The sequence below is a fragment of the Streptomyces sp. NPDC002790 genome (assembly GCF_040295505.1).
Lineage (GTDB): Bacteria > Actinomycetota > Actinomycetes > Streptomycetales > Streptomycetaceae > Streptomyces.
The window spans coordinates 57,672-100,006 of sequence record NZ_JBEOVM010000015.1 but is presented as its reverse complement, the minus strand read 5'-3'; the positions used below and the strand labels follow the sequence as shown (position 1 = coordinate 100,006).

General features: G+C 71.0%; 34 protein-coding genes. 14 read left to right on the top strand and 20 right to left on the bottom strand.

Annotation, left to right across the window (positions count from 1 at the left end):
- The 3 genes from ABT004_RS10900 to ABT004_RS10890 all read right to left on the bottom strand — a co-directional run.
- Positions 1–2,058 (bottom strand): sensor histidine kinase (locus ABT004_RS10900; RefSeq protein ID WP_351334029.1); only part of this gene is annotated, 2,058 nt, incomplete at its 3' end.
- A 66-nt stretch (positions 2,059–2,124) separates the two neighbouring features.
- The gene (locus ABT004_RS10895) at positions 2,125–2,907 is read right to left on the bottom strand and encodes an MHYT domain-containing protein (protein ID WP_351334027.1); all 783 of its coding nucleotides are present in this window, start codon (positions 2,905–2,907) and stop codon (positions 2,125–2,127) included.
- Positions 2,908–3,156: 249 nt separating this feature from the next.
- The gene (locus ABT004_RS10890; protein WP_351334024.1) at positions 3,157–3,819 is read right to left on the bottom strand and encodes a winged helix-turn-helix transcriptional regulator; all 663 of its coding nucleotides are present in this window, start codon (positions 3,817–3,819) and stop codon (positions 3,157–3,159) included.
- Between the two features lie 106 nt (positions 3,820–3,925).
- On the opposite strand from ABT004_RS10890, the gene ABT004_RS10885 reads away from it, so the two are divergent.
- Together ABT004_RS10885 and ABT004_RS10880 are read left to right on the top strand one after the other, a co-directional pair.
- Entirely contained in the window at positions 3,926–5,134 is a 1,209-nt protein-coding gene (locus ABT004_RS10885; protein ID WP_351334022.1) for a pyridoxal phosphate-dependent aminotransferase, read from the top strand.
- A gap of 1 nt (position 5,135) precedes the next feature.
- A complete protein-coding gene (locus tag ABT004_RS10880) occupies positions 5,136–5,768 on the top strand; it encodes a cysteine peptidase family C39 domain-containing protein (RefSeq protein WP_451189844.1) in 633 nt (210 codons plus the stop codon).
- Between the two features lie 202 nt (positions 5,769–5,970).
- Here ABT004_RS10880 and ABT004_RS10875 read toward each other — a convergent pair whose 3' ends face one another.
- Together ABT004_RS10875 and ABT004_RS10870 are read right to left on the bottom strand one after the other, a co-directional pair.
- Positions 5,971–7,302, bottom strand: a complete 1,332-nt coding sequence (locus tag ABT004_RS10875; RefSeq protein WP_351334019.1) for an SWIM zinc finger family protein — start codon at positions 7,300–7,302, stop codon at positions 5,971–5,973.
- Positions 7,299–10,355, bottom strand: coding sequence for an SCO1167/SCO6262 family helicase (locus ABT004_RS10870; RefSeq protein WP_351334017.1), 3,057 nt, complete (start codon positions 10,353–10,355; stop codon positions 7,299–7,301). The genes ABT004_RS10875 and ABT004_RS10870 overlap by 4 nt, the downstream gene beginning before the upstream one ends.
- Before the next feature lie 192 nt (positions 10,356–10,547).
- On the opposite strand from ABT004_RS10870, the gene ABT004_RS10865 reads away from it, so the two are divergent.
- The 4 genes from ABT004_RS10865 to ABT004_RS10850 all read left to right on the top strand — a co-directional run bounded on the left by ABT004_RS10865 (position 10,548) and on the right by ABT004_RS10850 (position 13,543).
- Positions 10,548–11,141, top strand: coding sequence for a histidine phosphatase family protein (locus tag ABT004_RS10865; protein ID WP_351334015.1), 594 nt, complete (start codon positions 10,548–10,550; stop codon positions 11,139–11,141).
- Positions 11,142–11,226: 85 nt separating this feature from the next.
- Positions 11,227–11,853 (top strand): hypothetical protein, encoded by a 627-nt coding sequence (locus ABT004_RS10860; RefSeq protein ID WP_351334013.1) that lies wholly within the window; start codon positions 11,227–11,229, stop codon positions 11,851–11,853.
- A gap of 107 nt (positions 11,854–11,960) precedes the next feature.
- Complete coding sequence (locus tag ABT004_RS10855; RefSeq protein ID WP_351334010.1) at positions 11,961–12,383, top strand: acyl-CoA thioesterase; 423 nt, start codon at positions 11,961–11,963, stop codon at positions 12,381–12,383.
- Positions 12,384–12,556: 173 nt separating this feature from the next.
- On the top strand, positions 12,557–13,543 hold the full coding sequence (locus ABT004_RS10850) for a hypothetical protein (protein WP_351334007.1): 987 nt from the start codon (positions 12,557–12,559) through the stop codon (positions 13,541–13,543).
- A gap of 267 nt (positions 13,544–13,810) precedes the next feature.
- On the opposite strand, the gene ABT004_RS10845 is transcribed toward ABT004_RS10850, so the two are convergent.
- The 11 genes from ABT004_RS10845 to ABT004_RS10795 all read right to left on the bottom strand — a co-directional run bounded on the left by ABT004_RS10845 (position 13,811) and on the right by ABT004_RS10795 (position 25,885).
- On the bottom strand, positions 13,811–15,163 hold the full coding sequence (locus ABT004_RS10845) for a nucleobase:cation symporter-2 family protein (RefSeq protein ID WP_351334036.1): 1,353 nt from the start codon (positions 15,161–15,163) through the stop codon (positions 13,811–13,813).
- 357 nt (positions 15,164–15,520) lie between these two features.
- On the bottom strand, positions 15,521–16,906 hold the full coding sequence (locus ABT004_RS10840; protein WP_351334004.1) for an 8-oxoguanine deaminase: 1,386 nt from the start codon (positions 16,904–16,906) through the stop codon (positions 15,521–15,523).
- A 46-nt stretch (positions 16,907–16,952) separates the two neighbouring features.
- Positions 16,953–18,380, bottom strand: coding sequence for a nucleobase:cation symporter-2 family protein (locus tag ABT004_RS10835; RefSeq protein WP_351334001.1), 1,428 nt, complete (start codon positions 18,378–18,380; stop codon positions 16,953–16,955).
- An 87-nt stretch (positions 18,381–18,467) separates the two neighbouring features.
- Positions 18,468–19,403 (bottom strand): factor-independent urate hydroxylase, encoded by a 936-nt coding sequence (gene pucL / locus ABT004_RS10830; protein ID WP_351333998.1) that lies wholly within the window; start codon positions 19,401–19,403, stop codon positions 18,468–18,470.
- 5 nt (positions 19,404–19,408) lie between these two features.
- Positions 19,409–19,828: a hydroxyisourate hydrolase gene (uraH, locus tag ABT004_RS10825; RefSeq protein ID WP_351333996.1), complete on the bottom strand. Its 420-nt coding sequence runs from the start codon at positions 19,826–19,828 to the stop codon at positions 19,409–19,411.
- Positions 19,829–19,848: 20 nt separating this feature from the next.
- The gene (uraD, locus tag ABT004_RS10820; RefSeq protein WP_351333993.1) at positions 19,849–20,355 is read right to left on the bottom strand and encodes a 2-oxo-4-hydroxy-4-carboxy-5-ureidoimidazoline decarboxylase; all 507 of its coding nucleotides are present in this window, start codon (positions 20,353–20,355) and stop codon (positions 19,849–19,851) included.
- 160 nt (positions 20,356–20,515) lie between these two features.
- On the bottom strand, positions 20,516–20,827 hold the full coding sequence (locus ABT004_RS10815) for a helix-turn-helix domain-containing protein (protein WP_451190003.1): 312 nt from the start codon (positions 20,825–20,827) through the stop codon (positions 20,516–20,518).
- Positions 20,828–20,886: 59 nt separating this feature from the next.
- Entirely contained in the window at positions 20,887–21,153 is a 267-nt protein-coding gene (locus tag ABT004_RS10810) for a hypothetical protein (RefSeq protein WP_351333988.1), read from the bottom strand.
- A 60-nt stretch (positions 21,154–21,213) separates the two neighbouring features.
- Positions 21,214–22,827: an ABC transporter substrate-binding protein gene (locus tag ABT004_RS10805; protein WP_351333985.1), complete on the bottom strand. Its 1,614-nt coding sequence runs from the start codon at positions 22,825–22,827 to the stop codon at positions 21,214–21,216.
- Positions 22,824–25,088 carry a hypothetical protein gene (locus ABT004_RS10800; protein ID WP_351333982.1) on the bottom strand — a complete coding sequence of 755 codons (2,265 nt, stop codon included), beginning with the start codon at positions 25,086–25,088 and terminating at the stop codon, positions 22,824–22,826. Before ABT004_RS10800 ends, ABT004_RS10805 begins: the two co-directional genes overlap by 4 nt.
- Positions 25,085–25,885 carry a hypothetical protein gene (locus tag ABT004_RS10795; protein ID WP_351333980.1) on the bottom strand — a complete coding sequence of 267 codons (801 nt, stop codon included), beginning with the start codon at positions 25,883–25,885 and terminating at the stop codon, positions 25,085–25,087. The genes ABT004_RS10800 and ABT004_RS10795 overlap by 4 nt, the downstream gene beginning before the upstream one ends.
- Before the next feature lie 231 nt (positions 25,886–26,116).
- On the opposite strand from ABT004_RS10795, the gene ABT004_RS10790 reads away from it, so the two are divergent.
- The 3 genes from ABT004_RS10790 (at position 26,117) to ABT004_RS10780 (ending at position 29,590) form a co-directional block, all read left to right on the top strand.
- Positions 26,117–26,953, top strand: coding sequence for a TIM barrel protein (locus tag ABT004_RS10790; RefSeq protein WP_351333977.1), 837 nt, complete (start codon positions 26,117–26,119; stop codon positions 26,951–26,953).
- A gap of 63 nt (positions 26,954–27,016) precedes the next feature.
- Positions 27,017–27,913: a 2-hydroxy-3-oxopropionate reductase gene (locus tag ABT004_RS10785; RefSeq protein WP_351333974.1), complete on the top strand. Its 897-nt coding sequence runs from the start codon at positions 27,017–27,019 to the stop codon at positions 27,911–27,913.
- 213 nt (positions 27,914–28,126) lie between these two features.
- Positions 28,127–29,590, top strand: a complete 1,464-nt coding sequence (locus tag ABT004_RS10780) for a catalase (RefSeq protein WP_351333971.1) — start codon at positions 28,127–28,129, stop codon at positions 29,588–29,590.
- 1,815 nt (positions 29,591–31,405) lie between these two features.
- On the opposite strand, the gene gcl is transcribed toward ABT004_RS10780, so the two are convergent.
- Positions 31,406–33,193, bottom strand: coding sequence for a glyoxylate carboligase (gcl, locus tag ABT004_RS10775; protein WP_351333968.1), 1,788 nt, complete (start codon positions 33,191–33,193; stop codon positions 31,406–31,408).
- Positions 33,194–33,479: 286 nt separating this feature from the next.
- Between gcl and ABT004_RS10770 the strand changes: the two genes are divergently transcribed.
- On the top strand, positions 33,480–34,172 hold the full coding sequence (locus tag ABT004_RS10770; protein ID WP_351333965.1) for a hypothetical protein: 693 nt from the start codon (positions 33,480–33,482) through the stop codon (positions 34,170–34,172).
- A 41-nt stretch (positions 34,173–34,213) separates the two neighbouring features.
- Positions 34,214–34,717, top strand: a complete 504-nt coding sequence (locus ABT004_RS10765) for a GNAT family N-acetyltransferase (RefSeq protein WP_351333963.1) — start codon at positions 34,214–34,216, stop codon at positions 34,715–34,717.
- 54 nt (positions 34,718–34,771) lie between these two features.
- Here ABT004_RS10765 and ABT004_RS10760 read toward each other — a convergent pair whose 3' ends face one another.
- Complete coding sequence (locus tag ABT004_RS10760; RefSeq protein ID WP_351333961.1) at positions 34,772–36,394, bottom strand: AMP-binding protein; 1,623 nt, start codon at positions 36,392–36,394, stop codon at positions 34,772–34,774.
- On the bottom strand, positions 36,391–38,106 hold the full coding sequence (locus ABT004_RS10755) for an AMP-binding protein (protein ID WP_351333958.1): 1,716 nt from the start codon (positions 38,104–38,106) through the stop codon (positions 36,391–36,393). The genes ABT004_RS10760 and ABT004_RS10755 overlap by 4 nt, the downstream gene beginning before the upstream one ends.
- 173 nt (positions 38,107–38,279) lie before the next feature.
- On the opposite strand from ABT004_RS10755, the gene ABT004_RS10750 reads away from it, so the two are divergent.
- Entirely contained in the window at positions 38,280–39,110 is an 831-nt protein-coding gene (locus ABT004_RS10750) for a response regulator transcription factor (RefSeq protein ID WP_351334034.1), read from the top strand.
- Positions 39,111–39,279: 169 nt separating this feature from the next.
- Entirely contained in the window at positions 39,280–39,924 is a 645-nt protein-coding gene (locus ABT004_RS10745) for a LysE family translocator (RefSeq protein ID WP_351334032.1), read from the top strand.
- Positions 39,925–39,934: 10 nt separating this feature from the next.
- Here the strand turns inward: ABT004_RS10745 and ABT004_RS10740 are convergent, their stop codons facing one another.
- A complete protein-coding gene (locus ABT004_RS10740) occupies positions 39,935–41,038 on the bottom strand; it encodes a winged helix DNA-binding domain-containing protein (protein WP_351333956.1) in 1,104 nt (367 codons plus the stop codon).
- A 119-nt stretch (positions 41,039–41,157) separates the two neighbouring features.
- Here ABT004_RS10740 and ABT004_RS10735 point away from each other — a divergent pair, with 119 nt between their 5' ends.
- A complete protein-coding gene (locus ABT004_RS10735; protein ID WP_351333954.1) occupies positions 41,158–42,318 on the top strand; it encodes a magnesium and cobalt transport protein CorA in 1,161 nt (386 codons plus the stop codon).
- Positions 42,319–42,335: the final 17 nt, after the last annotated feature.

Below are 42,335 nucleotides of genomic sequence, written 5' to 3'. Positions count from 1 at the left end.
GGGCTCGGGGCCGTCCGTATCGGGCGCGCCGCGCCGGGGTGCCGCCTTGCCCACCCTGCCGCCCAAGGCGGCAGATTGCCCAAGGCGGAATTCAAGCCCCTGCGGCGATTGAGCAGCGGGGTCCGGGGCGGAGCCCCGGGGCGTAGGGCGGCCGACGTGCATCGCCTCCAGAAGGTTCTGCGGGATGAAGACCACCGCGGTGATGCCCCCGTAGATGGAACGCCGCAGCGTGACGTCCAACCGCTGCCGCCCCGCAAGCCGATTGACCACGAACAACCCCAGCTTGCGGGAGTCCAACAGGTCGATGTCACTCGCGAGGATCCGCGCATTGGCGTCGGCCAACGCCTCGTCACTCATCCCGAGGCCACGGTCCTCGATCTCCAGACAGGCCCCAGCCCCGACCGGCTCACCGCGCACCACCACAGGCGTGTGCGGCGGCGAGAACGCCGAGGCGTTCTCGGCGAGTTCGGCCACGAGGTGGACCACGTCGGCGACGGCCGAGCCCGCGAGGGAGAGCTCGGGGATGTCCTGCAGCTGGACCCGGTCGAAGTCGGCCGTCTCGGCGAGCCCCGCACGGACCGCGTCGATCAGCGGCACCGGATTGCGCCAGGCGCGCCCCGGAGCCGACCCGGAGAGAATGAGCAGCGACTCGGCGTGCCGACGCATACGCGTCGTCAAGTGGTCGATGCGGAACAGGTCCTCAAGATCCGTCGGGTCCTCCGTCCGGCGCTCCATCGCGTCGAGGAGGTCGAGCTGGCGGTGCAGCAGCACCTGGCTGCGGCGCGCCAGCGACACGTACACCCCGGAGACACCCGTGAGGACCGCGGCCCGGTCCGCGACCGCGCGAAGCGCCGCGCGCTGCACGGTGGTGAGGGCCGCGCCGACCTGCCCGACCTCGTCGCTGTGCGGCGTCTCGTCGAGCGGTGCCTCCTTGTCGAGGTCGACGTCCTCGCCGTTGTGGATGCGCCGCATGGAGGCGGGCAGCCGGGTCGCCGCCATGTCGAGCGCGGTGTCGCGCAGCCCCGTGAGGTCGGCGACGAGGCCGCGCCCGATCCGTACGGAGAGCAGCAGCGACACGATCACACCGAGCAGGCCGAGGAGCACGGCGATGCCCGAACTGCCCAGGGAGGAAAGGGAGTACGGCTCGGCGCCCGCGGCCTCGTCGATCGCGCGGGACCCGGCCTTGTCCAGGGCGGCCAGGGTGTCCCGCGCGTCCGCCTGCCAGCGCCCGGCGGGCACCGCTTCGGCGGCCTGCGAGGCGCCCGCGGCGAGGACCATGTCCTGCACGTGGCTCAGGTCCTTGGCGCCGGCGGTGCCGAGCGCCGCACGGAACGCGGTGGCGTCGGCGCCCTTCAGTTCGGGCAGCGCGGCCTCGGTGAGGCTGCGCTGCACCGCCACGTCGCCCACGAAGTCGCGGTACTGACTCGGCGTCATCTTCTCGTCGGCCGCGTGCACGGCGCCGAGCAGCGCGTTCTGGCGGCTCAACGCGTCGTGTGCGCGGGCGAGTTGCAGCAGCGTACGGGCCGTGCCACTGTCGGCCGCGGCGAGTCCGGCCCGTACGGACATGGCCCGCTGGACCGCGGTGTCGTATCCGCCGATGGCCTGCACGGCGCCCGGCGCCCCCACCTTCTGGCGCGGCCCGGACAGCGAGCCGGCGCTGAACTTCAGCTTCTGGATGCGGTCGGGCAGCGCCGCGTCGAGGTCGGCGAGGTCGGTGCTGATGGAGCGGAGTCCCGCGTCGAGGGCGTCAACCGCCTTGTCTGTACGGGCCGTTGACTCCGTGAAGTCCTGCCGCGTGGTGGCGTCGTGGGCCACGCGGTACTTCATGGCGGCGGCGCGCTCGTCCTGCACGGCGCCGGTGAACCGTGAAATCGGCGCGACGAGCGCCGAGTTGACCTCTTTCAACTGCTCCTTGTCGGATATCTGCGACGCCGTGGTCACCGCGGCGTGGCCCCACAGCGCCATCACGGAGACGACGGGGACCGTGAGCAGGGTGACGACCTTGGCTCTGATCGATTTGGAGCGCAGCCGTTCGGGCAGCGGAAAGCGCGCGGGCATGGGACAGCTCCTCGGCCGGGCCTGAGTGGTGTGGGGGTGGTGGCGTACGCCCAAGGGGCGCCGCGCCTACGTGGCGGGCAGTTCGACCTCGTGCAGCGGGCGGGCCGCGGCCGCGCTCCGCGCGCGTTCGTCGGCCGTCGGCGACAGCGCGACGAACGCGCAGGTGAGGAAGAGGAAGGAGCCGAGCACGACGGCCAGGGGCAGGATGAACGCGGTCGCGGTGGCGCCGGACAACGGCGCGGTTCCCGGGTGCACGCTCACCTTCACGGCGGCCATTCCGGTGTAGTGCATGCTGCTCACCGCGAGGCCCATCACGAGGGCGGCGACGGCGGCGACCACGGATCCGCGCACGAACAGCGCGGCCCACAGCGCGGCGGACGCGGCGACGACGGCGATCACCACGGAGACGGCCACGAGCACGGGGTCGTAGGACAGGGACCCGTTGAGCCGCACGGCCGACATGCCGATGTAGTGCATCGCGGCGACGCCGAGCCCGGTTCCGAGTCCGCCGAGCACGACGGAGAGGGCGCGGGACCTGCCGTACCCGGCGACGAACATGCCGGCGCCGACCACCAGGATCGCCACGAGCAGGCTCAGGAGTGTGCGCGGGATGTCGTAGCGGATCGCGGTGCCGTCGACGGCGTAGCCGAGCATCGCGATGAAGTGCATCGTCCAGATCCCGGCGCCGATCGCGACGGAAGCGGTCACCAGCCAGTTCCGCCTGGACCTCTGCCCGGCGGCCTGGGCGCGCGCGGTGCAGCGCAGGCCCAGAGCGGATCCCACGACAGCCATCACGTACGACAGGAGCGGAGTGATCCAGCCGCCCGTCATGTGGTGCATGTGCCCCATATTCGCTACGGGTCCCTCTCACTCTTCACATCGGCCCCCCGGTCGACCGGGACGCTAACACGCATAAGAGGGCCTGTTCAGAGCGGTAATTGGCCTGCACCAGAGGGGTTACCGACCGGTAGAGCCCGAGTCCATGGGGCCTTCACAAGTAGGCGCGTCCTGTGACCCCGAATGATGTTGCGACTCTTGTCACGCCGCGCCTCGGGACGGTCCGGACATTGCCACCGATCTACGTAGAGGGGTTCCAGTTCAGGAAGTTCCGCCACGCAGCGCCTTCGCCAGCGCACCGTCTCCGGTCACGGTGACGTGTCCGCCGCGCACCGCCTCGACCAGACCGACCACCCCTCGGGCGACCTCGCCGCACACCTCTTCCCCGAGCGTCAGCCGCGCGTCCGGCTCCCCGTCCGGATAGGCCCCGTCCCCGTATACGGGACGTGCGGGATGCACGGGATGTTTGGGCTCCCCACCCACCCGTACGTGGAAGACCCCCTCGTCGACCCGGACCTCCACCGCACCCGACTCCCCCAGTGCTTCCAACTGCCGGGCCAGCGGCAATGCCAGCCAGTGCGCCCGCACCGCGTCGGTGGGCCGCCGCTCGGCGAGTTCCGGGGCGCCCCACTCGCCGAGCGCCCGGAGCACGGGCAGCAATCCGCGCCCCCGCTCGGTGAGTTCGTACACGTACGCCGAGGCGGGCGCGGGGAGCCGGCGGCGCTCGGCGAGGCCGTCGCGCTCCATGTCCTTGAGCCGCGTGGCCAGCATGTCCGTGCTGACGCCCGGCAGGTCGGCGTGCAGATCGGTGTAGCGGCGCGGCCCGGCGAGGAGTTCGCGCGCAATGAGGAGCGTCCAGCGGTCCCCGACGACGTCGAGCGCGCGGGCGACGGCGCAGTACTGGTCGTAGCTTCGGCGTGGCATGGCGCGCAGTCTATGCAACTTGTTGGACTTTCCAAGCGCACACTTGGTAAAACCAAGCAACAACGGTTCAGCACAGTGACACCTGGTCCGCCTGGAGGGCAAGCGCATGGAGTTCCGGCAGTCGAGCAAGCTGAGCGAGGTCTGTTACGAGATCCGCGGCCCGGTGATCGAGCACGCCAACGCGCTGGAGGAGGCGGGCCACAGCGTGCTGCGCCTGAACACCGGCAACCCGGCCCTGTTCGGTTTCGAGGCGCCGGAGGAGATCGTCCAGGACATGATCCGGATGCTCCCGCAGGCCCACGGCTACACGGACTCGCGCGGCATCCTCTCCGCACGCCGCGCCGTCGCCCAGCGCTACCAGGCGCTCGGCCTCGACGTCGGGGTCGACGACGTCTTCCTCGGCAACGGCGTGTCCGAACTGGTCTCGATGGCGATCCAGGCGCTCCTGGAGGACGGCGACGAAGTCCTCATCCCGGCGCCCGACTTCCCGCTCTGGACGGCGGTCACGACGCTCTCCGGCGGCAAGGCCGTCCACTACCTCTGCGACGAACAGTCGGACTGGTACCCGGACCTCGCCGACATGGAATCGAAGATCACCGACCGCACGAAGGCGGTCGTCATCATCAACCCCAACAACCCGACCGGCGCGGTCTACCCGAAGGAGATCGTCGAGGGCATCCTCGATTTCGCCCGCCGGCACGGCCTGATGGTGTTCGCCGACGAGATCTACGACCAGATCCTCTACGACGACGCGGTGCACCACACCGCCGCCACCCTCGCCCCCGACCTCGTCGTCCTCACCTTCTCCGGCCTGTCGAAGACGTACCGGGTGGCCGGGTTCCGGTCCGGGTGGATGGTGGTCACGGGCCCGCGGCAGCACGCGAAGAGCTACCTGGAGGGCCTCACCATGCTGGCCTCCATGCGCCTGTGCCCGAACGCGCCCGCCCAGTACGCCATCCAGGCCGCGCTCGGCGGCCGCCAGTCGATCCGCGAACTCACCGCGCCCGGCGGCCGGCTCCTCGAACAGCGCGACAAGGCGTGGGAGAAGCTGAACGAGATCCCGGGCGTCAGCTGCGTGAAGCCCAAGGGTGCGCTGTACGCCTTCCCGCGGATCGATCCGAAGGTGCACAAGATCGTCGACGACGAGAAGTTCGTCCTCGACCTGCTGCTGCGCGAGAAGATCCAGGTCGTCCAGGGCACCGGCTTCAACTGGCCGACCCCGGACCACTTCCGCATCCTGACCCTCCCCTACGCCGATGATCTCGATGCCGCGATCAGCCGCATCGGACGCTTCCTGAGCGGATACCGTCAGTGACGTGATCACTTCGACCTCGTGCAGCACCTGCGGGCACCCCAGCCACACGCAGTTCGCCTCCCCCGAGCTGGTCGGGCCCATCGTGTCCGGGCGGTTCGACCGGGCACGGGATCCCGCGTGGCGGCAGTCGGGCGCGGCGACGGTCGAGGACTACGCGCGCTGGTGCGGGCACCTGTGCGGGGCGACGTGCCTGCGCATGGCGCTCGGGCCGGGCGCCCCCTCGCTCTTCGAACTGCGCGACGGGACGCTGAAGTTCGGCGCGTACCGGGTGGACGTGGAGGGCGACATCCGCGGCATGATCTACGCGCCCGCGGTGGAGTACGTACGGGAGGTGCACGGCGTCGACGCGGAGGTGCACCGCACGCTGCGCGCGGACGAGATCGGCGAACTGCTCGACGTGGGCCGCCTGGTCATCGCCTCCGTGCACTACGCGATCCGCCGCCCGCACGAACCGGCCCCCGGCCGCGGCGGCCACCTCGTCCTCGTCACGTCCCGCACACCGGACGGCTCCGGCTACCACTTCCACAACCCGTCGGGCACGGATGCGGCGACCCGCACGGCTGACCTGCCGGTGGAGCGCTTCGGAGAGTTCTTCGCAGGCCGCGGTATGTCCCTGGCGGGGGCGAGCCGGTGACGGCGACCACATAGCCGCGCTCGGCACGCTCCCACCCGGCGCCGGCCCAAAAGATCGGGGCTCCGCCCCGGACCCCGCTGCTCAATCGCCGCAGGGGCTTCAGTGGGCCGCACCGGTCTCGCCGCAGGGGCTATAAATAGCGCCGGCGATTGAGGCGCGTGGTCCGGGGCGGAGCCCCGTGGCCGGGGGGCCGGGCCTGGTGTCAGCCCCGGCCCAGCAGGGAGTCCAATGCCGACACCGGATCCCGACCCGGCTCCCCGCGGGGCCACCACTCGTCCCGCCCGGGATCGGACTCGTACCCGTACCACCACCCGTCCCGCCCCAGACGGAGCTGCACCGTCAGCGTCGACAGATGGTTGCGGTGAGGCCGGAAGTCCGGGTGCCCCACGGCAAGAAGCGCAGGACGGGCCCGGTCGAACGGCCCGGCCGGCGGATCCCACTCCTCCTCCAGGACCGAGAGCCCCTCGAGCCCACCCTGCCGCCACGCCGCGACGGCCCGCGCCAGATCCGTGGGCGTACGCCCCGTGCCACGTGACAGCGAGGCATACAGCGCACGGGTCGCCGCCGTGAGCCCCGAACCGGGGTGCGCCGCCGCGAGGCGAACCGCGTCCTGCCACGGGGTGAGCGGCGCGATCGGATCGGCGCCGGTGGTGAGCAGCGCGTGGGCACGGACCCCCGCCTCCGTGGCGAGGAGGTCGAGCGCGAGCGGGTCGGGGGCGTCCGGCGCCTGCGGGTAGGAGGGCGGCCGCTCCGGGTACCGCGGCGGCGGGAACTCCGGGGGCAGCCGCGGCAGTTGCCCGGCCCCCGCGCTCGCGTACGCCTCCTTCGCCGGGAGCGAGTCGAGCTCGGGGGCCCGCGCCTTGGAACGCTCCTCCGCCTCGTGCACCGAGCTGCGCCGGGTCAGCGCCCGCAGCAGCTCCTGCTCGCCGCGGCCGCGCAACAGGAACAGGACGAACGGGTCCTCGTCGAGGAGCCGGGCCGTCTGGTAGCAGAGCGCCGCCGCGTGCTTGCAGGGGTGGCCGCGGTCCGGGCAGGTGCACTCGGGGGTGAGGTCGTCGACCGTGGGCAGCAGATCGGCGGCCGCCGCCAGCGCGTGCGGCACGTCCTTGTCGAGCAGCGACGCCAGGTGTTCGGGGCGGGCCGCGGCCGTACTCAGGAAGCGGTCCCACGACTCGTCCGGAAGTTCCCGCAGGCGCAGTTCGGCCCGGTAGGGGCGGGGGCGCGAGCCGTGCACGTAGGCGACGACGCGGCCCGGGGTGACGGTGATCGCGTCGACGTGGCCACGGTCCGCGTAGGCGCGGCCGCGGGCGAGGCGGGCCGGGTCGAGGGCCGTGTCTTCCAGCGCGTCCACCCAGGCGTTGCCCCACCAGGTGAGGGCGAAGCTGCCGCCGGGCTCGGCGCGGGGCGGCAGCGGCGGGAACGTGCGGCGCGCGTCGAGGTGCCGGGCGCGGGCCTGCTCATCGGCGCCCGCGCGTCCCGGGACGTGCGGCCGGGGCGTCCTGTGCGACCCCTGGGACCTTCGCGTCGGGCTCATCGTGTGGCCTCCCTGCGCAGCGTCACGAGGTCCGTGAGCTCCCGGTCGGTCAGCTCGGTGAGCGCCGCCTCGCCGGTGCCGAGCACCGCGTCCGCCAACGCCCGCTTGGTGGCGAGGAGTTCGGCGATCCGGTCCTCGATGGTGCCCTCGGCGATGAACCGGTGGACCTGCACGGGCTGCGTCTGCCCGATGCGGTACGCACGGTCGGTGGCCTGCTCCTCCACGGCCGGGTTCCACCAGCGGTCGAAGTGGATCACGTGCCCCGCGCGCGTGAGGTTGAGTCCGGTGCCGGCCGCCTTCAGAGAGAGCAGGAAGACGGGCACCTCACCGGACTGGAATCGGTCAACCATGCGCTCGCGCTCGACGATCGTGGTGCCGCCGTGCAGCAGTTGGCTGGGAATGCCGCGGGTGGTCAGGTGGGTGGCGAGCAGCTTGGCCATGGACACGTACTGGGTGAAGACGAGCACCGAGCGGTCCTCGGCCACGATCGTGTCCAACAGCTCGTCCAGGAGGGCGAGTTTGCCGGAGCGGCCCGCCAGACGCGGGCGGGAGCCGTCGCCCTGGCCCTCCTTGAGGTACTGCGCCGGGTGGTTGCAGATCTGCTTCAGGGACGTGAGCAGCTTCATGATCAGGCCGCGTCGGCCGATGCCCTCGGCCTCCTCGATCTGCGCCATCGACTCGCGCACCACGGCCTCGTAGAGCGACACCTGCTCGCGGGTGAGCGGCGCGGGATGGTCGGACTCGGTCTTCGGGGGCAGTTCGGGGACGATGCCGGGGTCGGACTTCTTGCGGCGCAGGATGAACGGGCGCACCAGGCGGGCGAGCCGCTCGATCGCCTCCGGGTTCGTCCCGCCCTGGCCCTGGAGGGGGACCTCGCCCTCGACCACGCGCGCGTGCCGGGCGCGGAACGCCTTGAGCGGTCCGAGCAGGCCGGGTGTCGTCCAGTCGAGCAGGGCCCACAGCTCCGACAGGTCGTTCTCCACCGGTGTGCCGGTGAGGGCCACGCGCGCGGGGGCCTCGATCGTGCGCAGCGCCTTCGCCGTCGCCGAGTTGGGGTTCTTCACGTGCTGCGCCTCGTCCGCGACGACCATGCCCCAGGTGTGTCCCGCGAGTTCGCCGGCGCGGGTGCGCAGCGTGCCGTACGTGGTGAGGACGAAGCCGCCCTCGACGCCGGTCAGGGCGCGGTCCACGCCGTGGAAGCGGCGCACCGGAACGCCGGGGGCGAACCGCTCGATCTCCCGCTGCCAGTTGCCGAGCAGGGAGGCCGGGCAGACGACGAGCGTGGGCGCGGGCCTGGCGCGGCGCAGGTGCAGCGCGATGAGCGTGACGGTCTTGCCGAGGCCCATGTCGTCGGCGAGGCAGCCGCCGAGGCCGAGCGAGGTCATGAGGTCGAGCCAGGCGAGGCCCCGCAGTTGGTAGTCGCGCAGTGTCGCGTGCAGGCCCTCGGGCGGCTCGACCGTGTCGATGCCGCGGGTGAGCCGGTCGCGCAGCTCGGCGAGGCGGCCCGTGGGCACGGCCGCGACCCGCTCCCCGTCGATCTCGGCCTCGCCGGTCAGCGCGACGGCCAGCGCGTCGACGGGCTCAAGCAGGCCCAACTCCCGCTTGCGGGCCTTGCGGACGAGATCGGGGTCGACGACCACCCACTGGTCGCGCAGCCGCACGACCGCGCGGTGCGACTCGGCGAGCAGGTCCATCTCGCGCTCGGTCAGCGGGTCCCCGTCGAGCGCCACCTGCCAGTTGAACTTCAGCAGCTCATCGCTGTCGAAGAACGGCGTCCCGTCGGTCGCCGAGCCGGGCGCGGCCTGCGCGCGCACCACGGCGGTCGCGGTGAGGGAGCGGGCGATGTCGCGCGGCCAGTGCAGGGTGACGCCCACCTTGGCGAGACGCGCGGCGCCGGGCCCGAGCAGATCCGTCAGCTCACTGTCGGACAGGGCCAGCACGTCCGGCACGTCCTGCTCCAGGAGGCGGCCGAGCGGCGGCCAGGCGAGCGCGGCACGTCGCACCGCGAGCACCGCGTCGATCCGGGCGCGCGGCCCGAAGTGCTCGCCGGCCTCCCCCGCCCACAGTCCCGCGGCGTCGACCACCCGCGTGGGGTCGGCGAGGCTGTGCACCTGAACGATCGCGGCGCCCGCGCGGCGCGCTCCCGCACGCTCCCCGGACTCCGCCCTCGACTCCGATTCCGGCTCTGGGACCGACTCCCCCACCAGCGCCGACACCGGCTCCGACGCCGATCCCGGATCCGACGCTGACACCGGAGCCGATTCCGACGCCGGCTCCGGCTCCGGCTCCGGCTCCGGTCCCGGCCCCGGCCCCGGCCCATCGTCCCCGTCGAACAACGCTGCCTGCGACAAGTCCAGCCGCAGCGACACCTTCACGCCCGCGTCGAGCCCGGCCGCCGCCTCGACGGCCCAGGGGCGTGCCCGCGGAATGTGCTGGGCGGCGGCGGCCGCGAACGGGGCGCCCGCCGCGTGCGCCGCGGCCGGGCTGCGCGGCAGCGCGTCGGCCACCGCGTCGAGCAGTGCCCGTACCAGCGCCTCCGGCTGCGGGACCCGCAGCGGCCTGCTCCCCGGCACCGGCGTCGCGTAACCCTCGGGCGGCAGGGCGGCGGCGATGCCCCGCACCTGCGCCACGTCGTCCTCGTCGAGCGGGCCCGCGCGCCACGCGTCGTGGTCGGAGGCGGTGAGGCCCGGCAGCAGGCGGCCCCGCGCCACCAGGTGCAGGGCGTGCGCCGCGGCCGCGCCCCAGGCGGCGGCCGCCGGATGGGCGCCCCGGGTGCGACGGGCCCGCAGCAGCAGCGGCAGCGCGTCGAGGACGGGCAGCACGAGCGCGGGAACCTTGCGGCTGCGCACAGTGGAGCCGTGCGACCGCACGACGGTCAGCTCACCGTCAGCCCCCGGAATGGCCGACCCGCCCGCCCCACCCCACTCGTCCGACGCCTCCGACGCATCCGCGTCCGGGGCCCAGAAGGCGATCCGCCCCGCGCGCGGCAGCGGATCGGGCAGGAAGACGGCGGCGGCGCTCAGCGGGACACCCGACAGCTCCGGCACGCTCACGCCACCTCCCTCTTCTCTCTCCGCTCAGGCCTCGACGACCCCTAAGACCTTACGGGGCGGGTCTGACAATCCTTGATCCCGTGCCCGGGGCCGCCCGGGGTGCCCGGTCCGCCCCACCCGGCAGGCCCGCGCGCCCCCACCCGGGGACAATGGGGATGCATCTGCCCACCTCCAATCGAACAGGCGCGAACCTTGGGTGATCTGCTTCTCGTCCGGCACGGCGAGACCGAATGGGCCCTGACCGGACAGCACACCGGCCTCACCGACATCCCGCTCACCGACAACGGGCGGGAAGAGGCGCGCCGCGTCGCGCCCCTCGTCGGCAGCTACCACGTCGGGGCCGTCTTCGTGAGCCCCCTCCAGCGCACCCGCGAGACCGCCGAGCTCGCCGGCCTCAAGCGCTACACCGTCGATGCGGACCTGCACGAATGGGACTACGGCGCGTACGAAGGTGTCACCACCCGGGAGATCCAGCGCACCCGGCCCGACTGGTACCTCTTCGACGACGGAGTGCCGCCGGGGCCCGCCGAGCATCCCGGCGAGACGCCGGAGGAGGTGGGCGAGCGTGCCGACCGGATGCTGTCCAAGGTCGACGCGGCGCTCTCCAACTACGAGGGCAGCGTCGTCCTCGTCTCGCACAGCCACTTCCTGCGCGTCCTGACCGCGCGACGCCTCGGCCTGCCGCCGTCGGGCGGCTCGCACTTCCTGCTGTCGACGGGCACGGTCAGCCGCCTCACCTTCGAGCACGGCCGACCGGTGATCTCGGGCTGGAACCTGCGGCCCTGAGCCCGTCCGCTCGTCCTCACGCCCGTTCACCCCGGCCCGTTGTCAGACCCGTCGTGCACCATCGTCACCAGATGGGAGGCACGCCATGACGAGACCGCCGACTGCCGCGCAGCGCCGCATCATCGACGCCGCCGACCCGGAGACGGGCCGGATCTCCGGCACGCCCGCCCAGCTCGACCGGCTCATCGTTTTGAAGTTGGCGTTCCGGCACCCCCGGCCCCCGCACGAGCACTTCCTGACCCCGGCGGGGCACCGGCTGCGGGAGGCCGGGGACGGGCCCCCGGCCGCCGAGCCCGAACCGGCGGAGTCCGGCGGTGTGTTCGCCGCGCGACTCGGCGGCGAGCCGCGGTCCGACGCGGGGCCCGCGCGGGCACGCGAGGTGCGGACCGCCTGGCAGGGCCTGCTGGAGATACGCCGGATGACGAACCCGGACGGCGCGACGGACCGGCCGTGCGCCTGGGAGCGCGGCCGGCTCGGCCCGTCCGCCGCGCTCGCCCTGGAGGCCGCGGGCTGCGTACCCGCGGCCGGGGCCGGTCCCGGCTATCGCGTGCAGGACACCCCGCAGCCGGAGGCCGTCGCCGTGCACCACTCGGAGCCGGCCGGGCTCGCGGCGTGCGCGGCGGCGCTACGGGAAGCGGGCTGGCAGGTCGGCGAGCACGCGCAGGCGCGCGGCGGGCCCCGCTATCTGCTGGCGTCGCCCAGACGTGCGTAACGCACCTCACGGCGGACCGGATGCCGTCCCCCACCCACCTGTTGGCATGATCGGCACAACACCCCATCGTCGAGTCATCGAATCGTCGAGCCATCGAGAGGAACGTCGTGGCAGAGCAGTTTTCCGTACCGGTCGAGGTCCGTGGGTACGAGATCGATGTCAACGGGCACCTCAACCAGGCCGTCTATCTGCAGTACGCGGAGCACGCGCGCTGGTCGCTCCTGCGCAGCGCCGGCCTCGACGAAGGTGCCCTGCTCGGCCGCGGGGTGGGCCCCGTCGTCCTGGAGACGAACATCCGCTATCTGCGGGAGTTGCGCGCCGGTGACGTCGTCGACGTGAGCTGCGCCTTCGAGTTCGGCGAGGGCAAGGTGTTCCGCGTCCACCAGACGATCCGCAGGGCCGACGGCACGGTGGCGGCCGAGGTGTCCGCGGTGAGCGGCGTCATGGACCTCACCGAGCGCAAGCTGGTGAAGAACCCTGCGGAGATCTTCAAGGAACTGGCCTCCGCCCCCGCCGCCTTCGGCCTCTGACCACCACCCCGATCCGGCCGCTATCCCCAACTCACTGAAGTGTGCCCGCATTTGAGGCATACGGAGTACGCCACCGGCCGCCCGGCCACACTCTCTTGCCGCGCCACGGGAAGATCGCTACGGTCCCTTCAGCCGCACTTTCTACGCGCGTCACATCACGCCGAGTGTCACCCGTGCCACCGTTCCGAGAGGCCCTCCCCATGCAGTTGCGCCGCACGTCCCTGCTCGCCGCCACCCTCGTGACCCTGGCCCTCGCCTCGGCGGCAGCGCCCGCGACCGGGACGCCCCGGACGGCCGGGACCGCGCCCGGCGGCTGGCAACAGGTCGGCGACGACGCCAAGTCCGGGGTCAGCGGTCTCGCGCTCACCGGCGGGGCCGTGGCGGGCGGCGCCGTGGAGGCCCTCGTCGTACACGACAACAAGAAGCCCGGCGAGCGGCGGATCAGCCGCGTCACCTTCCACCCGTCCGCACCGAAGGCCACGACGGTCGCGCCGCTCGTGTGGGACGGCGCGGAGCCCACGGACCTGGAGGCGGTCGAGGCGGTGCCGGGCACGGACGGCGAGTTCATGGCGCTGGCCGGCAGGGGTCTGGTGTACCGGCTGCACGTCGACGGGGGCACCGCGCGGGTGCTCGACCTGTCGCCGCTGCCCGCGATCCCCGAGGGCGCGGACTTCGAGAGCTTCGCGCTCGGCACGTCGCACGGGAGGACGGTCGCGGTGTGGGCGGACCGGGGCGCGGGTGCGGACCGCCCGGCGACGGTGTTCGCGGCGCCGTTCTCCGTCGGCGAGTACGGGGAGGCGGAGTTCGGGAACGTCGAGAAGGCGGAGTTCCGCGCGGCCTACCCGAAGGGGGATGTGCGGCACGTCTCCGACATCTCCCTCACCAAGTCCGGGCGCATCATGGTGAGTTCGGCCTCGGACGCCGGGGACGACGGGCCGTTCGCCTCGGCAGTGAGCGAGGCGGGACGCGTGTCGCTGAACGGATCGGGCACCCGGGCGGCGCTGCGGATGGCCGCGCAACGGACCGCGCCGGACAGGTTCGACGACCGCAAGATCGAGGCGGTGGAGTGCGTGCCGGGCGCGAACGGTACGGCGCTGCTCGGCACGGACGACGAGAACCTGGGCGGCTACCTGAAGTCGGCGCCGGTCTGCGGCGGTTGAGACGCGGCGGGGCGCGGACGCGCGCGACACGGGCGGGAGTGACGCGGGCGGGTCCGACGCGGACGCGCGCGACGCCGACGGCGCAGACTCGGGCGGGGTGACGCGGACGCGCGCGACACGGGCGCGCGCGACGCCGACGAGTCACAATCGGACGCACGCGACGCCGACGAGTCCGACGCGGGCGCATCTGACGCCGACGAATCAGACGCGGGCGAATCAGACGCGGCGAGGGCGGCGTCGCCGACCGCGCCACCCCCGCCGCGTCGCTCAGTGCGCGCCCGCCGCTGTCGGCTCGGAGCGCTGTCCCGCGATGTCGCTGCCCGCTTCCATCGGATGCGTGACGTCGTCGGCGTCGCGCCCCTTGCCGATGTGGTTGAAGAGCAGGTTGAGCACGACCGCCGCGACACAGCCCGTCGAGATGCCCGAGTCCAGGATGATCTTCGCGTTCTCCGGGAACGCGTGGTAGAACTCCGGCACCGCGATGGGGATCAGGCCCACGGCGAGCGAGACGGCCACGATGAGGACGTTGTTGTCCTTGTCCAGGTTGGCCTTGACCAGGGTCTGGATACCGCTGGCCGCGACCGAGCCGAACAGCACGACGCCGGCTCCGCCGAGCACCGGGCGCGGCACGACGGCGATCAGCGACGCCGCCATCGGGCACAGGCCCATCAGGACGAGGAAGCCACCGCCGACCGCGACCACGTACCGGCTGCGGATCTTCGTCATCGCGACGAGGCCGATGTTCTGGGCGAACGCGCTGCACATGAACCCGTTGAACAGCGGGCTGATGGCGGTGCCGAGGGTGTCGGCGCGCAGCCCCGCCGCGATGGTCTTCTCGTCGGCCGGGCGGTCGACGATCTCACCCAGGGCGAGCATGTCCGCCGTGGACTCGGTCATCGAGACCACCATGACCACGATCATCGAGACGATGGCCGCGCCCGCGAACTGCGGGGCGCCGAAGTGGAACGGGGTCGGGAAGCCGATGATGTCCGCGTCACCGACCGGCGAGAAGTCCGTGGCGCCGAACGGGATCGCGATGACGGTGCCGATGACCAGGCCGAGCAGGACCGCGATCTGCTTGACGAAGCCCGTCGTGAAGCGCCGGATGATCAGCACGATCACGAGCGTGATCCCGGCGAGTGCCAGGTTCTTCATGGAGCCGTAGTCCGGCGCCTTGGCGTCGGGTCCCTGCGCCCAGCCGAACGCGACCGGCATCAGTGAGACACCGATGAGCGTGATGACCGTGCCGGTGACGACCGGTGGGAAGAACCGGACCAGCTTCGAGAAGAAGGGTGCGGCTATGAAGCCGAGCACACCCGCGACGATCACGGCGCCGAAGATGATCGGCAGCGCGTCGTCCTTGTCCTTCGTGGAGCCGACGACGGCGAGCATCGGGGCGACGCCTGCGAAGGTCACTCCGTTCACGAACGGCAGCCGGGCGCCGATCTTCCAGATGCCGAGCGTCTGCAGGAAGGTCGCGAGGCCTGCCGTGAACAGGCAGGCGCCCGTCAGGAAGGTCAACTCCTTCGGGCTGAGCCCGATCGCCGCGCCGACGATGAGCGGGGGCGCGACCACGCCCGCGTACATCGCGGCCACGTGCTGCAGACCGGTCGTCGCCATCTTCAGCGGTGGCAACTTCTCGTCGACCGGATGTTTGGTATGCCCCGTACGGACGTCCTCGGACTCGGCGGGGGTCGTGCCTTGCTTGGTGAACCTGGGCTTCGACGCCACTGCGGCTCCTCCGGTTGTTTTCCGGCCCCGGCAGGCAGCCGGCGCTTTTCGCTTCTGGGAGGTGGTGCAAGGTGCAAGGTCGTAACTGTGGTGCTTCGATGTTCAGTTGTTGTGCGCCCAGGTATTACTTGCCGCCCCGGGAACGTGAAGCTTTGGGCCACGTTCCCGGGGCGGCACTCGAGCTGCCCGCTCGGCAGCTCGAGTCCCCGGCCAGGGGCCGTCCCCCCTGACCGGAGTCTCAACTCGTCAGCCCTCGGCGGCAATCCGCGCGAGTCGCTGCGCCTCCTCCCGCGTGGAGCGGGCGATGGCGTCCTCGTCGACGTGCAGCAGGTGGCTGTTCTCGACCACCGGGCGGCCGTTCACGAGGGAGAGGGTGACCGGTGCGGCCGCGCCGAAGACGAGCGCGGTCACCGGGTCGGCGATCGATGCGTGGGCGAGGGTGTCCATCCTCCACAGCACCAGGTCGGCCAGCTTGCCGGTTTCGAGCGAGCCGATCTGGCTTGCCCGGCCCATGACTTGGGCTCCTCCGTACGTCCCGAGGCGCAGCGCCTGACGGGCGTTCAGGGCCGCCTCGCGGTGTGCGCCGAGGCGGTTGACGAGGAGGGCGTTACGGAGTTCGGTGTGCAGCTCACCCGACTCGTTGGAGGCGGTGCCGTCGACGCCGAGGCCGACGGGCACGCCGGCCGCGAGCATGTCGGGGACGCGGGCGATTCCCGCTGCCAGTCGGGCATTTGAGGACGGGCAGTGCGCGACGCCCGTCTTCGTACGCGCGAACGCGGCGATGTCGGAGTCGTTCATGTGGACGCTGTGCGCCATCCACACGTCCTCGCCGAGCCAGCCCGTCGACTCGAAGTAGTCGGTGGGGCCCATGCCGAACAGCTCGTGGCAGAACTTCTCCTCCTCGACGGTCTCGCTGCCGTGGGTGTGCAGACGGACGCCGAGCGAGCGCGCCAACTCGGCGCCCTGCTTGAGGAGTTCGGTGGAGACGGAGAACGGGGAGCAGGGGGCCACGGCCACCTGCGTCATCGCGTCGAAGGAGGCGTCGTGGTGCTTCTTGACCGTCTCCTCGGTCGCGGCGAGCGCGCCGTCGAGGGTCTCGACCGCGAAGTCCGGCGGCAGTCCGCCGTCCTTCTCGCTGCGGTCCATGGAGCCGCGCGCCAGGGTGAAGCGCACGCCCGTCTCGGAGGCGGCCCGGATGATCGATCCGGACAGGTCGCCGGTGCCCTTCGGGAACACGTAGTGGTGGTCCATGGCGGTGGTGACACCGCCGCGGGCCATCATCGCGAGGGAGCCCTGCGCCGCCGCGTATGTCATCTGCTCGTCGATGCGCGCCCACGTCGGGTACAGCGTCTTCAGCCAGTTGAACAGGTTGTGGTCCGTCGCCAGGCCACGGGTGATCCACTGGTAGAAGTGGTGGTGCGTGTTGACGAGGCCGGGTGTGGCCAGGTGGCCGGTGCCGTCGATCCGGCGGACGACGTTCTCGAGTCCCTCGGGGGCCTTGCCCGCCCCGATGGACTCGATCTTGTTGTCCGCCACGACGATGTGGCCCGAGGCGTACTCGGTGTCGTGCGCGTCGACCGTCGCGATGGCGACGTTCTCGATGACGATGCGGTTTGCCGTGGCAGGAGCCATGGTGCTGCTTCCTTCAGTCGGTGTGACGTGTGGGCACGGCAGGACCCTAGGAAGATTTGAGTGCCGCGGCGGCACTTGCCCCGCCGCGGGTGCCGAGATGGTGGAAGAAAAGGTTCAGCGAGACGGCGACGAGCGCGCCCGCGCTGATTCCGGAGCCGAGCACGGTCTGCGCCCAGGCCGGGAAATCGGCGTAGAAGCTCGGTGCGGCGAGCGGGATGATGCCCGCGCCGAGCGAGACGGCCACGAGGATGATGTTGGAGCTGTCGTCGAGGCCCGCTTCGGAGAGCGTACGGATGCCGCTGACGGCGATCGAGCCGAACAGCACGATGCCCGCGCCGCCCAGGACGGGCATGGGGACCATGGAGACGACCGCGCCGAGCATCGGGAAGATGCCGAGGATCAGGAGGGTGCCGCCGGCTACGGCGACGACGTAGCGGCTGCGCACCTTGGTCAGGGAGACGACGCCGACGTTCTGCGCGAACGCGGAGGTCGGCAGGCCGCCGAAGATCGGTCCGATGAAGGTGGCGATGCCGTCGGTGCGCAGACCCCGGGTGATGGTCTTTCCGTCGCACTCGCGCTCGCAGATCTCACCGATGGCGAGCATGCCGGCGCTCGACTCGGTCATCAGGACGAGCATGACGAGGCAGAGCGAGATGATCGCGGCGGGCTGGAACTCGGGGGCGCCGAAGGAGAACGGCGTCGGGAGCGCGGCCACGGGCGCCGACTTGAGGGAGCTGAAGTCCGCCATGCCGAACGGGATCGCGGCGAGCGTGCCGATCAACATGCCGAAGAGCAGGGCGACTTGCTTGACGAAGCCCTTGCCGAAGCGCTGGATCAGCAGGATGACGACGAGCGTGAAGGCGGCGAGGGCGAGGTAGCGCATGTCGCCGTAGTCGGCGGCGGTCTTGTCGCCGCCCTGGGCCCAGCCGACGGGCACGGGCATCAGGGTCACACCGATGAGGGTGATGACGATGCCGGTGACGAGCGGCGGGAAGAACCTCAACAACCGCCCGAAGAAAGGTCCGATGGCGAGACAGAAGACACCCGCGACCATGACTGCCCCGTAGATGGCGGGGAGTTGGTCGCCTTTGGCGTTCGTCTCGGCGATGGCGAGCATCGGTGCGATGCCCGCGGAGGACGCGGCGTTGACGAAGGGCAGCCGGTTGCCGACGAAGCCCTTGACGCCGAGCGTCTGGAGCAGGGTGGCCAGGCCCGCGATGAGCAGCGACGCGGCGATCAGCCGGGTCTGGCCCGCGGTGTCGAGGCCCACGGCCTGGCCGATGATGAGCGGCGGTGTGACGACGCCGGCGTACATGGCGGCGATGTGCTGGAGTGCGGCGGGCGCGAGCCGCGACGGGTGGAGCTTCTCGTCCACCGGGTGCACCCGCGAACCGGTGGACTCCGGTTCGGCGCTTCCCGATGGGGTGGAACACGGGCCCTCGGCTTCAGCCGGCCCCTTTGCTGGCACTGCCATTGCTATGTTCCCTCCGGTGCGGCGCACCCCCGCCGACTGCGGGGTGACGGGGGTGCGCTACCGCGTCCGTGAACGCCTGATGCGGCGTCAGAGGTTGGTCATGTCGACCGGGATGCGCTGGTCCGCGCCGTCCCTCAGGATGGTGGCCTCGATGAGGCCGTAGGGGCGGTCGGCGGCCCAGTACACGGCGCCGTCCTTCGCCTCGTTCTCCAGACCGAAGGCCGACAGGTCCTGCCGGAAGTGGTGCTTGTTCGGCGCGGAGAAGCGGATCTCGTCGATCTCGCTGCGGTTGTTGATGACGCGCGAGCCCATCTGGAAGAGGGTCTGCTGCAGCGACAGCGAGTACGTCTCCACGAAGGCCTGAAGAATGTGCTTCTTCGACTGCTCGTAGGACTTGTTCCAGTTGGGCGTGCGCTCGTCGTCGACGCCCGTCCAGTTGTGCCGCCACCAGGTCGACAGCGACGTCGCGAGGATGCGGTCGTAATCCTCCTTGAGCGTCGTGTACTTGTCCTTGATGTAGCCCCAGAACTCGGAGTTCGTGGTGTTCATCACGGTCAAGTCCTTGAGCCCGCTGAGGACTTCGAACTTCTGGCCGTCATAGGTGACCTGGACGAGGCGCGTCTCCATGCCCTTGCGGACGAAGGAGTGCTTGACCTCGTCGGAGCCGATGAACTTGGAGCCCGCGTCGGAGCCGGCGATGCGCTCCCACGAGTACTCCTCGATGCGGATGCGCGCCCGGTGGATGGACGGCTGGCTCTCGACGAAGTGCCGGGCCAGCTCGATCCCGTACTGCTCCGCCGACTCGATGCCGTGTTCCTTGGCGAAGGCGAAGCAGGTGTTCTTGGTGGTGTCCGTCGGCAGGCAGTTGGCGTTCGACCCGGTGAGGTGGACGTCGTCGAGGTCACCGCTGAGGGCGACCGAGACGTTCAGGTCCTTGATGTGGTGGGTGTCGCCGTCCCGCGTGATCTTTACGACTCGGTTCTCGGCCTTGCCGTACTGGTTGGATCCCAGAATCGTGGGCATGTCTGCTAGCTCCCTCGGTAAACGGAGTAGCCGAACGGGTTGAGCAGCAGCGGCACGTGGTAGTGCTCGCCCGGCGTGACGGCGAACGTGATCGCCACCTCCGGGAAGAACGCTCCGGTCGTGTCGCTGTCCCGATTCGCGGGGGCGTCCTGCTGCGCATCGGCTTGCTGGTTCTGCGTGTTGGCGGTCTTCTTCGCGAAGTACGCCTCGGTCTCGAAGTCGAGGCGTACGTGGGTGGTGCCCTCCGGCAGCGCCGGCAGGTCCTTGCAGCGCCCGTCCGCGTCGGTGGCACTGCCGCCGAGCGCCAGCCACTCGGCGCCCGAACCGGCGCGTGCCGCAAGGGAGATGGCGACGTCCCCGGCGGGGCGTCCGATGCTGGTGTCCAGAATGTGCGTGGACACCGATGCCGTGGTCTCGGTGCTCATCAGGCGTTCATTTCCTGTTCTTACGGTGCTTCTACGATGCGGGTCAGGCGGATGCGGTTGATCTTTCCCAGTTCGGTGCGGACGATCTCCCGCTCCTCATCGGCCGTGTGGCCGATCCGGGTCCTGAGCGCATCGAGCATCTGCTCCGCCGTGGCGCCGGTGGCGCAGATGAGGAAGACGTGGCCGAACGTGTCCTGGTACGCCAGGTTGAGCTCGAGCATCTCCTTCTTGAGCTCATCGGAGGCCCCCGCCATGCCGCGCTGTTCGCGCGACGACGTCGGGTCACCGGGCTTCGGGCGGCCGATCGGCGGGTGCCCCGCCATCGCCTCGGCGAGGTCGTCCGCGGTCAGTTCCGCCATCGCGGCGTCACTGGCGGTGAAGAGGGTCTCTGCTGAAGCGAAGGGGCGCTGGGCGAGAAGCTTGCTCCCCCACGCCGATGAAGCACACACCTCATGGAGCTCGGCCTGCGCCGCACTCTCGTCCGAGGTGTTGAACCGGGAAAGTCCCGGCGTGGAACCTGAAGTCACGGGGTGCCTCCGTGGCCTTGTGCTGGACGGGCTGCAGATAGCTAACGCCCCCGGAAACATCACGTCAACACTTTGTTGAAAACTCGGAGTTACAAAAAACCGCCGTCCGGATATCGGACAGCGGTGGGGGCGAGGGCGGTCGGCTCGGTATCGTCCCAGGTCAGGGCGTCTTGTCCCGGTTGAGATAGTTGTACACGGTGAAGCGGGAAACGCCGAGGGCGCCGGCCACGGTCTCCACACCGTGACGTACGGAGAACGCTCCGCGCGCCTCCAGGAGCCGTACGGCCTCCTGCTTCTGCCTGCGGTCGAGCGCGGACAGCGGGACTCCCTTGGTGCGCTCCATGGCGGCCAGGATGTGGTCCAGCGAGTCCGCCAACTGGGGCAGGCGCACGGCCACGACATCGGCCCCCTGCCACGCCAGTACGACATCGTCGGGGCCCGCGCCCTCCGGCGGCATCAGCTCCCCGCCCATGGCGTCGACCAGTGGCTTCACCGCCGTGACGAAGGCGTCCGTGGTGTCCCCGGTGTCGTTCACGCGTCGTCACCCTTCCCCGTGGGGTCCCCCACCACGTTGACCTGCAGCGAGATCCGCGTCGCCCCGCTTTCGAGGCTGCTGCGCAGCAGGGCGTCGACCGCGGTCAGCACTTCGTCCGCACCGCCCTGCGCGGTGTTGCCGAACGGCCCCACGTCGACCTCGTCGAGATCGGCCGCCTCGATGACCCGGCGTGCCGCGAGCGCGTGCTCGGGCGCCTCCTCCAAGTCGAAGGGCTCCGTCGTGAACTCCACTCTCAATCGCACGCGTTCAACCTAACCCGCATGGAGCGGTTACCGGGAGCCACCGTCGCGATCAGGCGGAGGTCAGGGCGCCGGGCACTTGCTGCCCGCGCTCTCGTACGTCCGGTAGAGCGGCGATCCGCCCCCGCTTCCCTCCGGGAACGTCACGATCGGTACCGGTTTGCACACCGGCCACTGGCCCACCCCGGACCCGGCGTCGCTCCCGTCGGCGTCGACGAACGTGAAGTCGCCGCTCGCGGCCTGCACGCACTGGGCGCAGTCGTCCTGTGGGCTGCCCTTGCGCAGCTGATCCTGGACGTCGTCGTTGGACACGTCGCCGTGCCCGCTCGTACTGGCCTGCTTCACGGCGTTGCTCACCGCGGCGAGGGCGTCGTGGTACATCACGGCGTACCCGTCGTTGAGGGCCTGCCGCTCCTCACCCGTGAAGGCGTCTTCGTAGGCGCTCGCGAACCGCCCGAAGTGCCGGGGTGTCTCCCCTTCGCCACGCTCCCAGCGCGGCGCGTCCACGGCGGCCGCCGTCACGATCCGGATGTGCAGCCGACGGGTCTTCTCGCCGATGGCGGGGGTCTCGGTGACGGGATCGCGGGCCGTGCTGACGCGCAGGATGCGCAGCGGGTCGTCGGACCGGTACCGGCAGGAGCTCGTCTCGTCGATGGCGTTCACGAAGGGTTCCAGGTCGGCGTCACGGCCGGCCAGGAACACCGTCCGCGTGCCGGCCCCGCACATCGCTTCCACCGACTTCTTGAAGTCCTGGGTGTCGCCCCGGGCCGGCCCCTTCCTGCCCTGGTACATCTCGACCGTCCGCCGCACCGGGTCGTTGGTGATGCCGTAGTCCTCACCGAACTTCTCCTGGAAGACCTCGCGCAGGTCGGAGACGTATTTGTCGTCCCGGTCGTCCGCGATCATGAACGTCTTGTCGCGATTGACGTCGTTCCGCTTCGCGTACTCCTTCAGGGCGTCGACGAGCTGGGCGTTGGAGGGCGACACCTTGAACAGGTACGGGTTCTCCATGTCGGTGGCGCTCAGCGCGGCGCTGACGGCCGGGATCCGGGCCTTCTCGAGGCTCTCCACGGATTCCAGGGTCATGCTGTCGCTGTTGGGGAAGCCGATGGTGGCGACGAGGGGAGCGCTCTTGTCGTCGGTCCGTGCGCTCAGCTCCTTGGTCACGCCCTTCCAGTGATCGAGGTATTCGCCCACGTTGGCGAAGAGGAGCCGGACCGCGCTGCCCTTGGTCGTCGCACCGTGGTTGTGCTCGTACTGCGCGATGTACGCACCCTGCAACGCGTGCAGGATCAGCTCCTTGGACATGGCCGCGCCCTTCGTCTGCGCGGTGTACGGCATGACGACGCCGACGCTCACCACCCGCCGCTGCGACGCGCTCGCCCGCGCCTCCTCGTTCTCGCGCGCGATGTCGCCCAGGACGTCCTCCAGGTCCTCGTCGAAGGCGTACGCCCGCGCGGTGACGCCGACGCATTCGTCCCCCACCCGCCGCAGGTCATGGTCCCGGGAGCAGTAGTTCCGGTTGTCCAGATACGTGCCCACGCCCCACCATGCCCCGCCGCCGAGCAGCGCCCCGACGACCACCCACAGCGCGATCACGTCGACCAGGCCGAACACCCGGAACCGGAGCCGCCGCGGCAGCCAGCGCCAGGTCCTGCGGTCCGTCCAGCGCCTCATGCCACGCCTCCCCAGCTGCGCTCCAGCGGCCAGTCCTCGCCGTCCCGCACGGCCCGCGGCCAGCGGACCGCCGCCTGGGCGAGGACGGCGCGCCCGGTCAGGTGCTGGGCGGACAGGAACGACAGGTCCTGCCCGATCCGGTCGGCCAGCACCCGGTCCGCCTCGGCGAGCTCGTCGGCGGCGTACCACAGCGCGTGCAGCAGCCGGTAGATCGCCCGCTTCTCCAGGCCCGCATCAGGGTCCGCCCGCGCCTGGAGCCGGTCCCTGCGCCCCTTGCCGACCTCCTGGCACTGCTCGAACCAGAGGTCACCGGGCGGGCGCGGCGCGTGCGCAACCGTCCGCAGCGCGCGCAGCCACTCCAGGGCGTCACCGTCGGAGCGCCCGAACTCGGCGTGCAGCCGGTCGACGACCTCCTGGGTCTCGCCCCCGGCCAGCCGGTGCCACAGGAAGCGGGCCCACTCCTCGCGCCCGGACCGCCCCGCGCGGCCCTCGGCCCGGCGCCGGTGGTGCTGGGCGAGCAGCCCGTGGGCGTCGCCCCAGCCGACGCCGCCCGCGCCGCGCCCGCTGCGCATCTGGTGCACGAGCAGCGCCCGCAGGAAGCGGTCCGTGATGAACGGCCGGCTGCCGGGCCCGCGCGACCAGCGCTCCCGCTCCAGCTGGGCGGCGATGCCGTCGGCCGCGGCCAGGTCGTCGATCCGCCGCGGTACCCACCGCTCGGCCAGCTGCTCGGCCGCCTCTCGGTCCCAGGCCAGCGAGAGCAGGCACAGCTCGTCGTGGTTCTCGCCGCCGACGAGGGTGTTGAGCAGCCGCCAGATGACCGACTCGCCTGCGCCGCCGGGCTGGTCCAGGTCGAGGAGTTGCTCGGCCGCCACCCACTCCTCGCCGCGCGCCTTGTGCACGACGGCGTCGCACATTCTGCGGGCCCCCATGGGGTGGCCGCGGGTCAGATCGTGCAGCGCCGTCGCGATGTACGGGTCGAACGTGACCCGCTCGTCGCTGCGCAGCATGCGCTCCACGTGTTCCGTGTCGAGCGGCGGCAGCGGCAGGAGCAGCACCCCCTCGGACGGCTCCGCACTGTCGCGGCTCCAGCGGGTGCGCGCCCCGACCTCCTGCAACGGCTGGCGGGTGGCCCGCGGGTACGGGGCGGTCTCCTGCTCCTCCTCGGGCGTCTCGTCATCGTCGTCGGCGTCGCCGCGCAATTCGGTGGCGAGTACGACGAGCGGGTCGCGGGCGCCGCGTTCCTGCAACGCGCGCTGTTCCAGGAGGAGTTCGAGGAAGTCGCGGCCGAGGTCGGTGTGTACGTTGTCGAGCAGGATCAGCGGCCGTGGTGCCCGGTTCCCGCGCCGCAGCCTCCCGTAGCGCACGTCCCTGAGGAACGCGGCCATCAGCATGCGTTCGACGCCGCGCCGAAAGCCTCGGCCCTGGTGGAACTCCTGACAGAGCCTGGCCACGGCCCGCGCGCGCTGGGCGGCCGGCACCCGGGGCGGCTCGGTGGCCGCGTCGGGCGGCATGCCGCGCAGCCGGTTGTCGCTCTCGCTGCGGTGGCTCTCGTACCAGCTGACGAGGTCGCGGGGGCCGAGCCTGCGCGTGCGGCGGCGGTACTGCCTGGCGAGGTAGGTGCGCACGGCCGCCTCGGGGAACTCGGCCGGGTCGGGCGAGCCGCCCTCCGCGGGCGCGGGCAGCGCGGGACGGAACAGCGCGTCCCAGGTGGGCGGGGGTTCGCCGGCCGGCCAGGGGCCCATGAGGGCGGCGGCGTGCCGGTCGGCGACGGTGAGTTCGTCGTCGATGCCGGGGCGCCGGGCCGAAATCACGGCGAGCAGTCCCGCGGTCGTCCTGGGGAAGCGCAGGCGGCCGAACCCGGCGACGGGGAGCGAGAGTTGGCGGACCAGCTCGACCAGCATCTCGACCACGTACGAGTTGTTGGCGATCTCGGGGCCCACCCGGGCCCGCTCCTCCAGGTCCGTGCAGTTGATGCGGGCGAAGGGGACCCGGGGTCCCGGCCAGGGGCCGGTGTCGGGGGCGTAGGCCCGCTGGAGGTCGTTCAGCATGGCGCTCTTGCCGGTGCCGTGCCGCCCGCTGAGCAGCACGACGGGCAGGTCGTCGGCGAACTCCCTGCGACGGCGCCGCCGGTGGCGCTCGCGTTCCAGGCCGATGAGGCGTGGCACCAGTTGGCTCAGGAGCGGCTGGCGCGCGTACACCTCGGGTATCTGGTCATCGGATCCGGTGGTGGGTACGCCGCTGGGCCCTCCGTGATCCGTCACGGCAGCCTCAGCGTCTGGCGGACGAAGTCGGCGAGGAAGCCGACCACCACCTCCTTGCCGACCGAGGCGCTCTCGCTCTGCAGCACGCCCGGGACGCGCTCCATGAAGCGCCGCACCAGGCCCTCGTCGGGCCGGTCGCCGCGGTCGATGGCGTCGGTCAGCTCGTCGGCGAGCGCGCGCACCTGCCGCAGTTCGCTGTCGCTCTCGGTCGCCTCGGGCAGCGACGACTGGACGAGCTGGGCCAGCTGCTCGTACGAGATCACGACGCCTTCGCCCTGTTCCGCCGGGCTGACGTGTACGGGCGCGGGCAGCTCCAGGTGGTTCCTGGCGTACTCCAGGTCCTCCACCGGGAGTTGGCGGCCGCAGTAGAAGGCCTCGCTGGCCCACAGGAAGTTCTCGGGGTGGGAGCCGTCGCCGCTGCGGTGCTGCCCGGCCCTGTCCCAGTACGCAAACAGGGCCGCCTTCGCGTAGCGGCGCCGCGCCTCCCGGTCGGCGTACGCCTCGTCCCAGACGGCGACCTCGGCGAGCCCCGCGGCGGTGGGGCTGACGAGGGGCGGGTCGGCGCCCGAGTCGTTGTGCTCGGTGAGCCAGCCGAGCGCGCCGAGGCGCCCCACGACATCGGCGACCAGGTCGACGCTGCACCGCTCGTGCGGCGCGAAATCGGCGCTGGCCACGCGGCTCGCCCCGCCCGTGCCGGTCTGCTCGACGAGCCAGCGCAAGAACCGCGCGGACGCGGCCCCCGTCTCGTCGTAGACCGGCGAGAGGCCGTTCGTCGGCACCGACCGGGATCCGCCCATCTCCCCCACAACTCCCGTGACTGGCAACGGGCGTTCACCTTCCCCGAACTTCGGGGCCAACACGTGTCACGGGCCGGTTTCTTGAAGCCCGGACGGACACCGGGGCGCGGCGAAATTCGACGACCCCTCTTGACAGTCACGAGGAGCTGCAGGCAATCTTCCATTACGCAGAAACGAACTTCCATAATACGGAAGTTCCACGATCTCGAAGATGAAGGGAGCGCGACCCACATGGGATTTGCAGACCAGCGCTTCAACGTCAACCTGTCGATCCTCTTCACCGAGCTCCCGCTCCTGGAGCGCCCCGCGGCCGCCGCCGCGGCGGGCTTCACCGCGGTCGAGCTCTGGTGGCCCTGGGTCGACGCCCCCACCCCCGAGCAGTCCGAGCTCGACGCCCTGCGCGCCGCGATCAAGGACGCGGGCGTCCAGCTCACCGGCCTGAACTTCTACGCGGGTCAGCTGCCCGGCCCCGACCGGGGCGCCCTGTCGATCCCCGGCGAGGAGAGCGAGAGGTTCCGCGCGAACATCGACGTCGCGGCCGACTTCGCGCAGTCCCTCGGCTGCACGGCGCTCAACGCGCTGTACGGCAACCGCGTCGAGGGCGTCTCCGAGCAGGAGCAGGACGAGCTCGCCCTGGAGAACCTGGTGCTCGCGGCCCACGCCGCCCACCGCGTCGGCGCCGTGCTGCTGATCGAGGCGCTGAACGCGCCGGAGTCGCCGAAGTGCCCGATCGTGAGCGCCCCCAAGGCGATCGAGATCGTGGACAAGGTGAACGCGGCGACCGGCCTCGGCAACGCCAAGTTCCTGATGGACCTGTACCACCTGTCCATGAACGGCGAGGACCTGCAGGCGATCATCAGCGCCCACACCGACAAGACGGCGCACGTGCAGATCGCCGACAACCCGGGCCGCGGCGCGCCGGGCACCGGCTCGCTCCCCCTCGAGGAGCTGCTGGACCAGCTGAAGAAGGCCGGCTACGAGGGCTACGTGGGCCTGGAGTACAAGCCGGGCGACGCTCCGAGCGCCGAGTCCTTCGCCTGGCTGCCCCACGAGCACCGCGCCGCCTGAGCCACCCGCGCCGCGGCAGGGCCATCAACTCATCGCCGTAACAACGCTTTTGGAGTCACCCTCATGAGCAACAACCTCCCCAAGGTCGCGTGGATCGGTCTCGGCATCATGGGCTCCCCCATGTCGGAGAACCTGATCAAGGCCGGCTACGACGTCACGGGCTTCACCCTGGAGCAGGACAAGCTGGACCGCCTCACGACCGCCGGCGGTACCGCCGCGAAGTCGATCGCCGAGGCCGTGCGCGAGGCCGATGTCGTCGTGACCATGGTTCCGGCCTCCCCGCAGGTCGAGGCCATCGCCTACGGCCCGGACGGCATCCTGGAGAACGCGAAGTCGGGCGCCCTGCTCGTCGACATGTCCTCGATCACCCCGCAGACGTCCGTGGACCTCGCAAAGGCCGCCAAGGGCAAGGGAATTCGCGTCCTCGACGCCCCCGTCTCCGGTGGCGAGGCCGGTGCGATCGAGGCCGTCCTGTCCATCATGGTCGGCGGCGACCAGGCCGAGTTCGACGAGGCCAAGCCGCTGCTCGACGCGCTCGGCAAGACCATCGTGCTGTGCGGTCCGCACGGCTCGGGCCAGACCGTGAAGGCCGCCAACCAGCTGATCGTCGCCGTGAACATCCAGGCGTGCGCCGAGGCCGTGGTCTTCCTGGAGAAGTCAGGCGTCGACCTGAAGGCCGCGCTCGACGTCCTCAACGGCGGCCTGGCCGGCTCGACCGTCCTGACCCGCAAGAAGGACAACTTCCTGAACCGGGACTTCAAGCCGGGCTTCCGCATCGACCTGCACCACAAGGACATGGGCATCGTCACCGACGCCGCCCGCAATGTCGGTGCCTCGCTCCCCGTCGGCGCCACGGTCGCCCAGCTGGTCGCCTCGCTGCGCGCCCAGGGCGACGGCGGCCTCGACCACTCGGCGCTGCTGCGCGCGGTCGAGCGCCTCTCGGGGGACCAGCCCAAGTAGGAGCCGGCCCCACAGTCTTCCGGGCCGTGGTGTCGCTGACACCTGTCCTGTCGCGCCCAGGCGCCGCCACGGCCCGGAACCCTTATTCGCGTACCTCCAGATTCGCGTACCCATAACTTCAACAAACTGTTGACGTAGCAGTTCAGAGGTACTTACGCTCCGAACACCTCGAACTTCTCAGCAGTCGCAGCAGTTACAGCACGGAAGGTCACGATGTCGAAGCGCGTGCTTACGACCGAGTCCGGCGCCCCCGTCGCCGACAACCAGAACTCCGCCACCGCCGGCGTCGGTGGCCCGATCCTGCTCCAGGACCAGCACCTCCTGGAGAAGCTCGCCCGCTTCAACCGCGAGCGCATCCCGGAGCGCGTGGTGCACGCCCGTGGCTCCGGCGCGTACGGCTACTTCGAGGTGACGGACGACGTCACCGACTACACGTACGCCGAGTTCCTGAACTCGATCGGCAAGCGCACCGAGGTCTTCGCGCGCTTCTCGACCGTCGCCGACAACCTCGGTGGGGCGGACGCCGTCCGTGACCCCCGCGGCTTCGCGCTCAAGTTCTACACCGAAGAGGGCAATTACGACCTCGTCGGCAACAACACCCCGGTCTTCTTCATCAAGGACCCGCTGAAGTTCCCCGACTTCATCCACTCCCAGAAGCGCGACCCGTTCACGGGCAAGCAGGAGCCGGAGAACGTCTGGGACTTCTGGGCGCACGCCCCCGAGGCCACGCACCAGATCACCTGGCTGATGGGCGACCGCGGCATCCCGGCCTCGTACCGTCACATGAACGGCTACAGCTCGCACACCTACCAGTGGACGAACGAGGCCGGCGAGGCGTTCTTCGTCAAGTACCACTTCAAGACCAACCAGGGCGTCCGCAGCCTCTCCGCCGAACAGGGCGCCGAGCTCGCAGGCAAGGACGCCAACTCCCATCAGACGGACCTGCTGCAGGCCATCGAGCGCGGCGTGAACCCGTCCTGGACCGTGCACGTCCAGCTGATGCCGGCGGCCGAGGCGGCGGACTACCGCTTCAACCCGTTCGACCTCACCAAGGTGTGGCCGCACAAGGACTACCCGCTGCAGCGCGTGGGCCGCCTGGTCCTGGACCGCAACCCCGAGAACGTCTTCGCCGAGGTCGAGCAGGCCGCCTTCTCCCCGAACAACTTCGTTCCGGGCATCGGCCCCTCCCCCGACAAGATGCTGCAGGGCCGCCTGTTCGCCTACGCGGACGCGCACCGCTACCGCCTGGGCGTCAACCACACCCAGCTCGCGGTGAACGCGCCGAAGGGTGTCGAGGGCGGCGCGAACAACTACGGCCGCGACGGCGCCATGGCTGCGAACGCGTACGCCCGCGCCCACAAGAACTACGAGCCGAACTCCTTCGACGGCCCGGTCGAGACCGGCCGCCCGCTGGCCGCGCCGCTCGCGATCCACGGCCACACGGGTACGCACGAGGCCCCGGCCCACACGAAGGACGACGACTTCTTCCAGGCGGGCGAGCTGTACCGCCTGATGTCGGAGGACGAGAAGGGACGCCTGGTCGCGAACATCGCGGGCGGCCTCTCCCAGGTCTCGCGCGACGACATCGTCGAGAAGAACCTGGCCCACTTCCACGCCGCCGACGCCGACTACGGCAAGCGCGTGGAGGCGGCGGTCCGCGCCCTGCGCGAGGACTGATCCCTCCGGGTTGGATCGGGTGGGCTGTTCCCGGTGACCGGCGACAGCCACCCCCAAGACTGCGTACGAGGGGCGGCGGGAGGTCTTCCCCCGTACGCAATGGCCCGCGCCGTCGGCCACGACCCGGATGAGGGGTGGTCTGGCCGACGGTAGCGGGAGACTGCGCCAGTCGATGCGGCTGGCGCCGCGCGGGGACCGCGGCGGCTTGTGCAGCGTACGAGCCAGTGCGGTGGTGAAGGTTCCTCCGCTCTCCTCTCGACCTGAGGGAGGGGAACGGGGAACCGTCGTACGCCGGCCGCCGCGGTCCCAGCCAATTCCCTGACGGGGTCTGCCCGTTGGGGTTTCCTCGGTCTCCGTCCGGTGGCGCGCACGCATGTTCCGCCAGTCGCGCGCCGTCGGACGGCAACAACCTCTTGGCCAGAGCGCCGAGTTCGGACGGTCCCGACCTCGGCGCTCTTCTGCGCCCGCAGGTCCATCCGCCTCAACCCCGGCCCCACGTCGGGCTCCGCCAGTGACGGTCGGCGTTCCCACGCGTCGGGGCTCCGCCATGACGGTTAACGTTCCTCCCCTCAGGACTCCGCACATGACGGTCGACGGTCCTACGCCTCGGGGCTCCGGCCCGGACCCCGCTGCTCAATCGCCGCAGGGGCTTGAGGTGCTCGCCTCGGGGCCGCGGGGGTTGAGGAGCTCGCCTAGGCGCCGCAGGGGGCGAGGGAGTCGCCTCCGCGCCGCAGGGGCTTGAGGCCTCAGAGGCTTGCGGCGGTGGTCTCCGCGCCACGGGGACTTGAGGTACTCGCCTCGGCACCGCAGGGGTTGAGGTAGTCGCCTCCGCGCCGTAGGAACTTGAGGCCTCAGAGGCTTGCGGTGGTGGTCTCCGCACCGCGCGGACTTGAGGCAATCGCCTCCGCGCCGCAGGGACTTGAGGTAGTTGCCTCCGCGCCGCGGGGACTTGAGGTACTCGCCTCGGCGTTGAGCGGCGCGCTCGTTCTCACTCCCCCGGTCGTCTCCCACCCCCCGCCCCCTCCGGGGGCCTCGGCGCGACGGGGTGCCGCTTCCGGCGTGCTACCAGCGCCAGCCCCGCCGAGGGGTGTTTGCCGTCGGTCACGGCTCCCCGCCTTGGGCGTCGGGCCGCCACCGCCTTGGGCGGCAGGGTGGGCAAGGCGGCGCCACGGTGCCGCGCGACGGAGATGGCAGGCACCGGCCACGGCATGGCCCGCGGGCCCAAGTGCCGCGCAACCATCACTACCGACGCCGCCCCGGCAAAGCCCCGGGTCCCCGGTGCAGGCCCCGACCCCGAGGGGCCGAAGCCCCCGGAGGCGGCGGGCGGGTGGGAGGTGAGCGGACACCGGCGCAGCCGAAGGGGTGGACCGGTGCCGACCCCAGCGAAGCCCCAGTGCCGCGCACCGACCACGTAAGGCGCCAACCCCGGCAAAGCCCCGACGCCGCGCAACGGGCGCGTGAGGCGTCGACCCCGGCAGATGCCCCGAACCCCGTCGCCGCGCAACAACAACCAGCACCACCCGTTCCCCGACGCTGCGGAGCCATCACAGCAGCCATAAGCCCGACCCCGCGGGGCCGAAGCCCCCGGAGGCGGCGGGCGGGTGGGAGGTGAGCGGGCACCGGCGCAGCCGAAGGGGTGGACCGGTGCGCTCCGCAACAGTCGCGTAAGGCGCCGACCCCGGCAAAGCCCCGGCGCCGCGCAACAACAACCGCCACCGGCGCCGCCCACCGCTCCGGGCAACGCCCCCCGGCACAACGAAGGACGGGCCCCCGGCTCCGTGGAACCGGGGGCCCGCCTCGTACGCGGTGCGGCTGTCAGACCTTCAGGGGCCGGATGGCCGTAGGCGCGTGAGCCGGCTCCGTAGCCAGCTCCTCGAACTCCTTGACCGCGCTGATGTCCGCCGTCGGGCTCATGGAGATGTTCGTGATGCGCTCCAGGATCGCCTCGACGACGACCGGGACCTGGAACTCCTGGGCCATCTTCTTGGCCTGCTCGAACGCGGCGCCGAGCTCCGCCGGATCCGTCACGCGGATCGCCTTGCAGCCGAGCCCCTCGGCGACCTTGACGTGGTCGACCCCGTAGACACCCAGCTCGGGACTGTTCTGGTTCTCGAACTCCAGGTTGACCTGGAAGTTGATGTCGAGGCCGATCTGGGCCTGGCGGATAAGGCCCAAGTAGGCGTTGTTGACGAGGACATGGACGTACGGGATGCGGTGCTGCGCCCCCACCGCCAGCTCCTCGATCATGAACTGGAAGTCGTAGTCGCCGGACAGCGCCACGACCTGCGTGTCAGGGTCGGCCTTCGCGACACCGAGCGCCGCCGGAATCGTCCAGCCGAGCGGCCCCGCCTGGCCGCAGTTGATCCAGTGCCGCGGCTTGTAGACGTGCAGCATCTGCGCACCGGCGATCTGCGACAGACCGATCGTCGTGACGTACCGCGTGTCCTTGCCGAACGCCTTGTTCATCTCCTCGTAGACGCGCTGCGGCTTCATGGGGATGTCGTCGAAGTGCGTACGGCGCTGGAGGGTCTCCTTGCGCTCCAGGTGCGAGGCGACCCACGCGGAGCGGTCCGGCAGCTCACCGGCCGCCTTCAGCTCCTTCGCGACCTCGACGAACAGCTCTAGGGCCGACTTGGCGTCGGACGCGATCCCGTAGTCCGGCGCGAAGATCTTGCCGATCTGCGTCGGCTCGATGTCGACGTGCACGAACTTCCGCTCGCCCTGGTAGACGTCCAGCTTGTAACCCGTGTGCCGGTTGGCCCACCGGTTGCCGATGCCGAGGACGAAGTCCGACTCCAGGAACGTGGCGTTGCCGTACCGGTGGCCGGTCTGCTGGCCCACCATGCCCGCGTTCAGCTCGTGGTCGTCGGGGATCGTGCCCCAGCCCATCAGCGTAGGAATGACAGGCGTGTTGGTGACCTCGGCGAACTCGACGAGCAGGTCGGACGCGTCCGCGTTGATGATGCCGCCGCCCGCGATGATCAGCGGCCGCTCGGACGCGACGAGGAGCTTGATCGCCTTCTCGATCTGGGCGCGGCTCGCGGCCGGCTTGTAGATCGGCAGCGGCTCGTACGTCTCCGGGTCGAACTCGATCTCCGTCTGCTGGACGTCGATCGGAAGGTCGATGAGGACCGGCCCCGGACGGCCCGAACGCATCAGGTGGAAGGCCTGCTGGAAGATGCCCGGGATCTGCGCGGCCTCCAGGACCGTCACCGCCATCTTGGCGACGGGCTTGGCGATCGAGGCGATGTCGACGGCCTGGAAGTCCTCCTTGTGCAGGAGGTGGCTCGGCGCCTGACCCGTGATGCACAGGATCGGGATCGAATCGCCCGTGGCGGAGTACAGGCCGGTGATCATGTCGGTCCCCGCGGGACCCGAAGTGCCGATGCAGACACCGATGTTGCCCGGGTTGGCCCGGGTGAAGCCCTCGGCCATGTGCGAGGCGCCCTCGACGTGGCGAGCGAGCGTGTGGTCGATGCCACCGCTCTCCTTGAGGTCCTTGTAGAAGGGGTTGATGGCGGCACCGGGCACGCCGAACGCGTTCGTGACGCCCTCGCGCTTGAGGATCTCAACGGCCGCGCGGGCGGCGGTCATTCGAGCCATGAGTGCTCCCGACTCCTGCTGTGACTGCGTACGCCTCTTCGGCTGTACGACTACGGCTACGGCTGTGGCTGTCGGATTCGCGCTCCCGTCGCGCCCCGCGGCGAGCTCTGAATTCCGTCCCCCAGCCCCCTGTTTCGCTCCAGCGACCCTTTCGGGCTACTTTCACGATGTGGAAACTAGGTTCTGCTATATGGAAGCAATGTAGAGGGGCGCTTTGGAGGCCGTCAAGGTGGATGATGAGACTGACGTCGATCCGTTCCCGGGGCAGGACCGAGGGGGAGTTGCCATGGCCGAGCCCGCCCACCTGCGCTGCCCCACCTGCCGGCGCGAGCATCTGTACGCACCCCAGGCCCTCCCCTGCGCCTGCGGCGCACCCGTCGCGCCACCGATGGTGCGCGGCGCCGCCCCCGTTCCCGTGTCCGACCGCACCTGGGACGACGACTGGATGACCCTGCGCTGCCCCCTGTGCGGGCGCCGCGACCGATGGCCCCGGCCCGAGCTCGGCTGCGCCTGCGGCTCGGTGCTGCGCGTCCCCGTCCTCGACGACCAGGCCCCCGCGCCCGCCCACATCCCGCTGCCGCGCACGGCCGCGCCCCCGCGCCCCGCCTTCCAGCCCGTCGCCATCCGCACCGCGCGCGACGCCGTGACGGCCGTGGCGCTGTATCTGCGCTGGCTCGGCTACGACGACGTACGCAGGGCCGACCAGGACCCACCCTCCGGCATCGCGCTCGCGGCGAGCGGGGTCGTCGCCCAGGTCGAGCCGTCGGTGCGGCCCGCGACGCTGCGCGACGTGGAGTGCCTGTGGTTGCAGTCGATGACGGAGTCCGCGGCCTGCGCCTACTTCTCCCTCGCGGGTTACGTGGACGAGGCCAGCGCCCGCGCCGACGCCCTGGGCGTCCCGCTGTTCGTCCTCGACCTGGCCGGCATACCGCAGCCGGTGAACAGCCCGGCGGACGAGCTGATAGCGAGCGGGACGTAAATGCGCGTGAGTGACCAGCGGTCCCTCGACATACTGGCCGGGTGATCATCCGCAGCGCCGAGCCCGCCGACCTCCCCCGCCTCCAGGCCATCGAGTCGGCCGCGGGCGAGATCTTCCGTACGGTCGGCATGGCCGCGATTGCCGACGACGAGCCGCCCACCGTCGCCGAGTTGGAGCGATTCCGGCAGGCGGGCCACGCATGGGTCGCGGCCGATGAGACCGGGATCGTCGCCTACCTCGTCGCCGAAGTCGTCGACGGCGCCCTCCACATCGAGCAGGTCACCGTGCACCCCGACGCCGCCCGCCGGGGCGTGGGTCAGACCCTGATCGCGTGCGCCGCCGACTGCGCGCGCGGCCAGGGCCTGACCGGTCTCACCTTGACCACGTTCGCCGACGTCCCGTGGAACGCCCCGTACTACGAGCGCCTCGGTTTCCGCCGGCTTTCCGGGGCCGAACTCACACCCGGGCTGCGCGCGATCCGCGCGGCCGAGGCCGAGCACGGCCTGGACCGGTGGCCCAGGGTGTGCATGCGAAGGGGCTTGTGACGGCCCCCGCCCAACGGTTACAGGTACTTCCCTACGGTTTCCCGGTTTCCCTTTCTACAACTCCCCGTACCCCTGCCGGAGTTCCACCTTCCGGACCTTCCCGCTGACGGTCATCGGGAACCGTTCCAGAAGGCGCAGCCGGCTCGGGATCTTGTAGTGCGCGAGCCGGTCGCGACAGAAGGCGCGCACCTCGTCGAGGGTCAGCGTGTCCGCGGGGTCGCGCAGGATCACACAGGCGAGCACCTCCTCGCCGTACTTCTCGTGCGGCACGCCCACGACCTGGACGTCGGCGATCTTCGGATGCCCGTAGAGGAACTCCTCGATCTCGCGCGGGGAGATGTTCTCGCCGCCACGGATGATCATGTCCTTGATGCGTCCGACGATCTGCCCGTAGCCGTCCTCGCGGATGACCGCGAGGTCGCCCGTGTGCATCCACCGGCCGGCGTCGATGACCTCGGCGGTCTTCTCCGGCTCGTCCCAGTAGCCGAGCATCACGCTGTAGCCGCGGGTGCACAGTTCGCCGGGTTCGCCGCGCGGCAGTGTGACTCCGGTGACCGGGTCGATCACCTTGACCTCGATGTGCGGCAGGACGCGGCCCGCGGTGCCGGTGCGGCGCTCCAGGTCGTCGTCGCGGCGCGTCTGCAGGGAGACGGGGGACGTCTCGGTCATGCCGTAGCAGATGGAGACCTCGGCCATGTGCATCTCGGCGACGACCCGCTTCATCACCTCGACCGGGCACGGGGAGCCCGCCATGATGCCCGTACGCAGACTGCTCAGGTCGTACGAGCCGAAGTCCGGCAGGTTCAACTCCGCGATGAACATGGTCGGTACGCCGTACAGCGACGTGCACCGCTCCTGCTGCACGGCGCGCAGGGTGGCGGCCGGTTCGAAGGACGGGCCGGGGATGACGATGCAGGCGCCGTGCGAAGTGGCGCCCAGGTTTCCCATCACCATCCCAAAACAGTGGTAAAAGGGCACCGGCAGACACACTCGGTCGTGCTCGGTGTAGCCGACCGTCTCGCCCACCCAGTAGCCGTTGTTGAGGATGTTGTGGTGGGAGAGCGTGGCGCCCTTCGGGAAGCCGGTCGTGCCGGAGGTGTACTGGAGATTGACCGGGTCGTCGCACGACAACTCTGCCTCTAGGGCCACCAGTTGGTCGTCCGTGATGCCGCCCGCGGCCGCCACCAGGGCGTCCCAGCTCTCCGTGCCGATGAAGACCTGTTCGCGCAACTCCGGGCATTCCGGCGCCACTTGCCGTACGAGCTCGCGATAGTCCGTTCCCTTGTGCTCGGTCGACGAGATGAGGAGCGAGACACCGGACTGCTTGAGCACGAACGCCAACTCGTGCGCCCGGTAAGCGGGGTTGATGTTGACCATGATCGCGCCGATCCGCGCGGTCGCGTACTGGACGAGCACCCACTCGGCACAGTTGACCGCCCAGATGCCGACGCGGTCACCCTTGCCGATCCCACGGGCCAGCAGACCCCGCGCCAACTCACCCACATCCGCGCCGAATTGACCGTACGTCCAGCGGCGCCCGTCGGCCATGTCGACCAGCGCCTCGCGCTCGGGCCAGGCCTCGACGACCCGCCGCAGATTGCGCCCGACGGTGTCGCCGAGGAGCGGCACCTCGCTGGTCCCGTGCGTGTACGACAACTCCCCAGCGGGTGCGCTCACTTGAAGTCCTCCTCGCGGTACTCGGCGGCGGACCCCTTGGCGGTGGCCTCGCGCAGCTCGATGCGGCGGATCTTCCCGGAGACCGTCTTGGGCAGCTCGGCGAACTCGATCCGGCGCACGCGCTTGTACGGGGCGAGGACCGCGCGGGAGTGCTCGAACAGCAACTTCGCGGCGTCCGGGCCCGGTTCGTATCCCTCGGCGAGGACGACGTACGCCTTGGGGACGGCGAGCCGCAGCTCGTCGGGGGCGGGCACGACGGCCGCCTCGGCGACCGCCTCGTGTTCGAGCAGGGCGCTCTCCAGCTCGAAGGGGCTGATCTTGTAGTCGCTGGCCTTGAAGACGTCGTCGGAGCGGCCCACGTACGTGAGGTAGCCGTCGGCGTCGCGGGAGCCGATGTCGCCGGTGCGGTAGAAGCCGCCCGCCATCGACTCCGCCGTGCGCTCCGGGTCGCCGTGGTAGCCGACCATCAGGCCGACGGGGCGTGCGGAGAGGTCGAGACTGATCTCGCCCTCGTCCGCGCCGGGCTCGCCGGTCACCGGGTCGAGCAGCTCGACCGTGAAGCCGGGGCTCGGACGCCCCATGGAGCCGGCCTTGAGGCGCTGACCGGGGCTGTTCGACACCTGTACCGACGTCTCGGTCTGCCCGAAGCCGTCGCGGATGGTGATGCCCCAGGCACGCTCGACCTGCTCGATGACCTCGGGGTTCAGCGGTTCGCCCGCGGCGAGGACCTCCCTGGGCGGCGTCCGCAGGGCCGTGAGGTCGGCCTGGATGAGCATGCGCCACACGGTGGGCGGCGCACAGAAGGACGTCACTCCCGCGCGGTCCATCGTGGCCATCAGGCGGCCCGCGTCGAAGCGCGTGTAGTTGTAGAGGAAGACGGTCGCCTCGGCGTTCCACGGCGCGAAGAAGTTCGACCAGGCGTGCTTGGCCCAGCCGGGCGAGGAGATGTTGAGGTGCACGTCGCCGGGGCGCAGGCCGATCCAGTACATCGTCGCCAGATGCCCGATGGGGTACGAGACGTGGGTGTGCTCGACCAGCTTGGGGCGGGCGGTCGTGCCGGACGTGAAGTACAGGAGCAGCGGGTCCTCGGCGCCGGTCACCCCGTCGGGCTCGAAGGTGTCGGGGGCGCCCGCGGCGTCCTCGTAGGCGAGCCAGCCCTCGCCGGCCGCGGCCGCGCCGACCACGATCCGGGTGTACTCCCCCGGCACCTCGCCGAACTTGGCGACGTCCTCGGGGCGTGCGACGACATGCCGGGCGCGGCCGCGCTCCACGCGGTCGGTCAGATCGGCGGGGCCGAGCAGCGGTGTGGCGGGGATGACGACGGCCCGCAGCTTCATCGCGGCGAGCATCACCTCCCACAGCTCGACCTGGTTGCCGAGCATGAGCAGCACACGGTCGCCCGCGCCGACCCCGTGCCCGCGCAGCCAGTTGGCGACCTGGTTGGAGCGGCGGCGCACGGTGTCGAAGGAGAACCGCGCCTCGGATTCGTCCTCCTCGACGATGTGCAGCGCGATCTTGTCGTTGCCTTCGGCGATGACGTCGAACCAGTCGAGGGCCCAGTTGAAGCGCTCGGGGCGGGGCCAGGAGAAGCCCTCGTACGCCGCCTCGTAGTCCCGTGCGTGCCGCAACAGGAAGTCACGGGCTGCGCGGAACTGCTGCGTGGGTCCGCTCGCCGTCGGTCCGTTCGCCATCGGTCCGTTCGCCGTCGTCATGTGCGCTCCGTATGTCCTTGGGTGGCCCGGGTTCCACCGCATGTCCCGCACCGTCGCGGGTCGTGTCTGCCATCGTGTAGTGAGTGACGCAGGTCTCACCACCCCCATACGGGGGTGAACCGTGTGCGGCGAGGTGATGGACGGTGAACGCAGGAACGGCCGAGGCGGTCGAGATGCGGGCTGCGCTGGTGCGGCTGCGCCGGGGTACCGGGCTTCCGGTGGCATTCGGCGGGCTGACCGCGGGCGCGGGCCGGGCGGCCGGGCAGGCGGCGGGCCAGGTACGGATCGCCGAGCTCAGCGGCGCGGCGACCCACGCGCTGCACGGGCTCGGTATCGCGGCGGGCAGCGGCCTGGGCGGCAAGGCCCTCTCCCTCGCCAGGGCGTGCGCCGTCACCGACTACCAGGGCTCGCGGCACATCAGCCACGAGTACGACGCCGCGGTCGCGGCCGAGGGCCTGCACTCGGTGCTCGCGGTGCCCGTCGTCGTACGGCGCCGGGTGCGGGGTGTCCTGTACGGGGCGCTGCGCACGGCCCGGCCGCTCGGCGACCGGGCCCTCGACGCGGCGATGGCGGCGGCGCGGGACGTGGAGCAGGCCCTCGTGGTGCGCGACGAGGTGCAGTCGCTGCTGGCCCTGACGCGCACCCCGGCCACCGAGGACGCCGGGGCGTGGGAAGCGGTCCGCGAAGCACACGGGGCGCTGCGCGCACTCGCGCCGAAGCTGGTCGACCCGGGCCTGCGGGGCGAACTGCTCGCGGTGTGCGGCACGTTGGCCCTGGCCTCGGATCCGGTGCGGCCCGCGGAGGCACCGGTGACGCTCACGCCGCGCGAGGTGGACGTACTCGCGTGCGTGGCCTCGGGCGCGACGAACGCGGGGGCGGGCGAACGGCTCGGCCTGCGCCCGGAAACCGTAAAGGGCTATCTCCGCTCCGCCATGCGAAAGCTGGGAACGCACACGCGGGGAGAGGCGGTGGTGGCGGCTCGACGGGCGGGGATACTGCCGTAACCCTTCAAGCCCCTGCGGCGGGCGAGCAGATCATTTAGCCCCTGCGGCGATCGAGCAGGTCTTTCAATCCCCCGCGCGGCGATCGAGCCAATCAAGCCCCTGCGGCGATTGAGCAGCGGGGTCCGGGGCGGAGCCCCGTGACGTGGGAACGTGGAAGGAGGACGCGGACATGGTGTCCATGGACCGGTACTTGGCGTTCGCGGCGATGTCGCTGCTGGTGATCGTGATCCCGGGACCGAGCGTGCTGTTCGTGATCGGACGGGCACTCGCACACGGCCGACGCACCGCGGTGGCGACGGCACTCGGCAACGTCGCCGGCTCGTACCTGCTGGTGGTCGCGGTGGCACTCGGGATCGGCGCGCTCGTGGAGCGGTCGGCGGGACTGTTCCTGGCGGTGAAGCTGGCGGGCGCGGCGTACCTCGTATACCTGGGCGTGCAAGCCTTCCGGCACCGGCGCGACCTGAAGGCCTCGGACATCCGGGGCCCGGCGGGACCGCCGCGCGGCGATCTGCGCACGGTGGCCGACGGGGTACTCGTGGGGGTCACGAACCCGAAGGGCATCGTGTTCTTCGCCGCGGTGCTCCCGCAGTTCGTGAACCACGATGCGGGGCACATCACCACGCAGATGCTGCTGTTGGGCCTGATTCCGATCTCCATCGGCCTGGTCACGGACACGCTGTGGGGGCTCACGGCGTCGGCGGCCCGCACCTGGTTCGCGCGCTCGGACCGGCGGCTCTCGATGATCGGCGGGACGGGCGGCTTCGCGCTGATAGGCCTCGGTGTGACGGTGGCAGCGACGGGCCGCGCGGACTGAGCGACCTGGCCTACGCGCGCACGGTCCCGAAGTCCACGGTGACCGGCCCCGGCGCCTCCAGGACCACCACGGTGCGCTCCGCTTCGGCGACGAGTTCCTCCCGCTGCGCGCGCGTGAGCTTCCGGAAGGGTTCAAGGGTGAGCACACTGCCCGCGTCCCCATTCTCCTTCAGGGTCCAAAGCCCCGCCAGGAACCCATCCACGAGAAAGGTCAAATAGGCGGTGTTCACCTGCCAGTTGCGACCCCGATCGACCTCGTGGATCACTCGGGTACGGTCTGCGTGGGACAGCAGCAGATTGTCGAACTCGGCGAGCAGCCGAGGCGGAGCCGGGGTGTCCTCGTCGGGCCGAGGAGCATCGGGCAGGTCGAACAGCTCGACGCCGTGCTCGTCGCGGAAGGTCACGAGCCGGGGCCGCAGCCGCTCGAAGGCCTCCTTGGTGCGGGTGATGCCGGCCCACTGCTGGAAGTCCTTCACCGAGGCGGGACCGAAGGCGCCGAGGTAGCGCAGGATCGTGTCGTCGGGGGCGGGCGCCGGCTCGGTGGCCCTGCCGAACCAGTGCTCGGCGGTGGTCAGCCGCACCCCGCCGCTGCGCCGCCACAGACCGCGCGGTGTGACCTGGACGAGGGGCAGGCAGCCACGGGCGGCGATGGTGAGGGCCTGCGGGTCGGCGTCGGGCCAGTGCTTCAGGAGCAGCTCCCGGACCTCCTTCGGGGTACGCGGCTCCTCCTCGACGTACCGCCGGGTCAGGTCGGTGAGCCGGTCCAGGTCTACGCCGACGAGACCCTTGCGGAACATCCGCAACTCCCGGTCGCGGGCGGCCTGCACGAGGGGGCGCAGCGTCATGCAGTCGTCGGCGGTGTGCAGGTGGATGGTGGAGCGCATGGTGACGAGCCGGGCCACGCGGCGCCGCTCCAGGGCAGTGGAGAGCGCGGCGGGGGTGAAGTCGGCGAGGCGCGCGGCGAGCGCGAGATACGGCGGACGGACCTCCTGCGCCTGCAGGCCGAGCAGCCGGTCGACGGCGGCCTCGGCGCTCAACGGGCTCCGGTCGAGCAGGAGTTGGCGCTCCAGGGTGGCGCGCCCCAGGGCGCGGGCTGTCATCGGCTGCGTCGTCATACGAGGAAGTTAGCCGGGAACTAGGTCATGCGCTGTCCGCGATGCGCTGCACCGTGGTGTCACCTTCACTGGTTACGCTGCCGGGGACCCGGCAGCGTAACCATGGAGGGGAGGCGGCGATGTCACGACGGCAGGGCCGAACCGGCCGGAACGAACAAGGTGGGGCGCGCCGCTACTCCTGGCGCCGGTCGGCCGACCCGGCACCCCCGCCCTCCGAACCGCCGGCCACGCCCACGGCCGCCCCGGCGGCGCAGGACCAGGCCAGTGTGGTGAACGCGGAGCTGTACCGGGACGGGGTGCGGGTCGCGACGCCCGACACCCTCACGGACACCTATCGGCAGCTGCGCGAGAAGCCGCGCACGATGGCGTGGATCGGCCTGGCCCGCCCTTCCGACTCTGAACTCAAGTCGCTGGCGGCCGAGTTCGACCTGCACGAGCTCGCCGTCGAGGACGCGATGGAGGCACACCAGCGTCCCAAGCTGGAGCGCTACGGCGAGACCCTCTTCGTCGTGCTGCGCGCGGCCCGCTATCTGGACGCGCAGGAGGAGGTCGACTTCGGCGAGCTGCACGTGTTCGTGGGCCCCGACTTCGTCATCACGGTCCGACACGGCGCGGCCCCCGACCTCTCGGCGGTCCGCCACCGCATGGAGGCCAACCCCGACCTGCTGCGACTCGGCCCGGAGGCGGTCCTCTACGCCATCCTGGACGCGGTCGTCGACGGCTACGCGCCGGTGGTGTCCGGCGTCCAGAACGACATCGACGAGATCGAGACGGAGGTCTTCTCCGGCGCGCCCGCCGTCTCGCGCCGCATCTACGAACTCTCCCGGGAAATGGTCGAGTTCCAGCGCGCGACCCGGCCCCTGGTCGGCATGCTGCACGCCCTGATGGCGGGCTTCGCGAAATACGGCACGGACGAGGAACTCCAGCGCTACCTCCGCGACGTGGCCGACCATGTCACGCACACCAGCGAACGCGTCGACTCCTTCCGCCAGGCCCTCGCCGACATCCTCACGGTGAACGCGACGCTGGTCACGCAGCAGCAGAACGCGGAGATGCGGGCACTGGCGGAAGCCGGCTTCGAGCAGAACGAGGAGATCAAGAAGATCTCGTCGTGGGCCGCGATCCTCTTCGCCCCGACGCTGGTCGGCACCATCTACGGCATGAACTTCGACCACATGCCGGAGTTGCACTGGGTAGCGGGATACCCCTTCGCCATCATCCTGATGGCGGTTGTATGTACCAGTTTGTACGTCATCTTCAAGCGGCGGGACTGGCTGTGAGTAACCGGCCCGGCAAA

Coding starts and splice junctions, on each gene's coding strand:
- ABT004_RS10895 (WP_351334027.1), bottom strand. CDS start 2,907: ATGGGGCACATGCACCACATGACGGGCGGCTGGATCACTCCGCTCCTG.
- ABT004_RS10890 (WP_351334024.1), bottom strand. CDS start 3,819: ATGCCACGCCGAAGCTACGACCAGTACTGCGCCGTCGCCCGCGCGCTC.
- ABT004_RS10885 (WP_351334022.1), top strand. CDS start 3,926: ATGGAGTTCCGGCAGTCGAGCAAGCTGAGCGAGGTCTGTTACGAGATC.
- ABT004_RS10875 (WP_351334019.1), bottom strand. CDS start 7,302: ATGAGCCCGACGCGAAGGTCCCAGGGGTCGCACAGGACGCCCCGGCCG.
- ABT004_RS10860 (WP_351334013.1), top strand. CDS start 11,227: ATGACGAGACCGCCGACTGCCGCGCAGCGCCGCATCATCGACGCCGCC.
- ABT004_RS10845 (WP_351334036.1), bottom strand. CDS start 15,163: ATGGCGACGACCGGTCTGCAGCACGTGGCCGCGATGTACGCGGGCGTG.
- ABT004_RS10840 (WP_351334004.1), bottom strand. CDS start 16,906: ATGGCTCCTGCCACGGCAAACCGCATCGTCATCGAGAACGTCGCCATC.
- ABT004_RS10835 (WP_351334001.1), bottom strand. CDS start 18,380: ATGGCAGTGCCAGCAAAGGGGCCGGCTGAAGCCGAGGGCCCGTGTTCC.
- pucL (WP_351333998.1), bottom strand. CDS start 19,403: ATGCCCACGATTCTGGGATCCAACCAGTACGGCAAGGCCGAGAACCGA.
- uraH (WP_351333996.1), bottom strand. CDS start 19,828: ATGAGCACCGAGACCACGGCATCGGTGTCCACGCACATTCTGGACACC.
- ABT004_RS10815 (WP_451190003.1), bottom strand. CDS start 20,827: ATGGGCGGGGAGCTGATGCCGCCGGAGGGCGCGGGCCCCGACGATGTC.
- ABT004_RS10805 (WP_351333985.1), bottom strand. CDS start 22,827: ATGAGGCGCTGGACGGACCGCAGGACCTGGCGCTGGCTGCCGCGGCGG.
- ABT004_RS10795 (WP_351333980.1), bottom strand. CDS start 25,885: ATGGGCGGATCCCGGTCGGTGCCGACGAACGGCCTCTCGCCGGTCTAC.
- ABT004_RS10790 (WP_351333977.1), top strand. CDS start 26,117: ATGGGATTTGCAGACCAGCGCTTCAACGTCAACCTGTCGATCCTCTTC.
- ABT004_RS10785 (WP_351333974.1), top strand. CDS start 27,017: ATGAGCAACAACCTCCCCAAGGTCGCGTGGATCGGTCTCGGCATCATG.
- ABT004_RS10780 (WP_351333971.1), top strand. CDS start 28,127: ATGTCGAAGCGCGTGCTTACGACCGAGTCCGGCGCCCCCGTCGCCGAC.
- gcl (WP_351333968.1), bottom strand. CDS start 33,193: ATGGCTCGAATGACCGCCGCCCGCGCGGCCGTTGAGATCCTCAAGCGC.
- ABT004_RS10770 (WP_351333965.1), top strand. CDS start 33,480: ATGGCCGAGCCCGCCCACCTGCGCTGCCCCACCTGCCGGCGCGAGCAT.
- ABT004_RS10755 (WP_351333958.1), bottom strand. CDS start 38,106: ATGACGACGGCGAACGGACCGATGGCGAACGGACCGACGGCGAGCGGA.
- ABT004_RS10750 (WP_351334034.1), top strand. CDS start 38,280: ATGCGGGCTGCGCTGGTGCGGCTGCGCCGGGGTACCGGGCTTCCGGTG.
- ABT004_RS10745 (WP_351334032.1), top strand. CDS start 39,280: ATGGTGTCCATGGACCGGTACTTGGCGTTCGCGGCGATGTCGCTGCTG.
- ABT004_RS10740 (WP_351333956.1), bottom strand. CDS start 41,038: ATGACGACGCAGCCGATGACAGCCCGCGCCCTGGGGCGCGCCACCCTG.
- ABT004_RS10735 (WP_351333954.1), top strand. CDS start 41,158: ATGTCACGACGGCAGGGCCGAACCGGCCGGAACGAACAAGGTGGGGCG.